The following is a 56647-nucleotide window of genomic DNA, read 5'->3' as shown; positions in this document are numbered from 1 at the left end:
CGTGGGCGTCGTCGAGGCCGACCAGCTGCTCGGCCCCGACCGCGTGAAGGCCGGCGACGTCGCGATCGCGATGCGCGCCTCGGGCCTGCACTCCAACGGCTTCTCGCTGGTGCGCGAGGCCCTGTTCGGCGTGGGCAAGCTCGACCTGGGCACCGTGATCCCGGAGTTCGCCACGGCCGACCGCAGCCAGCGGACCCTCGGCGAGGAGCTGCTGACCCCGACCCACATCTACGCCAAGGACTGCCTCGAACTCGCCAAGGAGTGCGACGTGCACGCCTTCGCGCACATCACCGGCGGCGGGCTCGCGGGCAACCTGGTCCGCTCGCTCCCCGAGGGCCTCCACATCAGCGTCGACCGCGGCACCTGGGCGCCGAACCCCGTGTTCGACGTCGTCCAGCGCACCGGCGGGATCGGCCTGGAGGAGATGGAGCGCACGTTCAACATGGGCGTCGGCATGGTCGCGATCGTCGCGCCGGACCAGGTCGACCGCTCCCTCGCCGTGCTCACCGCCCGCCACGTCGAGGCGTGGACGATCGGCGAGGTCGCCGAGGGCGCCTCGGGCGTCAAGCTCGCGGGCGACTATCTGACGGCTGGCTAGGGATCTCGGGGGCCGGTGCCGGCTCCCCTTCCCCGTCTTCCACCGCTTCCGCTTCCCCTTGCGGCCCTTCGGCCGCGAGGCGCGCCTCCGTGCGCCGCTTCGCCCTGATGCTCAGCCCCAGCCACACGAGCCCGATCACCGGCAGCACGGCCGCGAGGATGAGCGCCTGGTTCAGCGGCAGGTTCGGGGTGATCGCCACGCCGACGAGCAGGATCGTCGAGATGAGGATGGTCTTGCGGGTCGCGGGCTCGAACACCATGAGCGGCCCGATCGGCACGTCGTGCCAGTCGACGCGCTTGGCGCTGCGGATGATGAGGATGCCGAGGATGAACCCGGCGATCGAGTCGGTGAGCCAGTGCTGGCCGCTGTAGAGCTGGCCGAGGAACACCATCGACGGCGGCGCGATGAGCAGCGTCAGCCGCAGCCACTTCGGCAGCAGGCCGCCGACGAGCATCACGATGAGGCCGAACAGCAGGATCGAGTTGACCGCGTGCCCCGAGGGGTACGCGGTCGCGGGCGCGACGCCCCCGCCGCCTTCCAGGTAGTACGTGAACAGCATGGGCCCGTCGGGGGAGACCTCGGCGAGGCGCAGCGGGTGCTGCGACAGCGGCCGGCCCAGCCAGTGCTTCATGCCGAGGATGAGCGCCAGGGTCATGAACGACAGCACGAACATGAGCATCGGCCGGATGGACCGCGACCGCAGCGCGCACCACACCGAGAACGCCAGGCCGATCGAGGCGCCCGCCTCGCCCTCGCCGATCATGGCGATGGTCCGCCCGAACTCCCACAACCAGGGGATCTTGTTGTCGACGGCCCACATCCGCACCTCGTGGTCGAGGGTCACCAGCGGCGACGGGAACATGAGCAGTACGGTCATGACCACGAACACGGCGAACAGGACGAGGTCCGGCCACCAGCTCTTGGGGCGCTCCCCGAACGGCTCCCAATCGAACCAGCCGACCGGAATGTAACGGCGCAGCGGCGTGACCAGTTGCTTCACGACGGACTTCTCGCTGACTGTTACACCCCGGTCCGTTATGTTCGCGCTCCGGCGCGGGCTCGAAGACCGGTTCGATTCAGAAGACATATACGGATGTTCGCCGGTCAAAGTGAATTTTGAGCACGCCACACCCGAACTGGACCGAATTTGTTATCAGGTCGGTATATATGGTGTGGTTTGCGACGCAACATCGATGAGCTGCATCGATAGTCAGCGATACCGGTCACGTTCCGACACTGGTCGCGGGCGCGTGACGTGTCACTCGCCGTGCGCGGCACCGTCCCTTCACGCCGCCGCGGGCAGCGGGAACCGCACCCCGGTCAGCTCCTCGGAGACGGTCCACAGGCGCCGCGCGAGCGCGGGGTCCCTCGCCAGGTCCGACAATTGCACGACCGCGGGCGCGCCCTTGCGCTCGCGCCTGCCGTCGGGTCCGATGTACTGGCCCCCTTCGGCCTTCGGCTCGGTCGCGGCGTACAGCTGCGGGAGGGCGCCGGCGGCCGCCGACTGGGTGACGAACGGCGAGAGCGCCCGCCCGCCGATCCGCACGACCGCGACGGTGCTGCGCAGCAGCCCGGTGTCGGAGAACCCGGGGTGGGCGATGAGGCTCGCCGCGGGGTTTCCGGCGGCGCGGAGGCGCCGCTCGAGTTCCAGCCCGAAGAGGGCGTTCGCGAGTTTCGACTGGCTGTAGTAGCGGACGGGCGTGTAGCCGCGCTCGCCGGTGAGGTCGTCGAAGTGGATCTGCCCGTGCCCGTGGGCGAGCGAGGAGACGGTGACCACTCGCGGGTCCGGTCCCTGGAGCCGGTCGAGGAGCAGCCCGGTGAGCGCGAAGTGCCCGAGGTGGTTGGTGGCGAACTGGGATTCGTGGCCCTGCTTGCTGAGCGAGCGCGGGGGCGCCATGATTCCGGCGTTGTTGACGAGCACGTCGATGCCGGAGTCGAAGCCGTCCGCGAACGCGCGCACCGAGTCCAGGTCCGCGAGGTCGAGGTGCCGCACTTCGAGGTCGGCGCCCGGGGCCTGCTCGGCGATGGCGGCGGCCGCGGCCTCGCCCGCGGTGGTGTTGCGGACGGCGAGGACCACCCGCGCGCCGCGGCGGGCGACGGCCCGGACGGTCTCCAGGCCGAGGCCCGAGCTCGCACCGGTGACGAGGAAGACCCGCCCGCTCTGGTCGGGGATGTCGGCGGCGCTCCATTTGCTGGCCATGGTCTGCTCCTTCGAAGCGGTAAGATGAACCTGCATTCACTCTATGATGAACCTAGATTCAGGTTATGGCAAATCCGCTGCACGCCTATGATGCTTCGCGGGGAGAGGAGTCCGCATGTCCGAGGGACGGCCGTTGCGCGCCGACGCCGCGCGGAACCGCGCCAAGATCCTGGAGGCCGCGACCCGCCAGATCATGACCCGCGGCCCCGAGGTCCCGATGGAGGCCATCGCCGAGGACGCGGGCGTCGCCGTCGGCACCCTGTACCGGCACTTCCCCACCAAGCAGGACCTGGTCGCCGCCGCGCTCGCGGAGTGCTTCGGCGCCTTGACGGAGGCGGCGGAGACCGCGGCCGACCGGATCGCGGCGGGCGCCAGTGCCATCGCGGAGTTCACCGCCTTCGCTCGGATCGTCATGGAGGACGCGGCGAGCAACCTCGCGATGAAGGCCGCGGCGCGCTCCCTCGGCGCGGAGTTCCACGAGGACGAGGAGCGCACCCGCGGCGAGGCGGCGATGCTCCGGCTCCTGGACGCCGTGAAGGCCGAGGGCACGGTCCGGCCCGACCTCGGCATCGAGGACTGCTACCTGTTCTTCGTCACGGTCCCGGTCGACCAGCCGCCCGAGGTGCGCGACCGCTGGTTCGAGCTCATGATCGACGGCTTCCGCGCCGGAGCCGCCCGACCCGTCGCCTAGCGCCCGTCGCGCCGATCCCGGCGGTGTCAGTAGGTCAAGGGCCCCTTGAGGACCGAGAGCGCCAAGGTCCGGTCGCCCTCCCACACCAGCGAGGGGTGGTCCTTGTGCATGCGGCCCCACAGCATGAGCAGCAGGTTCCCGGCGGTGCTGTGCACTTCGGCCACCGGGTCGCCCGGGCCGTAGATCCACCAGTCGTCGGTGTCGGTGGCGTTGAACTTCACGCACGCGTCCGGCGGCCACGCCTTGCCCACGCCGATCATCTTGGGCGCCAGCACTTCCAGCACCTCGGAGACGCCCGCGCTCGCCAGGTCGGGGTCGAGCGGCGCGGCGAGGCCGACCGTCTGCTGCGCGTCCCAGCGGTGCAGCATCGTCTCGACCGCGATCGACCGCTGCCAGTACCCGGCGTTCGGCGGCGTGAAGTGGCCCCAAGCGGGGGTGTCGGCATCGACGTCGAGGGACATCACCAGCAACTCGGCCGTGCCCTCAAGCCATTTCAGCAGCTCGCCGCGGTCCTGCGGCGCGAGCGGCGGCGCGCCGTCCGGCGGCGTGTCGCCCCCGGTCCACTCGGTCACGCACGCGGCCGTGAACAGGTTCGAGTGTCCCACCGCGCGAGCCAGCCCGGCGAGGTCGATCGGCTCGGCGAACTCTTCCCGGAACGCGATCGACGCGCCCAGATCGCCGCTGGCGACGCATTCGCGGAACGCGTCCATCTCCCGTCGAAAACACCGCAGATATGAAGCACCGTCCATGTCCCCAGCCTATCGGCGAGCCGAACACCAGCGGGAACGGGAGCACTACTTACCGGTATACCTCCACCTACCACGGGCTGCGCGAGGCCGAATTCGAGAAGCCAAGGGGCCGAGCGGCATCGCTCGGCCCCTTGGCTCGTGTACGGGTGTCTCAGCCGGCTGCGCCGAGGAGGGCGCGGAAGTCCTTCAGCTCAAGGTCGAAGACTGGAGAGCCGTCGCCGAGCTTGGAGTCCCGCAGGTGAAAGCCGTCGTCGGCGCACGAGGCGACCTCGACGCAGTTCGACTGGTTGGAAGCGCCGCTGAGGCTGCTCTTCCGCCAGGCGCGGCGGAGTTCGACGCAGCTTGACTCATTGGTTGAGCCGCTGCGAGTGCTCTTACGCCAGGAGGTCACGGCAGTATTCATTGAGGAACTCCTTCAACGGTATCCCGAGTAGCCACATGGCCTTACCGGCACGATGGTACTCGGCAACTACGGCATCTTCCTCGATGCACCAGCTGCCATGAAGGATCTCCGAATACACGAATGTCGGCGGCGCAGTCTCGCTCGTGCCGGGTTCGAAGATCTCGAATTGTGTGTTCCTCCCGGGATGGAATTCGGCCATCACTCTGATCTCTGTACCGGGGAGCGCCTCCTTCGCGAGAAGCTTGGTGAGCTGTTCGCGGCGGGGCTCTTCGGGCAGTTGTCGCAGTCCGTAGATCGCACTGTCGCCCATGAGGTACCGGATGAGCGGGAGGGGCGTCCGGCCGTATAGGCCGTCCTGGCGGCCATCCTTGAAGATCCAACCCTTTTGAGCATCAGCATCGCTGGAGCCGTCTCCGGGCTGGGTGATGATGAAATGGTAGTCGCGGGTCTGAAGCGGCCCGTGGACCAACTGGGGTTCGTGCTTGAAGATGATGCCTGCATGCTGCTCGGCCTTGGAGAGTGCGATGGCATGGAGTCGAGGCCTCGCCTCCAGGATGCGAAAGTCGTTGGCTTCCAGAATGAGTTCTACGTAGAACCGCAGCTCCGCATCGATTCTGTAGACCTCGGCGATTCTCGCGATCATGCCGTGTGGCGGATGGTGAATGCCGCGTTCCCAGTTGTAGATCGTGCCGGGCGATACCCGGAAGGCCCTGGCCGCCTCCTTCTGGGACATGCCGGTCGCTACCCTCGCGTCTTGCATCAGGATTGCGACCAGCCATCGCATGAGCTTCAACCGGATCATCCCCGAACCTCCGATACCCGCGATTAGTGGGACTCCATGATGGCATGACTCGAAACTGAAGCAAATACCAGCAATTAAGGGCCACAAGCATTTAGGGCCCAGAATTTGGGCCCCAGATTCTGGGGGTCGAGAGCTGGGGGCCAGCATCTCGTATCTCGTGGCGTCTTGTTTTCGCAGCTCAAGAGCCATACTTTCGAATCAGGCGCCGAGGCTTCTGGAGTCAGGGCGCTTGGTGGGGGCATCGGAGTGCCGTGGCCGGAGGTGGGTTCGACCGGCACTCTGATGCAACTCCATCGGATATCCGACAGTTCCAAGACCGAGTCCGAAATGGAGTGAATGCGATGGGAAGGTCGAGACTGAGCGTCGCGGACCTCGCCGCCTTGGAGCGCGGGCGGTTCAGCGACGGGCGGCGGAGCTACACCGTGCGGGCCTCCGGGGCCGACTCACCGGATTCGTTTCAGGTCTTCAGGACTGACAACGCGGCGGACATCGCGCTGATCGTGTCCGGCCTGACCTCCGGGTGCCTGCACGCGACCTGGGGCGAGGAGTGGCGCGGCGCGTCCGAGGCTTCGCGGGAGTGGCTGCGGGCGTGGGCGTTCCACGTCTTCTACAACGGCGACGGCGTGACCTCGGCGCGCCCCGCGTCGCCGGGCGAGCGGTACTGCAATGGGTAGCGGCGACGCCTGGCTGGGCGACTTCAGCCGCGGACCCGCCGTGTTCTCGCTCTACCGTTTGGGGATCGAGTCGGGCGGGCACCCGCTTGGACCGCCGGAGTACCGGATCGAGTGCGACGACGGGGCGGGTCCGCGCGAGATCTGCCGCTACTTCGACGAACCGGAATCGGTTCCGGAGTGGTTCGGCGCCTGGAAGAACGACGAGTGGTGTCCGTGGATCCTCCAGCAGGCCCGCGCCCTCGCCGCCGACCCCGGGCGCACTTGACCTACATCCTCCCCATAAAGGCCCGGCCGGGAGTTGGTGGACCCCCGACCGGGCACGAAGCGGGCCGGGCGGCCCTTGGTGGGAGCCGCCCGGCCCGCTTCGTGACCACTGCCGCCAGCGGTCCGAATGCGCGCTCCGGTGGTGTCTCGGTTCGGGTCAGAGCGGTCAGCGAGAAGAGGTGGGAGCAGGCCCGACTTGCCAGTCAGAGACAGGGGCTGTCGAGCTGTCAGCCACGCTTCTCCGCAGGCCGAGCACTTCGGGTCCACAGCGGTCCCAGGGGTTGGCCGCGAAGCCATCATCGACCTCATAGCTGCAGTGAAGGACTTCAAACTGGTTCAGCCGCAACAGCATGCGATAGCGGCGAACGGGTTTCGCCCACACCAGGACGGCATGGTCGATCGACTGCATTGCGTACGCGCCGATCGCGGCGCTCGCAGCCCCATCCTGCACGTGGTCACCTCCGAAAGCTGGCCGACTAGGAACCAGCCAAACTTGCGGAACTACCTTCGAAGCCACGCCGACGACGTAGCCTGCTACGCGCAACTCAATCGAGCGATCGTCGACCGGCGCAGCGCCTGGCGAGTACGAGAGGGCTACAACCGCGCTTGTGCAAAAGCTGACCGACCGCGCCCGAGCCGAGTACGGATTGCCCTCTGAACTGATGTGGGAGAAGCGCTGACTCAGGAACCGAACGCCTACCGTCCGACTCAAGGACCGGTCACTCTCCGAGGTCGATGCTGGCCATCAGTGGGGAGCCGAAGTGTCCTCGAGGGGACCGTCATGTCCGCCTTGGGGAGTTCTCGGTGCCGCTGACAGGTCGAGGCTGGGGCGGGTGTAGAGCGAGGTTCGAGCAGTCAACGAGAAGAGGTGGGGGCGGGCCCCGCTCGGTTCGCTAAGTCGGGGCCGATGAGGTCGGGGTTCGACCAGTCAGCGACCGAAGGTGGCGACGGCAAGCGCCCGGTGCGGCGGAGAACGTGCCGGGTCAGGTTGGGGTCGGCGGCGCCGGTCGCGGTGAAGCAGCCTTGCTGAAGCGGTGTCGTTGGGGCAGTGTCATCGGGAGGTGCCGGTGGAGCAGTGAGCGTCCGACGATCACCTTGGTCGCATTGACTGCCCCGACTGCTCTGGCCGCCTCGGCTACCAGGGCCGTGCCCGTGTCGGCTGTACTGGTTGCGGTTGCGGTTGCGGTTGCGGATGTTGGAGCCGGAGCCGGAGCCGGAGCTGGAGCTGGAGCCGGGATAGTCACTGTGGCGGGCCGCGGTGGCGGCACTGGTGGCGTTGGATGTGGCCGTCGGGGCTGAGTCGCGTTCGGTGTTGCGGCGCCTCGCGGGCGGGCCTTGCCGCGAAGGCAGGCAGCCTCCCTGGCATGTACCGCTGTTCAAGGTCGTCCTCGATGTCGCCATGGTCATGTCACCTCCTCTCCTGTCCTCTCCTGGTGTGGTCGTGCCGACGCACTCTCGTCAGTCGGCGATGTCCGCTCCCGGTCACGGGATGCCCGAACCCGATAGCTGGGCCTTGGTCCCGATGCCGGCTTCAGCCTCCCGGCTTCTTGCTGCCGTTCGATGCCGTGCCGACTCGGCACTGCCGGACCTGCGTGCGACCGTCCTTTCTGTATCCCCCTCTGGATCCCTCTCTGGATCCATCTCTGCATCCGCCCCTTCTCTGCCCTTTCGGCATTCGGTGCCGTTGCGTGCCCTGTGCAGCCGGATCCGTTCCACTCGACTGCCTGGTGTGCTGCCTCCTGAAGGCATGGTGAATGCCGAAATGGAGGCGATGCGCTCGCTGTGAGCGCTCTGGGTGCGGCCGTCGCCGTGTCGCGTCTTCGCTGCGATGCCGTGCCGGGTCCTCTAATGCCCGGCGGGTGGCTCCGCGGTTCGCGTGGTCGGTGTTCCGGCCTGATCGGTCGTGGTGGCTGCTGCTGACGTGTGCCTCGTAAGGAGCACTGCCTGCGGTCGAGGTGATCCCTTCCCCAGGTCTGCCGCCCGATCACGACCCCTGATGGGGCCGTTGACTGCTGCGGGTCGCGATAGCACCGGAGGATGAGATCTGCGTTCCGGCCCGGTCGTGCTGGGCCCGCGTGCCTCGGAGAAAGTCTGGTTTGCCGGTCGGCCAGAGGCTTGGCTCAGTCTGCTTACACCGCTCGACACCCGTACGATTTCCCTGTCCTTGTGCGTACTCCAATTGTCTCTCGCACGGTCCTGGCTGTCATCACCCGCAAGTGGGCAATGCTTTCATGTTCGCCCGCGAGCCTCCTGCGCCCCAAGGTGTCAGGCCCGACCCGGCCCCACCGCCCACCTATCGTCGCCGCCCGCTCGAACCCCGACCCGGATGCGCCCGGCCCCGCAGGCCCACCGGTGCCAGCGCAGCAAAAAAGGCGAGGGATGACTCCCTCGCCCTGGCTGCTCGCGGCCGGCCGTCAGCGCTCGTAGACCGGCTCGCCCATCCACCAGTTGCCGGGGGCCTCGGGGTCGGTGCTCGACCAGTACTCCACGACCGCGCCGACGAACTCCTCCTCGGTGAGGGTGCCGTCGCCGTCGATGTCGAGGTGCTTGAAGGCCGTCGCGATGTCCTCGTCGCCGAGGTTCGGGAAGTGGGAGCGGGAGAACCGCTTGAACTCGTCGCGGTTGACGTCTCCCGAGCCGTCGGCGTCGGCGATCGAGTGGAAGGTCCGGGCGAGCTTGCCCACGGTCGCGTCGGCGGCGGCCGGGTCGCCGGCGAGCGTCCGCGTGGCGGCGACGAAGGTCGCCTTGTCGATGACGTCCTCGCCCTCGGGCAGGTGCGGGCGGTGCAGGCCGGTCCAGATGTCGACGTAGGCGGCGATGATCCAGCCCTCCTCGACGGAGCCGGGGGCGTGGCCGAGTTCGGCGGCGGCGCGCTGGCCGAGGACGACGTGGTCCTCCTCGCTGAGCAGTCCGTCGCCGTCGGCGTCCAGGTAGTCGAAGCCGTGCGCGATCTTCGCGGTGAGCATGTCCTCGGTCATATACGTCTCCATGGGTGTCGATGAGCGGTTCCCGTGCAGCATCGCAGTCCGAGGGCCCCCGATCGGGTATCACGCGCCGGAGACGCCGAAGGCGCCGATCCTTTTCGGATGATCGGCGCCTTCGGTGACGGCCGCTCTGCGGCGATCACGCCTTGACGATGCGCAGGCCCGACATGCCGCCGTCCACGGCGAGGCTGGTGCCGGTGAGGGCCTTGTTGGCCGGGTCGGCGAGGTAGACGATCGCGTTCGCGACCTCCTCGGCGGAGACGAGCCGGCCCGTGGGCTGGCGCGCCTCGAGGCGGGCGCGCTCGGCGGCCGGGTCGTCGGCCTGGTCGAGGAGGCGCTGGACCCACGGGGTGTCGGCGGTGCCGGGGTTGACGCAGTTGACGCGGATGCCCTCGGCCACATGGTCGGCGGCCATCGCCATGGTCAGCGACTGGACCGCGCCCTTGGAGGCCGAGTACAGGGCGCGCTTGACGAGCCCGGCGGTCGCGGCGATCGAGGAGGTGTTGACGATCGCCGGGGCGGCCGACTCGCGCAGGTGCGGGAGGCAGGCGCGGGCGAGGCGGACCATGCCGAGGAGGTTCACGTCGAGGACCCGGAACCACTGCTTGTCGGAGTTCTCCTCCACGGTGCCGACCGCGCCGATCCCGGCGTTGTTGACGAGGACGTCGACCCCGCCGAAGTGATCGACGACGGCGGCGACCGCGAGGCGGACCTGGTTGTCGTCGGCCACGTCGCACCGGGTGGACCAGTGCGTCTCGCTCGGGTTGAGGTCGAGGACCGCGACGTTCGCGCCCCGCCCGGCGAAGGCGTCGGCCGCGGCCGCGCCGATGCCGGAGGAGCCGCCGGAGACCACGACGGTGAGGCCTTCGAGACCGCTCATGCGTTGTCCCTCCATTCAGGACCATTGGGGTAGGCGAAGCGTTGCAGGCTCTCCCACTTCATCTCGGCGGAGAAGCCGGGGGCGCTCGGCGCCCGGTACCGGCCGTCCTCGATGACGGTGGGCTCGGTGAAGTGCTCGTGGAGGTGGTCGACGTACTCGATGACCCGGTCCTCCAGGGTCGCGCTGACCGAGGTGTAGTCGAACATCGAGAGGTGGCAGACCAGCTCGCACAGGCCGACCCCGCCCGCGTGGGGGCAGACCGGCACGTCGAAGTGCTTGGCGAGCAGGAGGATCGCGAGGTTCTCGTTGACCCCGGCGACGCGGGCGGCGTCCATCTGGAGGAAGTCGATCGCGCCGGCCTGGAGGAGCTGCTTGAACATGACCCGGTTGTGCACGTGCTCGCCGGTGGCGACCTTGATGGGCGCGAGGGCCTTGCGGATCGCGGCGTGGCCCAGGATGTCGTCGGGGCTCGTGGGCTCCTCGATCCACCACGGGTCGAACTCGGCGAGGGCCTTCGTCCACTCCACGGCCTGGTCGACGTCCCAGCGCTGGTTCGCGTCGACCGCGATGCGGATGTGCGGGCCGACGGCGGCGCGGGCCGCGGCGAAGCGGCGGCGGTCGTCCTCCAGGTCGGCGCCCACCTTGAGCTTGATCTGCCGGTAGCCCTGGGCGACGGCCTCGCGGGCGAGGCGCACGACCTTCTCGTCGTCGTAGCCGAGCCAGCCCGGGGAGGTCGTGTACGCGGGGTAGCCCTCGCGCTCGACCTCGGCGATCCGCTCGGCCTTGCCGTCCTCGGCGGCGCGCAGGATGCCAAGGGCCGCTTCGGGGGTGAGGGCGTCGCTGAGGTAGCGCCAGTCGACGCAGGCGACGACCTCCTCGGGCGTGAGGGAGGAGAGGTACTTCCACAGCGGGAGGCCGGCGCGGCGGGAGGCGAGGTCCCAGGCGGCGTTCACCAGGGCGGCCGCCGCGAGGTGCATGACCCCCTTCTCCGGTCCGAGCCAGCGGATCTGCGAGTCGTGGGTGAGGCGCTTGTACAGGTCGCCGAGATCGGCGGGGCCGTGCACGTCGATGCCGACCACGTACTCGCTGAGCGTCTCGATCGCGGCGCAGCACAGGTCGTTGCCGCGCCCGATCGTGAAGGTGAAGCCGTGGCCCTCGAACCCGTCGTCGGCGTGGAGGACCACGTAGGCGGCGGAGTAGTCGGGGTCGGGGTTCATCGCGTCGGAGCCGTCGAGGCTGCGCGAGGTGGGGAAGCGGACGTCGACGACGTCCACGGCCGTGATCGTCACCGGCGGCTCCCGGGAGCGGCGGCGCGGCGGGTCACGCCTGCACCGTGGGGTTCTTCGTGGCGCCCAGGCCCTCGATGCCGACCTCGACCGTGTCGCCGGCCCGCAGGTACGGGAACCGGCCGGAGAGGGCGACGCCCTCGGGGGTGCCGGTGAGGAGCAGGTCGCCGGCGTCGAAGGCCATGAACTGCGACATGTGGTGGATGATCGTCGCGACGGAGAAGATCATGTCCTTCGAGTTCGAGTCCTGGCGGGTCTCGCCGTTCACCTTGGACCACATGCGGAGCGACTGCACGTCGTCGATCTCGTCGGGGGTGACCAGCCACGGGCCGAGCGGGGTGAAGGTCGGGCAGGCCTTGCCCTTGGAGAACTGGCCTCCGGAGCGCTCGATCTGGAACTCGCGCTCGGAGAGGTCGTTGGCGACGACGAATCCGGCGATGGCGTCGAGTGCGGCCTCCTCGGACTCCAGATAGGACGCGGGCTTGGCGAAGACGACGCCGAGCTCCACCTCCCAGTCGGTCCGCTGCGAGCCGCGGGGGATCTGCACGTCGTCGTTCGGGCCCACGATCGTGTTGGGGTGCTTGTAGAACACGACCGGCTCGGCCGGGGGCTCGGCGCCGGACTCGGCGCAGTGCGCGGCGTAGTTCATGCCGATGCAGACGACCGCGTTCGGCTTGGCGATCGGCGGGGCGATGCGCTCGCCCGCGATGTCGATCTCGGGGAAGCCGGCCACGGTCTTGACGCCGCCGCGGGCGAGGAACTCGCCGTCGACGTCTCCGATCGGGCCGGAGAGGTCGTAGTACTTGCCCTCGTGGAGGGCCACGGGGGTCTCGTAGCCGGGCTGTCCGATGCGCAGGTACTTCATAGCTCTCCTAGCTGGTAGACCTTGGCGGCGGTGCCGCCGAAGACGTCGGGGTCGGGGCGGCCGAGGACCTCGGTGAGGGCGTCCTTGACGCGGGTGTAAGTGGCGGCCAGTTCGCAGACGGGCCAGTCGGAGCCGAACATGAGGCGGTCGGGGCCGAACAGTTCGAGGGCGGTCTGCACGAACGGGCGCAGGTCGGCCGGGGTCCAGCGCGCCCAGTCGGCCTCGGTGACCAGGCCCGAGAGCTTCGCGACCGCGTTGGGGCGCTTGGCGAGCGGGGCCACGGCCTCGCGCCAGGCGCGGAGCCCGGCCTGGCCGTCGCGGACCTGCGGCTTGCCGAGGTGGTCGAGCACGAAGGTGAGCTCGGGGACCGCGGCCGCGGCCTCGGCGGCGGCCGCGAGCTGGTCGACGCGGACCACGAGGTCGAAGGTGGGCACGTGCTGGCTCACCGTCTTCAGCGCCTGGATCACCTCGGGCCGGGCCAGGAACCCGGGCTCGGGGCGGGCCTGGACCTGGTCGCGCAGGCCCACGAGGTAGCGGGCGCGCGGATGGTTCTCGTAGCGGGCCAACGTGTTCACCAGACCGGGGTCGAGCAGGTCGGCGAAGCCGACGACGCCCGCGATCTCCTCCGTGGCGCCCGCGAGGTGCAGGAACTCGACGGTCTCGGAGGGGTGGCCCCACGCGGCCTCGACGAGGATGGTGCGGTCGACGCGGGCCGCCTTGAGGTTGGCGCGCAGGTCGGCGACGCCGTAGTCGCGCCGGATCGGCGCGAACTCCGGTCTGCTTGCGAGCCAGGGGTAGTCGGCGGTCCAGACGTGGTGGTGCGCATCGATGACGAGCGTAGCCGTCATGGGACGGGTGCCTCCTCGGCAAGGAGTCCGGCGCGCTTGAGGTCGTGCCACAGCTCGCCGGGGATCGGATGGGCGTACATCGCGAGGGCGTCGTCGACCTCAGAGGGGTTTCGGGCGCCGACGAGGATCGACGCGACGGCGGGGTGCGCGGCGGTGAACTGGAGCGCGGCGGCCCGCAACGGAGTCTCGTGGCGCTCGCAGATCGCGGCCACGGCCTGTGCCTTCGCGACCATGCGCGGCTCGGCGGCGGCGTAGTTGAAGGTCGCGCCCGGCTTCGGGTCGGCGAGGATGCCGGAGTTGAAGACCCCAGCGGCGATCACCGAGACCCCGCGGTCGAGGCACAGGGGGTAGAGCCGGTCGAGCGCGGACTGGTCGAGGAGGGTGTAGCGGCCCGCGATGAGCGCGGTGTCGAACTCGGCGCGCTCGATGAGGTCGGCGGCGTCGTCGGTCGAGTTCATGCCGATGCCGATCGCGCCGATCCTCCCTCCGGCCTTGAGTTCGGCGAGGGCGCGGTAGGTGCCTGCGAGGGCGGCGTCCTTGTGCTCGTCGGCGTCGTGGATGAGGCCGATCTCGACGCGCTCGGCGCCGAGGCGTTCGAGGCTGCCCAGGTAGGAGTCGTAGGCGGCGCGGTAGGAGAAGTCGAAGTCGGCGCGCTTGCCGTTCGGCTCGGCCCAGAGGTCCCACTGCCCCTCGTGGTCGACCAGGACGCGGCCGAGCTTGGTGGAGAGGGTGTACTCGGCGCGGTCCCTCGGGGCGAGCGCGTTGCCGAGGCGCAGCTCGGAGAGGCCGGCGCCGTAGTGGGGCGCGGTGTCGAAGTGGCGGACGCCGCCGTTCCACGCGGCGTCGACGGTGGCGGTGGCGACCGCCGGGTCGACGGGGGAGAACAGACCGCCGAGCGGGGCGCACCCGAGCCCGACGGCGGAGACGGCGACATCGGTGGAACCCAGCCGCCGAACCGGCAGCGCGGACTGGTGAGCGCTCACAGGGTCTCCAATGCGGGACATATGGGGGTGTTTCCACGGGTTGGTCCAGCACTCGAACGCCCGTCGCGACACTATCCTATAGGATATTCGGCATGACAGCGAGCGCCACCGGGGCCGGTACCCGAACTCCGGCCGAAGACCCCGCCACGCCGAGGCGACCGGCGGATGAACCGCGCGCTGCCGACCCGACCCCCGGGCCCGACGACGGCCGACCCGCGGCGGTGACGCGCGATGCGCAGGCCCGCAAGGTGATCGACCGCGATCGCGTCGAGCGTGCCCGCGACGGCCGTGCTCGCGACGACGCCGTTCCCCCGCCGACCGGCAGTCTGACCGGCAGCCCGATCGGCACCGCCGGCCGAACCGCCGACCAGGCCCCCGAGGCCCGCGCCGCGGACGGCTCTGGGAAGCGGGCGCCCGCGGAGGCGGCGGTCGGGTCTCGTGATGTGAAGCGGGCGTCCGATGGCCCCGGGAAGCGAGCGCCCGCGGAGACGGAGGTCGGGTCTCGTGATGTGAAGCGAGCGCCCGCGGAGGCGGCGATCGGGTCCCGCGACGTGAAGCGGGCGCCCGCCGAGACGGCCGACGCCGCCTCGCTCACGGCTCCCTCCTCATCGCCCACGGTTCCCTCCTCCCACTCCTCCTCCTCCTTGCTTTCAGCTTCCGCCGCTCCGCGCTCGGCACCTGGTGCGCTGCTCGCGGCTCCCGCCGCCGCGAAGCGGACGCTCGCCGATGACGCCTACGCCGAGTTGAAGGCCCGCATCATGCGCTCCGACCTCGCCCCCGGGGCGAAGCTGAGCATCGACGGCATGGCGAAGGAGCTGGCGTTCTCGCAGACGCCGATCCGGGAGGCGCTGGCGCGCTTGGAGTCCGAGGGCCTGCTGGCCCGGCGGCCGCTGAGCGGGTACACGGTCGAGCCGCTGCTCTCGGCCGCCGAGTTCGCCGACCTCTTCGACCTCCGCATGATGCTCGAACCGCTGGCGGCCCGCCGGGCGGCCGAACGCGCCCCGGCGGCGGACGCCGAGGGCCCCGGCGCGGCCGGAGGCTCCGACACCGCGTCTGGCTCCGACACCGCGTCCGGCCGAGGCGCGCTGCGGGACCGCGCGGGAGGCCCGGCCGGGGCCGACCCCGCCCCCGCCGCTGATGCGGCCGACCTGGCGCTCCTCCTCGAGTCGGCGCGCACTCCCGCGCCGGGGGCCGGGAAGCTCGCGTTCACCGAGGCGGACAAGCGGTTCCACGACTCGGTGGCCGCGCTGAGCGGGAGCGTCCAGATCGCCAAGGCGATCCGGCGTCTCGACGCGCACCTCCACCTCCACCGCGCGTACATCGCGCCCGAGTCGATCGGCGAGACCGAGGCCGAGCATCTCGCGGTCGCGGAGGCTATCATTGCCCAGCAACCGCTTGCCGCCGAAGCGGCGATGCGCCGCCACCTCGAACGATCCCGGGTGCGGCACGCCGCCGCATTCACCGCCGCAGACGCCGCCAACGCGCCGAGACTCAAGCGCGCCAGAGCGAACCGCTGACGACAACGGCCACACGGCTGAGCTCCTGCCCGGCCACCGGCGTCCGGCCCCGCTCGGACCGGCCGCCCGCGCGGCCCGACCACCGGCCGCCGACCGAACACCACGTCGGACCGCACCCAGCGGCCCGACAGCGGCTACCCGGCCGCCACGCGCGACCACCGGTCACCCGGCCGAAACCCAGCGGCCCGGCGGCCGCCTGAACCGACGCCCAGCTGTCGGCTGCGACCACCGGCCGCCGACCGAACACCACGTCGGACCGCATCCAGCGGCCCGACAGCGGCCACCCGGCCGCCACGCGCGACCACCGGTCGCCCGGCCGCACTCGGCCGCAACCCAGCGGCCCAGCCACCGGTGCCCGCCACCAACCACCTTCGGCGGCCGGCCCCGCTGGAACCGGTCGCCCGACCCGACGGCCGTGCCGTCGACCTGCACGAACCGAACCGCCGACGACGCGCCGGCCCGGGACGAGAGACCCCGGACAGGCCCCGAACGAGAAGAGGTGACCGCGCGATGAAGCGCGTAGCGCTGTTCATCACCTGCGTCAACGACGCCCTCTTCCCCGAGACGCCCAAAGCGGTCGTCACGGTCCTGGAGCGGCTCGGCTACGAGGTCGACTTCCCCGCCGCGCAGACCTGCTGCGGCCAGATGCACGCCAACTCCGGCTACAAGCGGGACGCCGCCAAGCTCGCCCGCGCCTTCGACCGGGTCTTCGGCGGCTACGACGCGATCGTCACCCCCTCCGGCTCCTGCGCCGCCATGGCCCGCGACCAGTACCCGCACCTCACCGGCTCCGACATCGGGCGGCGCGTGCACGAACTCTCCGAGTTCCTCATCGACGTCGCCGGCGTCGAGGACGTCGGTGCGCGCTTCCCCCACACCGTCACCTACCACCCGACCTGCCACGGCACCCGCGCACTCGGCCTGGGCGACAAGCCGCTCCGCCTCCTGCGCGCCGTCGACGGCATCGACCTCGTCGACCTGCCCGCCGCCGACCAGTGCTGCGGCTTCGGCGGCACCTTCGCCCTCAAGAACGCCGAGGTCTCCTCCGCGATGCTCGCCGACAAGTGCGCGAACGCCGCCGCGACCTCCGCCGAGTACCTCGCCGCCGCCGACAACTCGTGCCTCACCCACATCGGCGGCGGCATCAGCCGCCTGGACCGCACCGGCGGCCCCGCCGCCCCGCGGCCCATCCACTACGCCGAGATCCTGGCGAGCACCGCATGAGCGCCGACCGCGTCACGGGCTCCGCCGGGGGCGCCCCCGCCATCGTGCCGGCCGCCTCCCTCATCCCGGCCGACCAGCCGTTCCCCAAGGCCGCCAAGGTCGCCCTCGGGATGCCGCAGCTGCGCAAGAACCTCGCCCACGCCACCGGCACCATCCGGGCCAAGCGCGCCAAGGTCGCCGGGGAGCTCGACGACTGGGAGCGGCTGCGCGACACCGCGGCCGCCGTCAAGGCGAACGTGCAGCGCCGCCTCCCCGAACTCGCCGTCCGGTTCGAGGAGCGCGCCACCGCCGCCGGAGCCGTCGTCCACTGGGCGCGGGACGCCAAGGAGGCCAACGAGATCGCCGCCCGCCTCGTGCGGGAGGCCGGTGCGGAGGAGGTCGTCAAGGTCAAGTCCATGGCGACCCAGGAGATCGAGCTCAACGAGCACTTCGAGGCCGAGGGTCTCAAGGCCTTCGAGACCGACCTCGCCGAGCTCATCGTGCAGCTCGCCGAGGACAAGCCCAGTCACATCCTCGTCCCCGCGATCCACTACAACCGCAGCGAGATCCGCGACATCTTCGACCAGCGCATGGGCGACGCGCCCGCCGGCCTGACCGACGACCCGGCCGCGCTGGCCGAGGCCGCGCGGCTGCACCTGCGGCGCCGGTTCCTGTCGGCGAAGGTCGCGGTGTCGGGGGCGAACTTCGCCGTGGCGGAGACGGGCTCGCTGGTCGTGGTGGAGTCGGAGGGCAACGGCCGCATGTGCCTGACGATGCCCGAGACGCTCATCAGCGTCGTCGGGATCGAGAAGCTGCTCCCGGACTTCGCCGACCTCGAGGTCTTCATGCAGCTGCTGCCGCGCTCCTCGACCGGGGAGCGGATGAACCCGTACACCTCGGTGTGGACCGGGGTGCGCGACGGCGACGGGCCGAAGCACGTGCACGTCATCCTGCTCGACAACGGCCGCACCACGGTGCTCGCCGACGAGGTCGGGCGGCAGGCGCTGTCGTGCATCCGGTGCTCGGCGTGCCTGAACGTCTGCCCGGTGTACGAGCGGACCGGCGGCCACGCGTACGGGCACGTCTACCCGGGTCCGATCGGCGCGATCCTCGCGCCGCAGCTCGAGCCCGGCCGCCACGACGACCTGCCGTACGCCTCCAGCCTGTGCGGGGCCTGCTACGAGGTCTGCCCGGTCAAGATCAACATCCCCGAAGTGCTCGTCCACCTGCGCCAGCAGGGCCCGCACGACGCGGGCGAACGGGCGGCGATGGGCGCGGCCGAGGCCGTGATGGCCCGCCCGCGGCTGTGGCGGACGGCGCTGCGGGCGGCGCGCTTCGGGTCGATGCCGTGGCGGCGCAAGGGGTTCGTGCGGCGACTGCCGTTCCCGGGTTCGAAGTGGACTATGAGCCGGGACTTGCCGGTCCCGCCGCAGGAGTCGTTCCGCGACTGGTGGAAGGAGCGCGGGCGATGAGCACCCGTGACGAGCGAGGACGGGCGCTGAGCGCCCGCGACGGCCGGCGGCGGGCGATGCGCGCCCGCGATCACCGAGTGTGGACGGCGAGCGCCCGCGCAAGCCGGGCATGGACGCTGCGCATCCCCGCCGACACCGCGGAGCGCGACCGATGAGCGCCCGCGACGAGATCCTGGCGCGGATGCGCACCGCGCTCGCGGACGCCTCGCCCGCGCCCGACGTGCCCCGCGAGTACCGGCGGGCCCTGGACGCCGGGACCGACATCGTCGAGATGCTCATCGACCGCCTCGTCGACTACAAGGCGAACGTGCACCACGGCGCGGCCGCGATCGGCGACGCCCTCGCGGGCGCCCGCCGCGTCGCGGTCCCGGCCGACCTCCCGGCCGAGTGGCGCCTCGGCGGCGCCGAGTTCGTGGAGGACCGGGGGCTGCGCACCGAGGAGCTCGACGGCGTCGACGCTGTGCTCACCGGCTGCGCTGCGGCCGTTGCCGTCTCGGGCACGATCATGCTGGACGCCGGGGCGGCGCAGGGCCGCCGCGCGCTCACGCTGGTCCCCGACCACCACGTGGTGGTGGTGCGTCGCGACCAGATCGTGGGCCACCTCGCCGAGGCGCTGCCGCGCCTGGACCCGCGGGCGCCGCAGACCTGGATCTCCGGGCCCTCGGCGACCAGCGACATCGAGCTCCAACGCGTCGAGGGCGTCCACGGCCCCCGCCGCCTCGACGTGGTGATCCTGGACTGACAGCGACTGGACTGCTCGCCCCTGGATCGAAGGTGGCTGGACTGCTCGTGCTCGGCCTGATCCGGCTTGGACTGATCGTGCTCGGTCCGAACGCGCCCGGCGTGATCGCGCTTGGACTGAATGCGCCCGGCGTGATCCCGCGGACCGAACGCGCGCCGCCCGCAGGGCGGGTGGGTGGGCTAGTAGTAGTTCCATCCCCAGCCCCCACCCGCCCAGGGGAGATATAAGGTCCCACCCTCCCGCCCGGGTCCGACAAAAACGGCCCCCGAAGGGGCCGTTGTCACCCGATCGGGTCAAGCCCGCGGGAGGCGGGAGTGCCCGTCGCCGCGAATCAACCCTGCGGGAAGCGGGTTCGCCCGCAGGCCTGCGGCGGGCGGGTGAGGCCCACGCCGCGGCTCAGGCCCGCGGGAGGCGGGTGCGTCCGCCGCGGCGGACGCGTTCGCGGCCGAGGAGCCAGAGCGCCTGAACGCCGTCCGTCCAGGTGATCTTCTTGCCCTCTTCGCGGCTGCGCGCCGTGTACGAGATCGGGACCTCGTAAGGCCGGATGCCGCGCTTGAGGAGCTTCGCCGTCAGCTCGGCCTCCATCCCGAACCCGCCGGAGCGGATGTTCAGGTCGAGGTAGAGCTGGCGCGGCAGGAGCTTGTAGCAGGTCTCCAGGTCCGAGATGTACGAGTTGAAAAGAATGTTGGCGGCGAGCGTGATCCCCTTGTTGCCCATGACGTACCAGAACGAGTACGCCGAGTGCGAGCCGAAGGACCGCGAGCCGTAGACGACCGACGCCCTGCCCTCCAGCACCGGCGTGAGGAGCCGGGGGAGGTCGGCGGCGTCGTACTCGCCGTCGGCGTCGAACACCACGATGTTGTCGCCGGTCGCGGCCTTGGCCGCGGTGCGGATGGCCGCGCCCTTGCCCTTGTTGCGGTCGTGGCGGATCAACCTGATCCGCGAATTGTCCTCAAAGGACTGCAAGACCTCCCAGGAGCGGTCCCGCGAGCCGTCGTCGACCACGACGATCTCGGTCTCCCCGGGGAAGTCCACCGCGAGCAGCTCTTTCAGGGTCCCAGCTGCGAGGCGTTCCTCATTGAATACCGGGACGAGTACTGACAACAGCATCTTGCTGCTCCATCCCCGCGCGTTCGAACACGATTGCATAACCATAACGCGAGCCCGCCGCGCCGCCGTCCGCCGGACCGGGTCGTGTTGAATGGAGCGGTGCTGCCCGTCCTGTGGCTCCTGGCCCTGCTCCCAGCCCTCGCCTACGCGCTGCGGCCCCGCGACGGGGCGGTCCTCGCCCCCGCCCGCCTGGCGATCGTCCGGTCATCGCTCCTGTTGGGCGCCTTCGCGATAGCAGTCGTGGAGGCCGCCTCCGCGTTCGAGGCGCTCACCACCGGGACGATCCTCGCCGCCTGGATCGGCGCCACCGTCGCCGTCGCCGCCGCGGTCGTCGTCAGGTGCGTCAAGGACGTCGACCCCGAGGGCGTGCGCGGCCAGTCCCTCGACGTGCTCCGCGAAGAACTGCGCTCCCGCCGCGGCGCCACCCGCCGCACCTGGCGCCGCACCAAGAGCGCCGCCGCCGCGGCCCCCGCGTGGCAGTGGGCCGTCGGATGCGTCATCGCGATCCTCGCCATCAGCGCCGCCGTCCTCGCGATCGCCTCCTCCCCCAACAACTTCGACTCCCAGACGTACCACCTGCCGCGCATCGAGCACTGGGTCCGGAACGCCTCCGTCGCCGTCTACGCCACCGAGATCCACCGCCAGGTCGACCTCGGCCCCGGCGCCGAATACCTCCTCACCCACCTCCGCCTCCTCTCCGGCGGCGACGGCGCCTACAACCTCCTCCAATACCTCGCCGGCATCGGCGCGATCCTCGCCGCCTCCCGCATCACCGCGCAGCTCGGCGGCGGCCCCCTCGCCCAGCTCGCCACCGTCTTCGTCCTCGCCACCACCCCCGAGATCCTGCTCCAGGCCACCTCCACCCAGGTCGACCTCGTCGCCGCCGCCTGGGTCGCCGCCCTCGCCACCGTCGTCCTCGACGAGTTCACACGACCGGGTGACGCCCACGGCGCCGCACTCCGCGCCGCCGCCCCCGGCACCGACGCGCTCTACCTCGGCCTCGCCCTGGGCCTCATCGCCGTCACCAAGACCACCGGCCTCCTCGCCGCCGCGCCGCTCCTCCTCATCTGGGGCATCGGCCGCCTCGCGCGCGACCGCCACCGCCGCCGCCCCTGCCTGTGCGGCCGCAGCCCCGCCCGCTGCTCGCGCGCCGACGCCTCCCGCGCCTGGGCCTCCCGCGGCAAGACCGTCCTCGCCTCGCTCGCCGTCATCGCGCTCATGCTCGTCATCGCCGGGCCCTTCCTCGCCCGCATGCAGGACGCCTTCGGCAGCCCCCTCGGCCCGCCCGTGCTGCGCGACTCCATCGGCGTCCAGACAGCCGACCCGCGCCTGCTGCTCGTCAACGCGCTCCGCATCGCCCACACCAACCTCGACACGCCGCTGTTCTTCCTCTCCGACGCCACCGCCGCCGCGATCAACGGCCTCGCCGGCCTCCTCGGCGTCGACCCCAACGACCCCCGGATCACCTTCGGCTCCAGCGAGTTCCCCGTCCCCGCCTGGTACCCCGACGAGGACCGCGCCGCGTTCCCCCTCACCGGGCTCGCCTCGCTCGCAGGACTCGTGTGGTTCGCCGTCAAGGGCCCGCGGCTGCGCCGCGCCTACGCCGGGGCGCTCGCGTTCGCCTTCATCGCCGTCGCCTGCACCGTCTCGTGGCAGCCCTGGGTGAACCGGCTCGTCGTCTTCCTCGTCGTCCTCGGCGCACCCGCCGCCGGACTCCTCGCCGCCGCCCTCGTCAAGGGCATCGCCCGCTCCGCCGGCGACAAGCGCCGCCGCCGCGCCGCCGTCGCCGTCATCTCCGTGTTCGCGGTCCTCGCCGCCGTCGCCGGCCTCCTCACCGTCGCGTACGGCTACCCGCGGCGCCTCACCGGCGCCTGGTCGGTCTTTAGCCTCACCGACATGGAGGAGCGGTTCGTGCGCCGCCTCGAATGGCTCCCGCAGTACGAGGCCGCCGCCGACGCGGTCGCCGCCGCCGGCCCGCAGACCGTCGGGCTCGTCCAGGGGAACGACTCCTGGGAGTACCCCTGGTGGATCCTCCTGCCCGACGCCGAGATCGTCGCCCTCGACTCCGTCGTCCCCGGCCACCCGGGCGCCGACCCGGAGACGGTCGACGCGATCGTCTGCGCCGAAGACCTCGACCAGTGCGCCGACCTCGTCCCCGATGGCTGGGAGTACGTCGACCTCGGCACCGTCGCCTACGCGCTGCCGCCCGGAGCGTGAACCCCGGCCGGGCGTGCACCGCGGCATGAACCCCGGTCGGGCGTGCACCGCGGCGTGCCCCCGGTCAGGCGCCCGCCGCAGCCGGCCTGAACCTCGGTCGCGAGCGAGCCACGGCCGCGTGCGGGCCTCGGACGAACGCGCACCACGGTCACGCGCGCCATCGCCCGGCGGGCCCTCCTCCTCCCACGGAGAGGACCCCGTTAACCTGGGCGCATGCTGCTTAGCGATCGCGACATCCTCGATGCCGTCAAGTCGGGCCGCCTCGGCATCGACCCGTTCGACGAGGAGCTCGTGCAGCCCTCCAGCATCGACGTGCGCCTCGACCGCCGCTTCCGGGTCTTCAACAACCAGAAGTACACGCACATCGACCCCGCCAAGCAGCAGGACGACCTCACCTCCGCCGTCGAGGTCGCCGACGACGAGCCCTTCGTGCTCCACCCCAGCGAGTTCGTCCTCGCCTCCACGCTCGAAGTCGTCTCCCTCCCCGCCGACCTCGCCGCGCGCCTCGAAGGCAAGTCCAGCCTCGGCCGCCTCGGCCTGCTCACCCACTCCACCGCCGGGTTCATCGACCCCGGGTTCTCCGGGCACGTCACCCTCGAACTCTCCAACGTCGCGAACCTGCCCATCACGCTCTGGCCCGGCATGAAGATCGGCCAGCTGTGCCTCTTCGGGCTCTCCAGCCCCGCCGAGAAGCCCTACGGCCAGGGCGCGAACTTCTCCCGCTACCAGGACCAGCGCGGCCCCACCCCGTCCAAGTCGTGGATGCACTGGCGCACCTGGCCCACGTAGGCCGCGAGGCTCGACCCGCCCGGGCCGCGGGTGCAATACACCTGCTAGCGCCGCCAATCGAGCGAATCACCTGAATATGGGTGCTATCGGGCTTACGGTCGGTGTATGAACTTCACGCAGAGCTTCCAGAACATGATGGACAGCGTCATCGCGTTTCTGCCGCGGGCGCTGGCATTCCTCGCAATCCTCGTCGTCGGCTGGTTCATCTCGAAATGGATCGGGCGCCTGGTCGGGAAACTGCTCAACCGGGTGGGCCTCGACCGGGTCGGCGAGCGCTCCGGCCTGCGGCGCTTCACCGGCAAGTTCGAGCTGAGCGACCTGCTCGGCAAGGTCGTCTACTACATGCTGCTGCTGTTCACGCTCCAGCTCGCGTTCGGGGCGTTCGGCAACAACCCCGTGTCGACCCTGCTCAACCAGATCGTCGGCTGGCTGCCGCTGCTGTTCGTCGCGCTCGTCATCGTCGTGGTCGCCTTCGCGGTCGCCAACGCGGTGTTCAAGATCGTCGACGGCACCCTCGAGAACACGAGCTACGGGCGGACCGTGGCGCGGATCTGCCAGGTCGCCATCGTCTTCTTCGGCGCCGTCGCCGCCTTCGGGCAGGTCGGCATCGCCACCACGGTCACCACGCCGATCATGTGGACGGTCCTCGCGATCATCGCCGGCGTCACCATCGTCGGCGTCGGCGGCGGACTCGTCGCGCCGATGCGCGAGCGCTGGGAGCGGATGCTCGCCAGCGCCGAGACCGAGGCCGGGCGCATGAAGGACGACATGCAGGACTCGCGCACGCACGACGCGACCGCCTCCATGTCGCAGACGTACACCTCGGAGCGGTACGGCGCCGAGGTGAACACGCAGGTCCAGCAGCCCATGCCGCCGACCGGCGCGCCCGCGGCCGGCACGCCCGCCATGGGCGAGCCCGGCGCGGCGGGCGACGGGGGCCGCACGGACCCGAACGACCGCTGACGTCCACGTCGGGAGTCCATGTGTCCGGTCTCCCGAACCGAGGCCAACGCTGCTCGACCGCACGACGCCGGCCGCATCCCGTGCACGGGGGATGCGGCCGGTTCGCGTTCCGGGGCGGGGCCGGGGGACGGCGGGCCGCCGTCCGGGACGCAGCGGCCGCTTCGTGGTTCGAGGCGGCGCACGGCCCGGGGCGGGGCCGGTCGGTGCCAGCCGCTCAGCGGCCGTGAACAGGCGTTCGGGGCCTGCGGCGGTTCGCGGTCCCGTCAGGTGAGGGGCCGGTCCCGTCATGTGAAAGTGGGCTTTTGCTCCCTGCTCGCGGCAGTACGCCCGAGTAACCTCATCTGGGTGGAGAAACTAACGGCAGACGGACGGGGCGGGTCCAAGCGCCGCCGCGAGATCCTCGACGTGGCGGTCAGGCTGCTGGCGAAGCACGGGTACCACGGGGTGTCCATGGACGACATCGGCGCGGCCGCCTCCATCACCGGCCCGGCGCTGTACCACCACTTCAAGGGCGGCAAGGAGCAGATGCTCGCCGACGCCCTCATCCCCGTCTCCGAGCGCCTCCTCGCGGGCGGCCGCCACTGGGCGTCGCTCCACTCCGACGACCCGCAGGCCGCGCTCGAGGCGCTCGTCGACTTCCACCTCGAGGTCGTCATCGACTCGCCCGAGATCGTCATCCTCCACCTCCACGAGCTCGACCGCCTCCCCGAGGAGCCCCGGCGCGAGGTGCGCAAGCTCCAGCGCGTCTACGTGGAGGAGTGGGTCGGCGTGCTCTGCCGGCTGCGCGACGGCCTCAAGCCCGAGCAGGCCCGGGTGCTCGCGCACGGCGCGTTCGGCCTCATGAACTCCACGCCGTACCTCTCCCTCGGCCAGGAGGTCTCCGCCGACGAGACCGCGGCCCTCCTCCGCGCCGCCGCCCTCCGGGCCCTCGACCCGGGCTGACGGCGCACTGCGTCTGCTCCCGTTCCGGGGCCGACCGTGCTTTCGTCACCCGTGGGGGTGACATCGGGGCCGCCGGGGCCCGTTCTTGTCGGACCCGGGCGGGAGGATCGCACCGTATTCTTCCCCTGGGCGGGTGGGGGCTGGGGATGGTAGTACTACGAGCCCGCCCACCCGCCCTGCGGGCGGCGCGCGTTCTTGCGCCCGTGGCGCTGCTCGGTCCGCCCCTTCACGGCGCGATGCGGAGCGTCCCGGCATTCGGGAGCGCGGGATAGCATGGGCGGGTCAGCGGTCCAACGACGGACGGAGTCGGCGATGCACCAGCCCGATCGGGTCTCGCTCAGGGAGGTCGCCCCGCGCGACGGGCTCCAGAACGAGCCGCCGGTACCCGCCGCCGACAAGATCCGGCTCATCGACGCGCTCTCGCGCACCGGGCTCTCCCGCATCGAGGCGGTCAGCTTCGTCCACCCCAAGGCCGTGCCGCAGATGGCCGACGCCGCCGAGGTGTGGGCGGCCGTCGAGAAGCACGCGGGCATCCGCTACTCCGCGCTCGCGCCCAACCGGCGCGGCGTCGAGCGCGCCCTCGACGCCGGGTTCACCGCGGTCGAGGTCGTCGTCTCCGCCTCCGAGACCCACAACCGGGCCAACATCGGCCGCGGCGTCGACGAGTCGCTCGCCGAACTCCCCGACATCTGCGCGCTCGCGAAGGAGCACCTCGCGTCGGTCGAGGTCATCATCGCCACCAGCTTCGGGTGCCCCTTCGAGGGCGACATCGACCCGCGCCAGGTCGCCCGCATCGTCGAGGCGGCCGAGGCCGCCGGCGCCGGGCGGGTCGCGTTCGGCGACACCACCGGCATGGGCACGCCGCGGCGCGTCACCGACCTCCTCGACGCCGTCAGCACGGGCCTCCCGATGCTCATGCACTTCCACGACACCCGCGGTACCGCCCTCGCGAACCTCCTCACCGCGCTCGACCGCGGGGTCACCGAGTTCGACGCCAGCGTCGGCGGCATCGGCGGCTGCCCCTTCGCCCCCGGCGCCTCCGGCAACGTCGCCACCGAGGAAGTGGTGCACATGCTCCACGACATGGGCGTCGACACCGGTGTCGACCTCGACGCCCTCATCGGCGTCGCCGAACTCGCCCAAGAGGTCGTCGGTCGACCCCTCGAATCCGGCGTCCTCCGCGCCGGACCCAGGACCAGGTTGACACCCCGACCCTGAAGCAGACCTGAAGGCGCCTGAAGCCCGCTTCAGCGGAGGGGAGCGCGGCCGCCGCGCCGGACAGGTCCCTCGCGTTCAGCGGAGGGGAGCGCGGCCGCCGCGCCGGACAGGCCCCTCGCGCCGCCGCGCACCGGTCGCCGCCCGCAGCGGACATCCGCCGCGCGCCCGCACACCCCGACCCGCTCCGCCCGGGGCGGAGACCCGCCGGACGCGACCCGACGCCCAAGCCGACGCCGACGCCGACGCCGACGCCGACGCCCGAGCGGCTCACGCCCAGGACACGGCGAAGGCCCCGGGGTCTCGAACCTCCCCGGGGCCTTCCTCCGGACACCGCCACAGGACGGCCGGTGCCCGCGTGCCGGGTAAAACCTCCGAATACCCGGACGACCTCATCGTGACATCCGAACCTCAAAGCCAACACGCTTCTCGGACGAACCTCACGTCACAGTTCGCTAACACTAGGTGTCGCTCGGCACATGCTCGGCGAACTTCCACGCCGCCAGCACCGCCACGACGACCAGCAGGCCGAACACGCCCCGCCACCCGTACAGCGGCAGCGCGAACAGCGCCGCCGCCCCCGCCGCGATGCCCGTCAGCAGGGACGCCGCCGACAGGGCCACCGAAGCCGAGCCGTCGCCGACCTCCGCCGCCGCCAGCACCCGGCCCGACACCGCGACCACCGTGCCGGCGGCCGCGCCCAGCAGGCCCGCCGCCGCCACCGCGAACACGAAGCCCGGCGCGAGCGCCACCGCCAGCGCCGACAGGGCGAGGACGCCGGCGCCGATCGCGCCGACGCCGCGCGCCCGCCCCAGCGGGCCGGTCCGCGGCACCGTGCTCACCACCGCCGTGAATCCGATCGCGAACGCCCCCAGGGTCCACAGCCGGGTCCCGGCCGGGGCCGAGAGGCCGGCGGCGACGTCGCCCGCGAGGAACGCCGTCACCGCCGCCGCCGCGAACGCCGCGGCCTGCGCGTACGCCGCCCACAGCGCCGTCGTCCAGCGCCGGGGTGCGGGGCGGCGCCCGGCGGTGGCCTCGGCGCCCTGGGTCTCCAACGATGCGGTCATGCCGACGACGCTATGCGCGCCGGAGCCCGTGCGCCCCAGTCGGACGACCGGTCTCGGCGACCGGTCGCCGACCCCGGTCACGACCGCGGTTCCACCAGGTCAGGCCGAGCGCCGCCCACCCCAGTCGAATGACAGATGCGGCCCGGCCCCGCGCGCGGATAGGGTTGGGGCGTCCCCGGTCGTCCTGAGGATGGAGTCGCCGTGTCGCCTGCTTCCGGCCCCGCCCCGCAGTTCCTGCGCGAGACCCCGGACGCCGCCGTCCCGGTCTACGGCGAATCGCCCGCCCCCGCCCTCCGCGCCGTCCTGTACGGGCGCGACCGCGAGCTCGACTCGATCCAGGCGCTGCTCGACGGCGCCCGCGTCGGCCACGGCGGCGCGCTCGTCGTCCGCGGCGAGCCGGGCATCGGCAAGTCCGCGATCGTCGACGCCGTCATCCCGCGCGCCGAGGGCTTCACCGTCCTGCGCACCCTCGGCGTCGAGGCCGAGCACACGTGGTCGTACGCGGGCCTCCAGATGCTGCTGCACCCGCTGCTGCACCGCCTCGACCGGCTGCCCGCCGCCCAGGCCGACGCCCTGCGCACCGCGCTCGGCATGGCCGACGGCACCGGGCGCGCCCACTCGCTCCAGGTCGGGCTCGCGCTGCTGAACCTGCTCGTGGACGCGTCCGCGAAGCAGCCCGTGTACGTCGTCATCGACGACGCCCACTGGCTCGACCGCGACTCCACCAACGCGCTCCTGTTCGCCGCCCGCCGCCTCTCGACCGAGTCGATCGGGATGGTCCTGGTCGTGCGCGACGGCTTCGCGCCCGACTTCCCCGCGCCCGGCATCCCCGAGCTCACGCTGGGGCCGCTTGACCTCGACGCGTCGCAGTCCATCTTGGACATGCGCGCCGACGAGATCCCGTTCACCAGCCGCGACTGGATCCTGCGCATGGCCGAGGGGAACCCGCTGGCGCTGCTGGAGCTGCCGGCCGCCGACAACGAGGAGTCGCTGCTGCTCGCCGACACCTCCAACAGCCGCTACTCCACGACCTCCCGCATCAAGCAGGCGTTCACCGAGCGCATCATCGCCCTCCCCGAGTCGACCCGCACGATCATGCTGCTGGCCGCCGCCGAGGAGACCGGCGAGACCGCCGTCATCGCCGAGGCCGCGGCCCGCATGGGCTCCAGCCTCGCCGACCTCGAACCGGCCGAAGTGGACGATCTGCTGCGGTACCACCGGGGCCGCATCGAGTTCGTGCACCCGCTGATCCGCTCCACCGCCTACCACTCCGCGCCGCGCGCCCGCCGCATCGAGGCCCACCGGGCCCTGTCCGAGGCGTTCGGCGACGACGACATCCGCGCCGCCCGCCACCTCGCCGCCGCCACCACCGGCCTCGACGAGAAGGCCGCCGCCGCCCTGGAGGCCATCGCCTCCTACGAGGCCGAGCGCGGCGGCTGCGTCGCCGAGATGGCCGCCCTCGAACGCGCCGCCAGCTTCACCCCCGACCCCTGCCGCCGCGGCCGCCGCCTCGTCGAGGCCGCCCAGTGCGCCTACGCCGCGGGCATGACCGGGAAGGCCGTCGAACTCGCCGAGGCCGCCGAGCGGCTCACCGACGACCACGTGCTCCTCGCCCGCACCGCGCTCATCCGCGCGACCGTCCTCTCCTGGGCCGGGCACTCCAAGGGGTTCGACGTGTGGATGGAGTCGGCCGAGCACTACGCGGCCACCGGCCACGAGAACACCGGCTACCCCCTGCTCCGCGGCGTCTGGAACGCCTGGGAGACAGGCGACTTCGCGAAGGTCAAGTACGCCTCCGGCCTCGCCTCCAAGTACGGCGGCTCCAACAACGCGTGGGTGCGCCGCCTCGCCCGCGCCGCCGCCGGCCTCAACCGCCGGCCCGGCGACACCGCCGGGGAGGCGGTCGACGCGCTGCGCTCCCTCTACGACTACTACCAGCCGCTCCACGAGGACTTCCAGGCGTTCGACCAGGTCCTGGCCGCGCGCTGGCGGTTCCTCGCCGGCGACGTGCCGGCCGCGTACCAGGCCGCGAGCGAGCAGGTGCGGTGGTGCCGCGAGCGCGGGGCGATGAGCCCGCTCGTGCAGGCGCTGCTGGTGCAGGCCCAGACCCAGTTCCACTATGGACGGTACGCGGACGCGCAGGCGTCCGCCACGAGCGCCATCGAGCTCGCCCACGAGCAGAACGACCGCCGGGCCCTCATGCAGGGCCGCATCTGGGTGCTGCTGCCGATCGCGGCGATCCGCGGCGAGGAGCGGCGCTGCCGCGAGCTCGTGGCCGCCGCGATCCAGGACGCCCCCGAGGACTCCGTGATCCCCGCCGACACCGCGCTCGGCCTGCTCGAACTGGGGCTCGGCCGCTACGAGGCCGCGTTCGACCGGCTGCTGCGCATCGCCGAGGGCGTCACCCCCATGGAGGTGCTCACGCAGGTCCCCACCCTCGTGGAGGCCGCGTTCCGCGCCGGGCGCCTCGCCGAGGTCAAGGAGGCGTTCGACTGGTTCGCCGACTGGGCCGACGCCACCGGCCGCTCCTACTGGGAGGCCCTGGTCGAGCGCTGCCGGGCCCTCATGGCGACCGAGGCCGAGGCCGGCACCCACTTCGCGCGGGCCGTGGAGCTCCACCGCGCCGACGACATCGACCCGTTCGAGCGGGCCCGCACCGAGCTCGTCTACGGCGAGTGGCTGCGCCGGGTGCGCCGCATCAACGAGGCCCGCGCCCACCTGCGCGAGGCCACCGAGGTCTTCGAGCGCCTCGGCGCGGTCCCCTGGACCCAGCGCGCCCAGGGCGAACTGCGCGCCGCCGGCGACTCCACGGCCGTGCAGGCCAAGCCCGACCTCGCCGAACTGCTCACTCCCCAAGAGCTGCAAGTGGTCCGCCTCGCCGCCGACGGCCTCACCAACCGCCAGATCGGCGAGCAGCTGTTCGTCAGCCCGCGCACGGTGGGCTACCACCTCTACAACGCCTACCCGAAGCTCGGCGTCTCCTCCCGGACGGAGCTGGCCAAGCTCGACCTGTAGGCGCGCCGACCGCTCGGAGATACGTAGCGAGACGTGACACATCCGGCTACAATTGCGGTATGGAGACGATCACGCAGCGCGAGTTCCGAAACAACTCCGCCGCGATCATGGACGCCGTCGAGCGTGGCGCCAGCTACGTGATCACACGCAGCGGCGTGAAGATCGCGGACGTCACGCCGCACAAGGAGCGACGGAACGTCACCTCGGAGGAGCTGCTGGAGGTGTGCCGGAAGCTGCCCCGAGTCGACTACGCGAAGATGCGCCAGGACATCGAGGAGGTGTTCGGGGACGACAGGCTCAGCGAGGACGACGATCCTTGGAAGCGGGCCCGTGGCCGGAACTGAACCCCGTGGAGTCCTCGACACCTGCGCCTTCATCGACTTCGAGTTCCTCGATCCGAAGGCGCTTCCTGCCAACGTCGACGTGACCGCGGTGACACTGGCGGAGCTGCATCAAGGCATCGCCTACGCCCAGGACGCAAGGGAACGTGCGACCAGATACGAACGGCTCAACGCAGCCGTCAACCGGTTCGACCCGCTGCCGTTCACTGATGAAGCCGCTCATCGGTATGGGACCCTCGTCGCTCTGACGATCGCGCACGGCCGATCGCCGAAACCACGCAAAATGGATCTGATGATCGGTGCGATCGCGTCGATACACGAACTGCCGCTGTACACGAGGAACGCAGACGACTTCAAAGGGCTGGACTCGGTCCTGCGGGTCGTGGAGCTCTGATCGGACCGCCGCGCCCTCCATCGGGCGGGCCCGGCGGTCCGGCCGCGTCTCACACGGCGGCCGGGGTCCGCCAGGGGCGGGTCGTCGCCTGGAGGGCCGTCCCCGCGAGGAGGATGAGGGCGATCGTCCACGCGGCCAGGCGGTAGCCGTCGGCGGAGGTCGCGCCCAGGCCCCACGCGAGCGCGGCCACCACCGGGCCGAGGGAGGCGCCGATCGTGCGGGTCGTCGCCATGAACGCGCCCGCCGTGCCCGCCTGCTCCGGCGGGGCCGACGACAGCAGGTACGCGTTCATCGGGATGCTGAACAGCCCCATCGCCGCACCCGCCACCCCGATGCGCACCCCCAGGTCCACCAGGCTCGTCGAGCCGTCCACGAACAGCAGCGGCACCGTCGCGGCCACCGTCAGCACCGCGCCCGCGAACGACACCCGGCCCGCGCCGAACCGGTCCGAGAGCCAGCCCGCCAGCGGCGTCGTCGCCGCCACGCCGCCGATGAACGCCAGCATCACCGTCGACACCAGCTCCGGGCGCACCCGGTGCACGTCGGTGAGCAGGAACGGCAGCGCGAAGTTCAGCAGCCCCGTCACCGTCGACAGCAGCGTCAGGCTCAGCAGCGCCCCCGCCAGCAGCGGCGACCGCAGCAGCGCCACCGTCGGCGCCGACGACGGCTGGCGCACCCACGCCGCCGCCAGGGCCACGCTCGCCCCCAGCGCGCCCAGCGCGATCCACGGCGAGGAGTCCACGTACTCGAACGCCAGCAGGAACGCCGCGATCGCGCCGCCCGAGGCCGCCACGTCCACCACCAGCGCCCGGTCCGGCCGCGGCAGCCCGGTCCCGTTGGAGGGCACCGTGACCGCCAAGGCCGCCAGCGCGACCGCCGACAGCACCGCGAACACCCAGAACAGGCCCTGCCAGCCGAACGCGCCCACCACGAACCCGCCCGCGCCCACCGTGCCCATGCCGCCGACGGTCATCGTCAGCGCGATGAGCGACACCGCCCGCCCCCGCCGCTCCGGCGACGACGACGTCACGATGATCCGGCCCGTCATCCCGAACAGCAGCCCGCCGAGCAGGCCCCCGACCGCGCGCGCCGCCAGGAGCGTGCCGAACGTCGGCGCGAGCGCCGCCGCGACCGACCCGACCGCCAAGGCGCCCATGGAGAACACCGCGACCGCGCGCAGGTCGGCGCGGTCGGCGAGGCGGCCCGCCGCGATCGCGACCGCGCCCATCGGCAGGGCGTAGGCGAGGAGCACCCACGCCGTGGCGGCCTCGGACACGGCGAACTCGGTGCGGATCAGCGGCAGCGCCACCGCGATGCTGGACATGCCCGCCGCCACGACGAGCTGCGCGAAGCCGACGGCGGCGATCGCCGCCCAGTCGGTCCTGGTCGCGGCCTCCGGGGCCGCAGTATCGGTAGTCATGGCGGCCACGCTACGGACGGGTCGACTTGCGGCGCATCTGTAATACGACCGGTCGGCCCGCCCGCCATCGGTCGCCCGCGGTTCCAGTCGGGCGCCAGTCGGCCGACAGATGTCGTGCCCGTCGGTCCGTCCGTAGCTTCGGTGCCGAACGGCAACGACAGCGAAGGAACCATCATGAGCGACAAGCTGAACCTGGGCGTCATCATCGGGTCGACCCGCGAGGGCCGCTGGGCCCCCGCCCCCGCGAACTGGATCGCCGGCGTCGCCGGCGAGCACGGCGGCTTCGACGTCGACCTCATCGACCTGCTCGAGGCGGACCTGCCCCAGCACCTCGCCGAGCACGACATGTGGTCGACCCCGAGCGACCGGTCCGAACCCGTCTCCGCGCTCGCCGAGCGCCTCGACCGCGCCGACGCGTTCGTCGTCGTCTCCGGCGAGTACAACATGTCGATCCCCGCGTCGCTCAAGCACGCGATCGACTTCTACATGAACGAGTGGGCCGCCAAGCCCGTCGCACTCGTCACGTACGGCGGCAAGCTCTCCGGGGGCCAGAACGCCGCCCAGCACCTGCGCCAGATCTTCCCCGAGCTGCGCACCCTCACCATCCGCAACTCGATCTCCTTCCCCCGCTTCTACCAGCACTTCGACGAGCGCGGCGAGTTCACCAAGTTCGACGAGAGCGAACCGGCCGCCAAGACCCTCCTCGACGAGCTGCACTGGTGGGGCCGGGCCCTGGCGAACGCGCGCGCCGCGACCCCCATGCCGAGCCCGTACTAGGGCGCCGCGGGCGGCGGTACCGTTGGAACCGTGCTGTACGGACGCGACACCGAGACCGCCGCCCTCGCCGACCGCCTGGCCGCCGCCCGCGAGGGCCGCGGCTCCGCACTCGTGGTGCGCGGCGAGGCCGGGATCGGCAAGTCGAGCCTCGCGGCCGCCGCCGCCGAGGCCGCCGCCGACTTCACCGTGGTGCGCTGCACCGGCGTCGAGTCCGAGCACTCCTGGTCGTTCGCGGGCCTCCAGGCGCTCCTGCTGCCGCTCGCCGGGCACCTCGACGCGATCCCCGACCACCACGCGTGCGTCCTCTCCCGCACCCTCGGCCTCGAAGCGGCCCCCGACAAGACCGCGCCCCCCGGCGACCTCCGGTTCACCGTCGGCCTTGCCGCGCTCAGCCTCCTCGGCGCCGCGGCCGTCGCCCGCCCCGTCCTCTGCATCGTCGACGACGCCCACTGGCTCGACCCCGACTCCGCGGCCGTCCTCCTCTTCCTCGCCAAGCGGCTCGCGGCCGAACCGGTCGCCATGCTCCTCACCGTCCGCGAGGGCTACGCGCCCGACTTCCCCACGCCCGGCCTCGACGAGCTGCGCCTCGGCCCCCTGGACGACCACGCCGCCGGAGAGCTCCTCGCCGAACGCCTCGCCGGCGTCCCCTACAGCGCCCGCGACCGGGTCCTGCGCTCCGCCGAAGGCAACCCCCTCGCGCTCCTGGAACTGCCCGCGGTCGAGCCCGAGACGCGCCTCGCCGCCGACTGGACCAACACGCGCTCCACCACCACCCGCCTCAAGCAGGTCTTCGGCGACCGCATCGACGGCCTCCCCGAGACCACCCGCACGCTCCTCCTGCTCATCGCCGCCGACGACACCGCCGACACCGCGCTCGTGCTCGACGCCGCCAGCATGCTCGGCGCGCAGCTCACCGACCTCGCGCCCGCCGAGTCCGACGACCTCGTCCGCTTCGAGGGCGGCCGCTTCGCGTTCGGGCACCCGCTCATCCGCTCCGCCGCCTACCAGGGCGCGCCCGTGCACCGGCGCCTCGAGGCGCACCGGACCATGGCCGACGTCATGGAGCCCGAGGACCACCGGCGCCCCTTCCACCTCGCCGCCGCCGCGACCGGCCCCGACGAGGCCGTCGCCGCCGCCCTGGAGGCCTCCGCCGAATGCGCCTCCACCTGCGGCGGCCACGGCGTCGAGTACACGACCTTCGAACGCGCCGCGGCCTTCACCCCCGAAGGGCCCGAACGCGGCCGCCGCCTCCTGCGCGCCGCCGAAGCCGCCGCCGCGGCCGGCAACGGCCCCAAGGCGTGGGAGCTGTACGGCCGCATCCTCGCCTCCACCCGCGACCGCGCGATCCTGGCAAGGGCCAGCCTCATCGGCGCGCTCGTCGCCGCCTGGAACAACGACGCCCGCGGCGCGTACCGCCTCTACATGGAGGCCGCCGACCACTACACCGCCGTCCAGCCCCAGGCCGCCGGCTACCCCCTGTTCCGCGCCGTCGAACTCGCATGGCAGACCGGCGACCTGTCCCGCGCCGAGGTCGCCGCCGAGCACGCCGAACGCCTCGCCATCGACCACTCGGCGTGGGTCCGCGACCTCGCCACCGCCACCGCCGGACTCAACCGGTCCTGCACCGTAGCCCCGGCCGAGGGCGTCGCCGCCCTCCGCAGACTCATCGACATCCACAAGGGATTCGGCGACGCCGTCTCCGCCGAGGACCGCGGCATGGTCGCGTGGTGGCAGACCCTCGTCGGCGACATCGCCGCCGCAGAGGCCGACGCCTCCAGCGCGGCCCGCGCCGCCCGCCAGTCCGGGAGCGCCGGGGCCCTGCCCCGGCTGCTCATGATGAACGCCGTCGCGGAGTTCCACCGCGGCCGCTGGAAGGACGCCGAGGCGCTGGCGGCGAACGTCATCGACCTGTCGCTGGAGATCGGGCAGCTCATCGGCACGGTGAAGGCGCGCGCGTACGTGCTCGCCCCGGTCGCCGCCTACCGCGGCGACGAGGCGCGCGTGGCGGACCTGGCCGGAGCGATGGCCGCGCAGGCGCCCGCGGACACCGCGGTGAAGACCGGTCTCGCGGAGGGCCTGCTCGACTTCACGCTGGGCCGCCACGAGGACGCCCTCGACCGGCTCCTGTCCTCGTTCGACTCGACCGCCCCCGCCGACATCCTCCCGTTCGTGCCCGATGCCGTCGAGGCGGCGGTCCGCGTCGGCGACCCGGACCGGACCGCCGACCTGTTCGCCTGGTACACCGAGTGGGTGGAGGCCACCGGGCAGGTGCACCTCGCCGCGGTCGTCGAGCGCACCCGCGGGCTCCTGGCCCCCGACGACGAGGCCGGGATCCGGTTCGAGCGGGCCGCCGCGCTCCACCGCGAGGCCGAGCTCGGGTCCCGCGGCTTCCCCTTCGAAGCCGCCCGCACCGACCTCCTCCTCGGCGAGTGGCTCCGCCGGGCCCGCCGCGTCAACGAGGCCAAGACCCGGCTCCGTTCGGCCGCAGCGGTGTTCGAGCGCCTCGGGGCCGAGCCGTGGGCCGAGCGGGTGCGCCGCGAGCTGCGCGCCGCCGGCGACGCCGGCCCCGTCGCAGCGGCCCCCGACCTCGCCGGGAAGCTCACCCCCCAAGAGCTGCAGGTGGTCCGCCTCGCCGCGGCCGGGCTCAGCAACCGCGAGATCGGCGAGCAGCTCTACCTCAGCCCCCGCACCGCCGGGTACCACCTGTACAAGGCCTACCCGAAGCTCGGCGTCGCCTCCCGCACCGAACTCGCGAGGCTCGGGCTGTAGCGGGCCTCAGAGCCCGTGGCGCGCCAGGAAGCCGCGCACGAGGGCGTGCCACTCGTCCGGGCGCTCGGCCATGAGCACGTGGCCGGCCCTGACCTCGGCGTACTCCGCGCCCGGGATGCGCTCGGCGAGGAAGCGGTGGTTCGCCGGGTCGACCAGGACGTCCTCGGTGGCGGCGATGACGAGGGTCGGGACGGCGACGCGGGCGAGGTCCGCGGTCGTGTCGGCCGCCCTGCCGAGGGCCGCCTGCGGGCGGATGCCGTCGTGGACGCGCGCCGCGATCGACGCCACGGCCTCCGCGACCGCTTCGGGCGCAAGGCTGTTCGTGAACTCGGCGCTGAAGGCCGCGTACAGCGCGAACCGGGCGAACGCCTCGTGGTCGCCGGCGTCCAGGAGCGCCGACCACAGGTCGAACGCCAGCCGCAGCCGGGTGTCGGCCCGCGCGATCCCCGCGGCCAGGACCAGCCCGGCCACCCGGTCGGGGTGGCGCACCGCCGCCCGCACCGCGACGGCGGTGCCGAGGGAGAAGCCGACGATCGTGAACCGCTCGACGGCCGCCGCCGCGACCAGCGCGTCCGCGAGGCCGTCGAGGTCGAGCGGCGTGTCGTCGGTGGGGTAGCCGGAGGCGGTGACCGTGTGGTCGGCGGCCAGCAGGGGCAGGAGCGAGCCGAAGTTCGACTCGATGCTGCCGCTCGCGCCGTGCGCGAGGACGATCCCGGGGCCGGAGCCCACGGTCGCGGTGTCGAGGGCGATCCCCTTGGGGGCGAGCGGCTTCGCAGCGGAGGTGTCCGCGGAAATGTTCGTCATGGCCGCGACGTTATGACTTCACACCAGTGTGAAGGTCCAACACATGTGACGGAGGCCATGGTGCTGATCGGCGAGCTCGCGCGGCGCACCGGGGTGAGCACCCGGCTGCTGCGCTACTACGAGGAGCAGGAGCTCCTCGTCCCGCACCGCGACGCGAACGGGTACCGGCGCTACGCCGAGGACGCCCCCGACCAGGTCGGGCAGATCCGGCGGTTCCTGGAGTCGGGCCTCACCTCGCGGGAGATCCGCGAACTCATGCCGTGCGTGTGCGCGAAGGGCGTGCGGCACTGCGACCACTCCAAGGCCGTCCTCGACGACGGCCTCGACCGGCTCGACCGGCAGATCGCCGACCTCGCCTCGAAGCGCGACCTCCTCGCCGAGCAGGTCGGCCGCGTGGAGCGATCCCCCTTCAGGCCCGGACCGCCCTAGCGGCCCCGCGCCGCAGCCGCGCCGACCGCACGGGCCGCCCGCCGCACCGCCTCCCGCCGCGGCCCGGCCGTCAGCCCCGGCGCGCCCAGGTCCTGGCCGCGGCCTGCTTCGCGTCGATGATCGTCTCGACCTCGACCACCTCGATGCGGTGGCGCTCCGAGACCGAGCCCTTCGGCACGATCGCGGTCTTGAAGCCCAGGCGAGCCGCCTCGCTCACGCGGCGGTCCGCGTTCACCGTGCGCCGCACCTGGCCCGTCAGGCTCACCTCGCCGATCGCCACCAGGTCGGCGCTCACCGCGATCTCCTGGTCGGCGCTCACCAGCGCCAGCGCCAGCGCCAGGTCCGACGCGGGCTCGCGGACCCGGATGCCGCCGATCGTCGTCGCGTACACCTCGCGGTCGAGCAGCCGCATGCCGCCGCGCCGCGTGAGCACCGCGAGGACCATGTTCAGGCGGGCCAGGTCGAGGCCCGAGACCGTGTGGCGCGGCACCGCGCCGTCCTTCACCGACTTGCCGAGCAGCGCCTGGATCTCGACCGGGACGGCCCGGCGGCCCTCCATCGTGACCGTGACGCAGGTGCCCGGCGTCGGCTCGGTCGGGGCGTCGTCGAGGAACAGCCCGGAGGGGTCGGCGAGCGAGACGATGCCGTCCTCGGTCATCTCGAAGCAGCCGACCTCGTCGGAGGGGCCGAACCGGTTCTTGACGCCGCGCAGCAGCCGCAGCATCGAGTGCCGGTCGCCCTCGAAGTGCACGACCGTGTCGACCAGGTGCTCCAGCGCGCGCGGACCGGCGATGCCCCCGTCCTTCGTGACGTGGCCGACGAGGATCACGGCCATGTTGCGGGCCTTGGCCTCCTGCGTGATCGCGGTGGCGACGGCCTTGACCTGGGTGACGCCGCCGGGGACGCCGTCGGTGTCCGGCGCGATGACGGTCTGGACCGAGTCGAGCACGAGCAGGCCCGGCTTGACGTCCTCGATGTGCCCGAGGACGGCGCCCAGGTCGGTCTCGGCGGCGAGGTAGAGCTCCTCGGAGAGGCACCCGGTGCGGTCGGCGCGCCGGCGGACCTGCGACGCGGACTCCTCGCCGGTGGCGACGAGCGCGCGGCCGTACCCGGCCTCGCCGAACCGGTGTGCGACTTCGAGGAGGAGCGTCGACTTGCCGACGCCCGGCTCGCCCGAGATGAGGGTCACGCCGCCGGGGACGATGCCGCCGCCCATGACGCGGTCGAACTCGCCGACGCCGGTGGGGAGGCTCGCGGCCTGCGCGGAGGAGACGGCGCCGATCTTCAGCGCCGGCGTCACCGGGCGGCGGGCGCCCGTCGCGGCCGGTCCCGGGCCCGCGGCCTGGCGCGGCGGGGCCGCGGTCTCCTCCATGGAGCCCCACTCGCCGCACTCGGGGCACTGGCCGACCCACTTGGGGACCCGGACCCCGCATGCGCCGCAGGCGTAGGCGATTCGCTGGCTCTTCGGCATGGCGCCAGCTTACGGGCCGGGGCCGACATCGGCGCCCGACACGGTCGGCGGGCGTGGGACAAGTGGGCGAAAGGGGTTTGTCGCGCTGTCTAGACTGGCGGCATGAACGCAGCGGAGCCCCGCAACGGCTCGACGGCACTCTCGCTCGGGCCGGCCCCGGCGCCGGCCCGGTCGCGGAACGGCGCGGTCTTCTTCGACCTGGACAAGACGATCATCGCGAAGGCGAGCAGCCTCGCCTTCTCGCGGCCGCTCTACCAGGGCGGCCTGCTCGCGCGGCGCGACGTCCTCAAGGTCGGCTACTCGCACCTGCTGTTCCGCCTCGGCGGGTCGGCCGACGAGGCGCAGATGGCGCGCACCCGCGACTCGGTCGCGGAGCTGTCGCGCGGCTGGCCCGCCCACGAGGTCCGGGCGATCGTCGAGGAGACCCTCGACGAGCTGATCGCGCCCGCGGTGTACGCGGAGGCGGCGGCGCTCATCGAGGCGCACCGGTCCGCGGGCCGCGCGGTGGTGCTGGTGAGCGCCTCCGGCGAGGAGATGGTCGCGCCGATCGGGCGGATGCTCGGGGCGACGGACGTGATCGCGTCGCGCATGGTCGTCGGCGACGACGGGCGCTACACCGGGGAGATCGACTTCTACGCCGCCGGCCCGGCGAAGGCCGAGGCCATGACGGCGTTCGCGGCCGAGCGCGGGATCGACCTGGCGGCGTCGTTCGCGTACTCCGACTCGATCACCGACGAGCCGATGCTGCGCGCCGTGGGCTTCCCGCGGGCCGTCAACCCCGACCGCGGACTGCGGCGCCTCGCGCAGGAGGAGGGGTGGCCGCAGCTGACGTTCCGGCGCCCGGTCGCCTTGCGCCCCCAGCTGTCCGGGCCCAGTCCGCTCAAGGTCGCGGCCGTCGGCGTCGGTGTTGCCGCTGTGGCCTACGTGGTCTGGCGAGTGTGGAGGGACCGGCGGCTCAGGACCGCTTGAGCAGCGCTTTCCGCAGATGAGTAGCCTCAGCGAGATGGAACGCAAACAACCGGCCCGACTGGCCGATGTCGCCCGAGCCGCAGGTGTCTCGGTGGCCACCGCTTCCCGCGTGCTCAACGGCTCCCCGCACCGGGTGAGCGACCAGCTCAGCGAGCGGGTGCGCGAGGCGGCGCGCCGGTTGCGGTACGCCCCGAACGTCGGCGCGCAGGTGCTGGCGCGGGCGACCTCGCAGACCGTGGCCCTGCTCCTCCACGACGTCACCGACCCGTACTTCGGGCAGATCGCGGGCGGCGTCCTCGCGGAGGCGGCCCGGCGGAACGTGCGCGTCCTGATCGCCGACACCGGCATCGACCCCGACTCGGAGGTGCAGCACCTGGACTCGCTGCGCGGCTACCGGCCGCGCGCGGTCATCGTCGCCGGTTCGCGGACCACGGACAAGGCCGCCGAGCAGCGGCTCTCCGAGCACCTGTCGGACCTGCTGGAACTGGGCGCGACCGTGGTCTCCGTGGGCCAGCCGGGGCTCCCCGGGCGGGTCGTGCGGCCCGCGAACCGGGAGGGCGCGGCCGGGCTGGCGCGGTTCCTGTCCGAGCTGGGCCACCGCCGCTTCGCCGTCGTCGCCGGCCCCGAGCAGCTCCAGGTGGTGCGCGAGCGCCGCGAGGGGTTCCTGTCGGCGCTGCCCCCGGACGCCGAGGTCGTGCACGTCCCGGCCGAGTTCACCCGCGACGGCGGCTACCAGGCGGGCCGGCGGCTCCTCGAGGGCGAGCGGCTCCCGACCGCGGTGTTCGTGACCTCCGACGTGCAGGCCACGGGCCTGTGCACGGCCCTGCGCGAGGGCGGGGTGAGCATCCCCGACCAGGTGTCGGTGGCCGGGTTCGACGACATCCCGATCGTGCGCGACCTCACGCCGTCGCTGACGACGGTGGCGCTGCCGCTGCACGACATGGGCGTGCGGGCCCTGGAGGCGGCGCTGGTGGAGGACGAGGAGTACCCCGAGGAGCTGTCGGTCGACGCCGAGCTCATCGAGCGCGACTCGACGGCCCGTCCGCGGGCCTGAGGCGAACTGCGGGGCGGGGCCGATCGGCCCCGCCCTTCGCCGTGTCCCGAATGTGGGTTTTCTCAACTTGACGTAACCGAGTGGAAACACCGCCGGCCTGCATTCCGGGCGGGCGCGCGCTAACATCATGAATCAGAGCTGTTCTATATGTTGGGACGTCGATCGATCGATGCGGGTGAATCCGCTCTCACCGTGGAATCGGCAACCGCTTAAACATAGGGAGATTTAGATATAACTCCTGGTAGTGCGGCTTCAACTGAATAGCCGATCCTGTGTCCTGCGAAATGATCAAGTGTCAGCGGTGGCCCCGCTGGCAGGGCAGGCGTAATCTCGGCTGTGGAACCGGAGCGGACCGTGGTGCAGTCCGATTCGCGATCCAACGGAACCGAAAGCCTTTGCGCGCCGGAAGCGTCGTCGTTACCGCCCGGCCACAACGCGGAGGCATATTCAGGGTTGGAACTGGATTAATGGGCAGTGCGGCCGTAGTCCGGTTCCGACTGGAACCAATCCGGAAGGAACACGATCATGGTGCGAGTCACCGTCGAGGCCGAGACGCCAGTCTCGCCGGTCAGCGGCGAAACGCTCTCCAAGTCCGACGCGGAGCGCATCGCGGGTGTCCTCAAAGCACTCGCCGATCCGAACCGCCTGCAACTCATCAGCCTCATCCAGGCTGCCCCCGAGCAGGAGGCCTGCGTCGCCGAGCTGACCGAGCCCCTCGGGCTCTCCCAGCCGACCGTCTCCCACCACCTGCGCATCCTCGCCGAGGCGGGGGTCGTCCAGCGCGACAAGCGCGGGGTGTGGGCCTACTTCCGCCTCGTCCCCGAGACGATGCGGATCGTCGCCGACCTGCTGACGCCGCCGAAGCGGCGCCCGCGGCGCCGGTGACCGCCGCGGACGCCGGAGCCGGACCGGGGCGGGACGGAACCGCCCGCCCCGGTCCGGCCCGGACGTCCCGCCGAACCGCCGCCCTGAACAGCGGCGACGCACAGTCCCCATGCGATAACTGAAAAACGCGAACTCGACTGCGCTTGCGCCAGGTCATACACTCGTCACATGGCAGGCGTACACCGCAGACGAGGGCGCCTCTCGAAAGAGGGCCGCCGCCTCCTCGGAGGCGCGGCGCTGCTCGCCGTCTTCGCGCCGGTCACCGCGTACACCCTCAACGCCGCCATCGCCCACGTCCAGTCCTGCGGGACGGAGGTGGAGCTGAAGGTCGCGGCCGCCCCCGAGATCGCCGCCGTGCTCGACGAGTTCGTCGCCGCCGGCGGCGGCGCCCCCTCCCGCGGCTCCGACGTCTGCGCCGACATCACCGTCGAGGCCGTCGCCGGGAACGCCGTGGAGGACGCCGACGTCTGGATCCCCGAGACCGGCCTGTGGCGCACCCTCCCCGGCAGCGGCCTCGCCGACCGGTGGGAGGTCCTCCAGGACTCGACCGCGTCCAGCGCCGTCGGCATCGCCCTCCCCGAGGGCCAGAGCACCGACCAGATCCTCCCCGACGAGACCGAGGTGGCCCTCCAGGACCCGCGCCGGCACGCGGCGAGCCTGATGTGGATCGTCATCTTCGGCGTCGACGAGTACACCGTCGAAGGCGGCGACGGGCCGCCCGTCATGTCCGCCCCCGAGGTCGCCGCCCTGAACGCGGGCGGCGGCGAGCTCCTCCAGGCCCCCTCCGGCGCGGCCCAGGTCGCCCAGTTCGAGTACCCGATGCTCGTGGACGCCGGGATCGGCGAGCACGAGCGCGAGGCCGCCCAGAACCTCCTGCGCTCCTACAGCAGCACGCAGTACGGGGAGCTCCTCGCCCAGCACGGGCTCACCCCCGGCGTCCCGCAGCCCCCGCCGACCTCCGCGGAGGTCGTCGAGGCCGCGCTCCGCAGCTGGGACGAGCGCTAGACCGCCTTCGCCTCCGCCTGGTTGAGCACGTCGTTGAAGACCTGCCAGGCCTCGTCGGTGCGGAAGTCCGCCACGTCGACGCTCGACCACGCGTGGAACACGCCGCCGTCGGCCGCCGTGAACACGCTCAGGGACCCGCGCCACCGCCCGGCCGCCTGGGTCCGCTCGGCCACGCCGACGTCGCCGTTCTGGAATGTCTGGAGCGGCTGGTAGGGCAGTGCCTCGCGGAGCGCCTCGCGCATGTCCGCGGAGCACTCGCCCGGGCACTCCTCCCAGCCGACGGTGATGTGCGAGTCGCCGCCGTCGGCCGAGCACACCGCCGCGCGCTCCTCCTCGCTGCACGAGAAGTCGTCGGGGAGGCGGAACGCGAACGGCCAGCCCGCGTACGCGATGGTCTGGGTGTCGGCGCCGTCGCCGAACAGGGTCCCGCCCACGCGCTCCTCGCCGGCGTCCTCGTCCCACTGGGGGACCTCGTCGCTCTGCCGGTCGTCCTCGCCGGCGTCGGAGGGCTGCTGCGACACCTCGTCGACCGCGGCGCCGGCGCCCGGGTCGGCGGTGGCGTCGTCGTCGCCCCCGCCGCCGCCGGACATGAGGATCCACACCCCGACCACGAGCGCGAGGATGACCGCGACCGAGCCGACGCCGACGAGGATCGGGACGAGCTGCGAGCGCCGCTTCGGCGGCGCGATGATGACCACCGGCGGGGACGTCGGCGGCGACCCCGCGAAGCCCCCGGTGCTCACCGGCGAGGGCGAGGCGGGTGCGGCCGAGCGCTGCGCGGCGGCCAGCTGGTGGGCGGCCCGCTGGGCCGCGGCCGCGGGCCCGACCGGGAGCGGCCCGGTGGCCGGGCCGAGGGCGAGGAGCCGGTCCATGATCCGGTCGGCCCCGCGCAGGTGCGGGTTCTTCAGGACCACGACGTACGGCTGCTCGGCCTCCAGGTCGGCGACCAGGATCGGGGCGTCCCCGGGGCCCGCGGTGGCGTACGCCCAGGCCACGGTGTCGGAGAGGAGGCCGCGGCGGGCCGGGTCCTTGGAGGAGGTGGAGCCGAGGGTGAGGATCTGGACGGGCCGGCCGGTCTCGTCGCTGCCCTCGCACAGCTCGTAGGCCCCTTCGACGCGCGCGGTGGCGACATCGGTGTACGGCCCGACCGTGCGACTCATCGAAGCCCCCTCAACCTGCGATACGCCGAGCGCTGTCCGGGGCGTGCGTGCCGTAAGAAGCGCGGAATTACCACTAAGTATGGCCCGCCTCCGCACGCCTCGCGACACCTGGCCGAAGGGCGCCCCCGCCGGGCCCGGCGCGGGGTCGGCCGCGCGACCGGTGCGCCCTCGGTCCGATGACCGAAGCGGGCCCGAACGCGAGCCGGATACGCTGGCCGCGTGACCAACATGCTCAGCGGAACACTGGCACTGGCGGCCGCCTCCACCGGAGACGTCACCCACGCCGACGAATACGACGGCATCATCGGTTGGGTGCTCGGGCTCATCGACACCCTCGGCGAGGTCGGCGTCGGCCTCGCCCTGATGATCGAGTCCGTCTTCCCCCCGATCCCCTCCGAGCTCATCCTCCCCGTGGCCGGGTTCCTCGCCTACCAGGACAAGATGAACTTCTGGCTGGCGATGTTCTTCGCCGCGCTCGGCTCGATGGGCGGCGCGTACATCCTCTACTACGTCGGCTACTTCTTCGGCCGCGAGCGCACCCGCTGGCTGTTCGAGAAGCTGCCGCTCCTGGAGCTCAAGGACTTCGAGCGCTCGGAGAAGTTCTTCGCCAGGTGGGGCGGGATCGCCGTCCTCGCGGGCCGCTGCCTTCCGCTGGTGCGCAGCGCGATCTCGGTCCCCGCCGGGATCGAGAAGATGCCGTTCTGGAAGTTCACCGGCTACACCCTCGTCGGTTCGGTGATCTGGAACGGGATCTGGATCGGGCTGGGCTTCTCCTTCGGCCCCTCGATCGAGCCGATCCTGGCCGAGTACTCGGGCCTGCTCAGCAAGATCGTGGTCGTCGTCATCGCGGGCCTGTTCGCGTGGTTCGTGATCGCGCGCGTCATCAAGCTGATCCGCAAGAAGCGCAACGGCGGCGAGGACCAGAACGGCGGCTCCGGGCATACCGACACGATGATCCTGCCCCGGGTCAGGTAGCCGGAATCATCTTTTTCGTTGCGGCCCTTCGCTTTCGAGCGGAGGGCCGCTTCGCGTCCCCGGGCCCGCGGCGACTCGGGCATATGCGGCATCCTCACATTGCGGGTGCGCAACAACGCATCTTTTTCGAATTTCTTCGCGTCTGGGCGTAACCGCGCCCCTGCCTCTCCAGTTATTCAGGGTGGCCGCACGCGATGCGGCCGGGCCGGGGTGTCACCGGCCCACCGGACAGTGAGCGCGGTCCCCGATCCGCCGGCGAACCAGCCGGTGCGGTCGCGGCTGGGGGTCGCATGAGCGGGCGCCGCTTCGGTGCGCGCCGCCGCCAGCCGCTTGTCGAACACGGACAATTCAGCGATCTAGTGCCGCGCCGCGGCCCGGTCTGTGCTGCTTCCCCAGTCGACCACCGGCCCAGCGGTACGAGGAAAGGCAATGAAGCAGATGAAGATGCGCACTGTGCGTACGGCGGGCCTCGTCGGGGGCCTCGCCACGGGGGCTCTGCTGCTCGCGGGGACGGCCGCTCAGGCCGCCGACAGCGTCGAGGAGTCCACCGGCGACCTCGTCACGGCGACTCCGGAAGCCCTCGGGGGGCTCCCGGTCTCGCCCGACGCGGTCACCGGCATGGCCTCGGGCGTCACCGACAAGGTGCCCGGGCTCAGCGCGGTCAGCGCGGTCCCCGGCCTCAACATGCTGGTGCCCGCGGGCCCCGACGCCGAGGCCAAGACCGACAAGCCCGCCGAGAACCCGAACAAGGGCGGCCAGGACGAGAAGCCCCAGGACGAGGAGCCGCAGGGCGGCCCGCTCGACGCCCTGCCCGTCGGGGACCTCCTCGGCGGCCTCGGCGGCGGCCTCCCGGTCCCGCTGCCCTTCTAGGGCTCGAACCTCGGCCGCGGCGCCCGCCGCGCCCGGCCGACCACGGACGACGGGCCCGTCCGGCCCCAGCACCTCGCAGGCGAGCGAGCGCGACAAGGCGGTGCACCGCCGAGTCCGCGCGAGCGTGCCCGCAGGCGCACGACCGGACGGCCCGCCGGCCGCACAACTCTCCCGGCTTCAATAGCACCCGTTCTCAGGCGAGACCCAGCTCGCCTTCCTCGAACGCGCACAAGCAATTGGGGCCACGGAGCTTCACGGGGGACGTGATGGAACAGCAACAACCCATTTCCCTGAAAGGTGAACTTCGTGCACAACTCATGGGCTCGCAAGACCGCGCAGACCGGACTCGTCGCCGTCGGGGCGGTTCTCGTCGCCGGCGCCGGCACCGCTCACGCCACCGGGCCTGACACGACCACGCAGGACAACGTCGGAGCCGTCTCCGGCAACCAGGTCATCGCCCCGATCCAGGTCCCCGTCAACATCTGCGGCGTCGCCGCGGCCGTCCTCGGCACCGCCGACGCCGGCTGCGAGGGCGGCTCGGAAGCCGACTTCGACGGCGCCGGGGAGATGCTCACCCAGAACAACACCGGTCTGGGCAACGGCAACCAGGCGTTCGCGCCCGTCCAGGTCCCGGTCGACGTGAGCGGCATCGCCGCCGCGGTCGGCGGGCACGCCTGGGCCGGGTCCGAGGGCGGGGCGGACGCGAACATCGCCGAGTCCGGCCACGCGACCGAGTCGGGGAGCACCCTGACCCAGCACAACTACGGCGCGCTCTCGGGCAACCAGCTCCTCGCGCCGATCCAGGCCCCGATCAACGCCTGCGGCAACGCGATCGCCGTCGGCGGCGTGGCCGACGCGGGCTGCGACGGGGGCGCCGACGCCGACTACAGCGGCGCCGGGGACCTCACCAGCCAGGGCAACGTGGGCCTCGGCAACGGCAACCAGGTGTTCGCGCCGATCCAGGCCCCGATCAACGTGTGCGGCAACGCCATCGCGATCCTCGGTGTCGCCACCGCCTCGTGCGACGGCGGCTCCGAGGCCGAGATCCCCGGCGACGACAAGCACGACAAGCACGACAGCCACAAGGAGCTCGCCACCGCCGAAGCCGCGGACGTGGACCTCAACGAAGAGGCCCTCCCCGTCCCCGGTCTCGACACCGTCGGCGGCGTCGTCAGCGGCGCCCCGGTGGTCGGCGGCCTCGCCGGCGGCCTGGTCGGCAACACCACCTCCGAAGGTGTTGCGGACACGGCCTCCGACGCGGTCTCCGGCGTGACCGAGCTGGCCGGCGCGGGCGTCCTCTAAGGAACGCGAGACGGGCCGCGCCGATCCGGGCGCGGACCGCAAGCGCCGCAGCACGACGACGACTCGCGCCGCGGCCCCGACGGGGCCGCGGCGCGATCTCGTGTGCCGGGGCCTCAGTCGCGGGCGGTCTTGAGGCGGTCCGCGAGGGCCTCGTTCATCGCGGCGAAGCCGCGCTCGGTGTCGCCGAGGGCGCCGGCCATGAGGGGCACCAGGATGCCGGTGAAGCGCTCGCCGTGGGTGAGGACCGTGGTGCCGTCCTGCTGCGGTTCGAGCACGAAGTAGTGCTCGCCGTCGAACAGCCCGCCCGGGCCGAGCTTCCCGAGCCACCGGATCTGGCGGGCGGGGGAGACGCGCAGGACGCGGGGCCGGAACGACACGGTCTTCCCGCTGCCCTGGACGAACTGTGCGTCGAGCCGCTCGTCCTCGGCGAGGAGGCCGGCGATCGCGGTGATGAACGGGTTCCACTCGCCGTAGGCGGGGAAGTCGGTCAGGACCGCCCACACCTCGTTGGCCCGGGCGTCCAGGTGCGCGGTCGTCTCGATCCGGTGCTCCTTGCCTCCGGCCCAGATGGCGTACGCGGTGGCGGCGGCGACGATGACGGCCGCGACGACCAGGATGATCACAGTCCCAGACTCCAGAATTGAATGTTGCCGTTGCTGTCGCCGGTGACCGCGAAGTCGCGGCCGCCGTCGACGGTGATGTTCTCGAGCGAGGTGACCTCGGCGCCGCCGCCGGGCTCCAGCGGGAACGTCGCCGAGCTCTGCATGTCGAGCAGGGACGTCGCGGTGGTGTCCTTGTTGCGGTACATGAGGGCGGGGCCGGTCTCGGCCGCGAGGATCTCGTTGTGGAACCGGTCGCCGGCGCTGGCGTAGGCGACGGTGTTCAGTGCCGGGGTGTAGTCGTACAGGCTCCAGAAGTGCAGGACCAGCCGGTCGTCGTAGACCATCGCGTACGGGGTGCCGTCGTCGTAGACGACGCCCATGCCCGACACGTCGGCGTCGTCGCTCCACTCGTCGGAGGGGTCGACGGTGCCGAGGACGCTCCCGGAGAGGCCGTCGACGACCGTGGGCAGCTCGTCGCCGCTGACGGTCGCGATCTCGCTGTAGCCGGTGTCGCCGTCGATGTAGTAGTTGGGGTAGCCGAGGCCGGCGGGGATCTCCACGACGTCCGTGAGCGACTGCGACTCGATGAGGTACATCTGCGCCTGGGTCGCGGTCACGAAGGCGACCACGGGCTCGCCTTCGGTGAAGGCGACGCGCACCCGCTCGGCCGGGTCCTCGAGGTCGAGGTCGGGCGTGCCCTGGAACGCGAACGCGCCGTCGCCGGGCGTCCACATCCACGGCTCGTAGTCGTCGGTGAGCGCGACGACCGAGGGGACCCCCTCGGAGTCGTCGACGGTCCACAGCCCGCCGACGGTGCCGTCGATCGCGTACTCGGCGATGAACGCGCCGGTGTCCATGGACCACTGGCGGATCTCGCTGCCGTCGGTGGTGAGGAGCATCGGGCCGTCGTCGGTCTCCAGGGCGGCCATGGAGGACACGGGGCTGTCGTGGGCGCCGAGGAGCTCGTCGACCTGGTCGCCCATCTCGGCGTCGGACCACTGCGCACCGATGGCGGGCATGCCCTCGCCGGCACCGGAGTCGGCGGCGTCGAAGCTCTCCTGGTCGGTGCCGTCGGCGCCCTCGTCGCGGTTGAAGTACCAGGCGAGGCCCGCGACGATGAGCAGGTCGACCACGACGAACCAGACGAGGACGCGGCGGCCGGTCCGTTTGCGGCGCAGGCGCTCCGCGTCGGTCTCGGGCGGTTCGGGGGCGGGCGCCGGCGGGGTCGCGGCGGTGCGCGGCGGGAGGGTCTGCGGCGGCGGGGAGAACGGGGCGACCGGGGCCGTGCGCGGCTCCGGCGGCGTGTCCTGCTGCGGCGGGGGCCCCAGCGGCTGCGGCTGGGTGCGGGGCGGGAACGCCGCGCCGGGTGCGTTCTGCGGCGTCAGCGGGACCGGCGCGGCCCGGACGGGCGGCGGGACCGGCGTGTAGGGCCGCTGGAACGGGAGCGTCGCGGCCTCGGAGCTCGTCCACAGGACCGAGCCCTCGGCGACGACGACCTCCGGCTGGTCGAGCACGGTCGGCGCGATGCCGAGCTCGCGGTGGAGCATGGTCGCGACCAGCGGCATGCGGCTCGCGCCGCCGACGAGGAACACGCCCGCGCTGTCGGCGAGGTTCAGGCCCGCCGCGCGGATGACCGCGAGGGTCACGCGGATCGTCTGCTCCAGGTGCGGGCGGGCGATCTGCTCCAGCTCGCTGCGGGTCAGGTGCGCCTCGACGTCGAGCAGCGGGATCGCGATGTCGGACTGCTGGTGCCGCGAGAGCCGCTCCTTGGCGCCGCGGACCTCCTCCTGGAAGTCGCGCAGGTGGCGGCGCTCCTCGACCGTCTCCGGGTGCATCAGGCGCTGCCAGCCCTCGCGGGTCCCGTACACCTTGCCGAGGTGGTCGATGAGCGCGGCGTCGATGTCGAGGCCGCCCAGGTCGCCCCGGCCGTCGAGGGCCACCGTCTCGAACCCGGACTCGGTGCGGCGCACCACGCTCGCGTCGAACGTGCCCGCGCCGAGATCGTAGACGACGATCGAGGAGCCGACGGCGGTGCGGTGCTTCAGGGCCTCCGCGTAGTACGTCGCGGCCGCCACCGGCTCGGGCACCAGCCGCACCCGGCCCAGGCCCGACCGCGCGGCGGCGTCCTCGACGACCTGGCGGCGCGCCGGGCCCCACTCCGCGGGGACGGTGAGCGTCACCTGCGCGGGCACGCCCACGACGCGGCGGCACTCGTCGGCGACCGCGCCGAGCACGGCCGCGATGAGGTCGGGGACCGGGTACTCGCGCGAACCCAGCAGCGTCGAGGGCCGGTCGATGAGGCGCTTCGGGTTGGGCTCGAAGCGCTCGGGGTGGCGGCGGCCCGCGTGCACGGCGTCGCGGCCGACCAGGAGGCCGCCCTCGGCGTCGGCGCACACCGCGGAGGGCATCAGGGGCGCGCCGTCGAACAGCAGCGGGCGGACGCCGCCGTCGGCGCGCCGGACCACCGCGATCGTGTGCGAGGTGCCGAAGTCGATGCCGAGAGACGTTCCTTGGGGGCCGGGGCTCATGACGAGCATCGTAACGAACCGAACGACCACGGGTCGGCCAGCGCGGGCGGCGTCCCGCAGGGCGCACCGGATCCCCGTCGCACCCCGGTGGCACGCTTGAACCGGGGGGCCACCCCGTGTCCGATTCGCCCCGGAACCTCCGCTCGCATTCCGCCACGACCCGGGAACCCGGTTGAATTAGTTCGGTCGCCCGTCGTAATGTCGGGGGACCAGCCACCGACCGATCGGACCCGAATGAGCGCTCCCGCCTACCTCGACCCGACCCGGCCCGTCGCCGAGCGCGTCGACGCCCTCCTCGCCCTCATGAGCGACGAGCAGAAGCTCGCATGCCTCAACGGGATCCCCGAGACCGTCCTCGCCGACGGCTTCACCCTCCCGCCGCTGACCAACGAGTTCAACGAAGTCCTCCACAGCTCCGGCAAGAAGCCCGACGCCACGTTCTTCCCCCAGGCCATCGGCCTCGGCGCGACCTGGGACACCGAGCTGATCGAGGCCGTCGGCGAGGCCGTCGCCCTCGAAGTGCGCGCCCGCGACACCGGCGTCTACGCCTCGTTCGGCCCGGTCGCCGACATCCGCTCCAACCCGCTCGCCGGCCGCTTCGAGGAGGGCTTCGGCGAGGACCCGCTCCACGTCGGCGCCATGGCCACCGCCTACGCCTGGGGCCTGCGCGGCCGCCACCCCGTCTACGTCAAGACCTTCCCGCAGATGAAGCACTTCCTCGGCTACAGCCACGAATGGCGCCGCGCGCAGGGCTCCTCCTCCATGAGCGTGCGCGCCCTCCACGAGTACCAGGCCGTGCCCTACCGGATGCCGGTCGAGGCCGGCGCGGTCATGGGCGCGATGACCGCCTACAACAACGTCAACGGCGTGCCCTCGATCGTCTCCCCGCTCATGCAGACCCTGCGCGGGGAATGGGCCGCGGACGGCGAGTTCTTCTTCCTCCCCGACGGCTGGGACGGCGTCAACCTCCACACCACCAAGGGCGAGCCGTGGGACACCTGGCAGGTCGACCCGCGCGGCGACGTGCCCTACCCGACCGCGCTCGCAGCCGAGCAGGGCCTGGCGATCGACACCGACGAGAACGGCGTCTACGCCTCCGCGCTCATGCTCCTCGCCGGCGTCAGCCACTTCCACGACGGCTCCGAACTGCCGTTCGTACCGAACGCCGGCGAGGCCGTCCGGCGCGGCGTCCTCGGCGTCGACATGTCCCATGTGGACCATGCTGCGCGCGACTGGCTCAGCTTCCTCGTCCGCACCGGCAGACTCGACGGCGACGCCTGCGAATACAACCTGATCCCCGCCGACCCCCACCCCCAGGACCGGCCCGAGCACCGCGCCCTCGCCCGCCGGGCCGCCCGCGAGCAGCTCGTCCTCCTCAAGAACGAGTCCGCCGCACTGCCGCTCCCCGAGACCGCCGCGATCGCCGTCGTCGGCCCGCTCGCCGACCTCAACCTCCGCGACTTCTACAGCCCCACCGTCCCCGCCGAGCGCCGCCCCAGCCCCCTCCAGGCCCTCCGCGAACGCTTCGGCCGCGTGACCCACCACAGCGGCAACGACACCGTCGCCTGGCAGGCCGGCGACCGGTACGTCACCGTCGCCGAAGACGGCGCCCTCACCGCCGCCGCCGAGCACCTCGGCGACACCGAGACCTTCGAGGCCTGGGACTGGGCGCACGAACAGCACATGTTCCGCCACCACGCCACCGGCAGGTTCGTCCAGGCGAACCTCCTCCAGCGCGACGACGGCCCGGCCAGCTTCGAGAACCAGGCCGGCGCATCCGGCGGCGGCGGACCGCGCCTCGAGGCCGTCACCGACGCCATGGAGGACGGCGACGCCTGGTTCACCCACCAGAACCTCCACTACCGCCGCCACGACGGCGGCGCGGTCGACCTCTTCGGCGTCAACCACGTGCCCGCCGAAGCCGACGGCCCCTACCACCCGCGCCTCGCCGAAGACGGCACACTGCCGCTCGTGAAGGGCCCGGCCGAACCGGTCCTCACGGAGACGATCGTCGAGAGCGGCCCCGCGGCCGCCGCAGCCCTCGCGGCCGAAGCGGACTGGGCGGTCGTGTTCGTCGGGAACCACCCGATGGTCAACGCCCGCGAATGCTTCGACCGCCCCGGCCTCGACCTCGCCCCGCGCCAGGCCGACCTCGCCCGCGACGTCGCCGCCGCGAAGCCCGGCCGCACCGTCGTCGTCGTGGTCTCGGCCTACCCCCTGGCGATCGGCAACATCGCCGCCGACCCGAACGTCGCCGCCATCCTCTACACCTCCCACGCCGGGCAGGACCTCGGCACCGCGCTGGCCGACGCGATCAGCGGCGACTACTCGCCGGCCGGGCGGCTCACCTCGACCTGGCTCGCCGACACGTCCTCGCTCCCGAAGGCGGGCCCGCGCGCGGAGGCGTTCCGCGTCGACGAGGTCGACATGCTCGAATACGACGTCATCAGCGCCGGCCTCACCTACCAGTACTCGAAGGCCGAACCGGTCTACGGCTTCGGGCACGGCCTGAGCTACACCCGCTTCACCTACGGCGACCTCCAGATCCCGTCCGCCACGGACGCCGCGGAGCGGTTCACCGCCGCGGTCGACGTCACCAACACGGGCGACCGGACCTCCGACGAGGTCGTGCTCCTCTTCGCGGGCATCGCCGAATCGGCGTACGGCGACCGGGTCCCCACGGCGCGGCTCGCGGGATTCACCCGCGCCCGGGACCTCGCCCCCGGCGAGACCCGGCGCGTCGAGATCGAGGTCGACCCGCAGCACCTCTTCGTCTGGGACGTGGTGAGCGGCAAGCGGATCGTGGAGACCGGCGACTACCGGTTCGCCGTCGGCGCCGACGGCGAGGGGCCCGAGGCCGCGGTCCGCATCCACGGCGAGACCATCGCGCCCCTCGACCTGTCGCAGGGCGCGAACGTGTGGGAGAAGGCCACGATCGCGCAGGGCGTCACCTACTGGGAGGTCGCCAAACTCCACACCCTCAAGCGCGAGGGCGGCTACCACTCCACCGCCTCGCGCCGCCCCGGCGACCACGTCGGCTTCACCAAGGTCGACCTGAACGGCGCCAAGCGGATCGAACTGCGCACCGCCACCACCGCCGCCGACTGGGCCGACCTCGCCGACGCCGCCTCCGAGAACCGCGCCGTCGAGGTCCGCGCGGCCGCCCCCGACGGCCCGCTCCTCGCCGAGGTCCCCGTCCCGAAGACCACCGGCCTCCAGGACTTCGCCGACACCGCCGCCGACCTCCAAGGCGCCGAGGGCATCCAGGACCTGTACCTGGTGTTCCGCGCCGGCGGCGTCTACATCGACACGATCCGCCTCACCCGCTGAACCCCCGCGACCTGCGGCGGCACGAAGTTATCCACAAGTAAGAACTTCGCATTCGACACTTGTATGCCGTACCTGTTGTAGTAGATAGCAAAAACGTCATCCGCTATCGGCGGGATGGCGGCGACACAAGGGGATTCGCGAACGTCGCCATACCGAGGCCCGAGCGCGGGAAGCCGCCCGCGCTCGGGTCCCCGCCGAACGCACCCGCTCCGCGCGGAGCACGCGGGCGGCCGGCCCAGACCAGGCCGGCCGCCCGCAACACCACCGCGAGTGGTGCTCGATTCAGTCGTGGTGCTCGGTCGCCACCAGCCGCCCGCCGGCGGTGTGGAAGATGACGAAGTCGCCCTTCTCCAAGGGCCCCACCGGCACCGGAGTGCCCAGGCGGCCGCTGGTGTAGGCGATCATCTCGTCGATGTGCTCGCCGTGCCCGCACACCACCGCGGGCGCCCCCGACTCGATGATCTCGTCGAGGCGGGCCGTCGCCTGGGCGGGCTTGGACGTGCCGAGCGTGAACTCCGGCAGGCCGGTGACGGCGACGCCCTCGGCCGCGCAGTACGGCAGGAGCGTCTCCAGGCATCGCGCGCTCGTCGAGCTGTACGCAGCCCCCGACGGGAACCCCGCGAGGAGCACCTCGAGCTGCTGGGCCCGCTCGCGGCCCCGCTGGTTCAAGGGCCGCAGCTCGTCCTGGTCGAACCAGTCGGCCTTCGAGAGGGCCACGGCGTGGCGCACGAACACGATCGGCACGGTCTCGCGGGCGACCTCGCGCGAGAAGTCCGCCAGGACCGGCTGGTCGCGCTCGTACGTGAGCCGGTCGGCGACGCGGTCGAGCGGGATCCACTCCAGGTCGTCGACCTCGCGCGGGTCCACTGCCTCGTCGACGGCCTCCGCGGCCGCCGGTGTGGCGCACCAGTAGTCGACGCGCTTGAGCTTGCCCTCCTTGTCGTAGAATGAGGGCGCGAGCGGGCGGCCGAGCACCGGGCGGATCCCGGTCTCCTCGAAGACCTCCCGCTGGGCGGCCGCGAGCAGGTGCTCGCCGCGCTTGAGCTTGCCCTTCGGGAATGTCCAGTCGCCGTACTTGGGCCGGTGGATGAGGGCCAGCTCCGGGCCGTCCTCGCCCGGGCGCCACAGGACGGCGCCGGCGGCGAGGATCTCGGGTTGCATCAACGGTGCTCCTGCATGAGTTGTTCCTGGAGGTCCGCCCCGCCGCGCTGGCGGGACCAGAGCCCGAGCGGGCCCAGCTTCCAGGTGCGCGTGCCGTCGTCCATGCCGCGGTCCAGCAGCGAGGTCAGCTGCGCGCGGTGGGCGTCGCCTTGGACCCGCACCAGGACCTCGACGCGTCGGTCGAGGTTGCGGTGCATGAGGTCCGCGCTGCCCAACCATACTTCCGGGTCGCCGCCGTTCTCGAACACGAACACCCGGGAGTGTTCGAGGAAACGGCCGAGCACGCTGCGCACGCGGATGTTCTCGGACAGACCGGGCACGCCCGGCCGCAGGACGCAGATGCCGCGCAGGAGCAGGTCGACCTTGACGCCGGCCTGGGACGCCCGGTAGAGGGCGTCCACGATGCCCTCGTCGGTGAGCGAGTTGCACTTGAAGCGGAGCCGCGCGGGCAGGCCGGCCCGGTGGTTGTCGATCTCGCGCTGGATGCGGTCGAGCAGGCCCGGGCGCAGGGAGTGCGGGGCGGCGAGGAGGCGGTGGTAGTCCTCGTCGCGGGAGTAGCCGGTGAGGTGGTTGAACACGGCGTTGACGTCCTCGCCGACCTCGGGGTCGGTGGTGAGGAGCCCGAAGTCCTCGTAGAGGCGCGCGGTGGTGGGGTGGTAGTTCCCGGTGCCGACGTGCGTGTACCGCAGGAGGGTCCCGTCGGACTCCTGCCGGACCACGAGCGAGAGCTTGCAGTGGGTCTTGAGGCCGACTATGCCGTACATGACGTGGCAGCCGGCCTGCTCCAACTTCTGCGCCCAGTCGATGTTCGCCTGCTCGTCGAAGCGGGCCTTGATCTCCACGACGACGACGACCTGCTTGCCGGCGTCGGCGGCCTTGATGAGGGCGTCGACGATGGGGGACTTGCCGGAGGTGCGGTAGAGGGTCTGCTTGATCGCGAGGACCTTCGGGTCGGCGGCGGCCTCCTCGATGAGCCGCTCGACCGAGGCGGTGAACGAGTCGTAGGGGTGGTGGACGAGGACGTCGCGGTCGCGCATGACGGCGAACAGGTCGGACTCGGGCGGGAGGACCTTCTCGGAGGGGCGGAACCGCGGGTACTTCAGGTCGGCGCGGTCGATGTTCGCGATCGCGTCGAGGCCGGCGAGGTCGAGCGGCCCGGGGAGCCGGTAGACGACCTCCTCGTCGACGCCGAGCTCGGCGGTGAGCCGGTCGAGGACGCGCGTGTCGATGCTGTCCTCGACCTCCAGGCGCACGACCGGGCCGAAGCGGCGGCGCAGCAGCTCGCGCTCCAGGGTCTGGAGGAGGTTCTCGGTGATGTCCTCGTCGATCTCCAGGTCCTGGTTGCGGGTGACGCGGAACGTGTGGTGGGCGAGGACGTCCATGCCGGGGAACAGCTGCTCGAGGTTCGCCGCGATGACGTCCTCCAGGGGCGCGAACCGGCCGGGGGCGACGGCGATGAACCGGGGGAGCAGCGGCGGGACCTTCACGCGCGCGAACCGGGTGGTGCCGTTGCGGGGGTCGCGCACCTGCACGGCGAGGTTGAGGGACTGGCCGGAGATGTACGGGAAGGGGTGCGCGGGGTCGACGACGAGCGGGGTGAGCACCGGGTAGACGCGGGTGCGGAACAGCTCCTGCATGCGGGCGCGCTCGACGTCCTCGAGGTCGGCCCAGCGGACGATCGCGATGTCCTCCTTCGCGAGGAGCGGGGCGATCTCGTCGCGGAAGTACTCGGCGTGCTCGATGCTCAGCTGGTGCGCGAGCCCGGCGATCCGGTTGAGGAGCGCGTGCGGGGAGCGGCCCGAGGAGGTGCGCACCGGCAGGCCCGTGGCGAGGCGGCGCATGAGGCCGGCGACGCGGACCATGAAGAACTCGTCGAGGTTGTTCGAGAAGATCGAGAGGAAACGGACCCGTTCGAGCAGGGG

50 protein-coding genes (2 of these 50 cut by a window edge) are annotated in these 56647 nt (G+C 72.2%); 29 read left to right on the top strand and 21 right to left on the bottom strand.

Annotation, left to right across the window (positions count from 1 at the left end):
- Positions 1–598, top strand: partial view of a phosphoribosylformylglycinamidine cyclo-ligase gene (gene purM / locus ABD419_RS02050; protein WP_425555895.1) — the 3' portion only. Its footprint begins 536 nt before the window's first position; the window shows 598 of its 1134 coding nt (coding positions 537–1134); the start codon falls outside the window, past its left edge; it ends in the stop codon at positions 596–598.
- Here purM and ABD419_RS02045 read toward each other — a convergent pair.
- Together ABD419_RS02045 and ABD419_RS02040 are read right to left on the bottom strand one after the other, a co-directional pair.
- The gene (locus ABD419_RS02045) at positions 564–1598 is read right to left on the bottom strand and encodes a phosphatase PAP2 family protein (protein ID WP_344481124.1); all 1035 of its coding nucleotides are present in this window, start codon (positions 1596–1598) and stop codon (positions 564–566) included. The two genes, purM and ABD419_RS02045, sit on opposite strands and share 35 nt — an antisense overlap.
- 285 nt (positions 1599–1883) lie before the next feature.
- Positions 1884–2798, bottom strand: a complete 915-nt coding sequence (locus tag ABD419_RS02040; RefSeq protein WP_344481121.1) for an oxidoreductase — start codon at positions 2796–2798, stop codon at positions 1884–1886.
- A gap of 115 nt (positions 2799–2913) precedes the next feature.
- On the opposite strand from ABD419_RS02040, the gene ABD419_RS02035 reads away from it, so the two are divergent.
- Positions 2914–3489, top strand: coding sequence for a TetR/AcrR family transcriptional regulator (locus tag ABD419_RS02035; protein ID WP_344481119.1), 576 nt, complete (start codon positions 2914–2916; stop codon positions 3487–3489).
- A 26-nt stretch (positions 3490–3515) separates the two neighbouring features.
- Here the strand turns inward: ABD419_RS02035 and ABD419_RS02030 are convergent, their stop codons facing one another.
- The 3 genes from ABD419_RS02030 to ABD419_RS02020 all read right to left on the bottom strand — a co-directional run bounded on the left by ABD419_RS02030 (position 3516) and on the right by ABD419_RS02020 (position 5443).
- Positions 3516–4238, bottom strand: a complete 723-nt coding sequence (locus ABD419_RS02030) for a maleylpyruvate isomerase family mycothiol-dependent enzyme (RefSeq protein ID WP_344481117.1) — start codon at positions 4236–4238, stop codon at positions 3516–3518.
- Between the two features lie 151 nt (positions 4239–4389).
- The gene (locus tag ABD419_RS02025; protein WP_344481115.1) at positions 4390–4641 is read right to left on the bottom strand and encodes a DUF397 domain-containing protein; all 252 of its coding nucleotides are present in this window, start codon (positions 4639–4641) and stop codon (positions 4390–4392) included.
- A complete protein-coding gene (locus tag ABD419_RS02020; RefSeq protein WP_344481112.1) occupies positions 4613–5443 on the bottom strand; it encodes a Scr1 family TA system antitoxin-like transcriptional regulator in 831 nt (276 codons plus the stop codon). The genes ABD419_RS02025 and ABD419_RS02020 overlap by 29 nt, the downstream gene beginning before the upstream one ends.
- Before the next feature lie 341 nt (positions 5444–5784).
- On the opposite strand from ABD419_RS02020, the gene ABD419_RS02015 reads away from it, so the two are divergent.
- From ABD419_RS02015 to ABD419_RS24935, 3 genes are all read left to right on the top strand, one after another.
- Positions 5785–6117 carry a hypothetical protein gene (locus ABD419_RS02015; RefSeq protein WP_344481109.1) on the top strand — a complete coding sequence of 111 codons (333 nt, stop codon included), beginning with the start codon at positions 5785–5787 and terminating at the stop codon, positions 6115–6117.
- Positions 6110–6382 (top strand): hypothetical protein, encoded by a 273-nt coding sequence (locus ABD419_RS02010; protein ID WP_344481107.1) that lies wholly within the window; start codon positions 6110–6112, stop codon positions 6380–6382. Before ABD419_RS02015 ends, ABD419_RS02010 begins: the two co-directional genes overlap by 8 nt.
- Positions 6383–6508: 126 nt before the next feature.
- Positions 6509–7039, top strand: coding sequence for a GrpB family protein (locus tag ABD419_RS24935; protein ID WP_425555879.1), 531 nt, complete (start codon positions 6509–6511; stop codon positions 7037–7039).
- 1756 nt (positions 7040–8795) lie between these two features.
- Here the strand turns inward: ABD419_RS24935 and ABD419_RS02005 are convergent.
- The 6 genes from ABD419_RS02005 to ABD419_RS01980 all read right to left on the bottom strand — a co-directional run bounded on the left by ABD419_RS02005 (position 8796) and on the right by ABD419_RS01980 (position 14227).
- Positions 8796–9359 carry an EF-hand domain-containing protein gene (locus ABD419_RS02005; protein ID WP_344481105.1) on the bottom strand — a complete coding sequence of 188 codons (564 nt, stop codon included), beginning with the start codon at positions 9357–9359 and terminating at the stop codon, positions 8796–8798.
- A 145-nt stretch (positions 9360–9504) separates the two neighbouring features.
- Entirely contained in the window at positions 9505–10245 is a 741-nt protein-coding gene (locus ABD419_RS02000) for an SDR family NAD(P)-dependent oxidoreductase (RefSeq protein WP_344481102.1), read from the bottom strand.
- The gene (locus ABD419_RS01995) at positions 10242–11534 is read right to left on the bottom strand and encodes an enolase C-terminal domain-like protein (protein ID WP_344481100.1); all 1293 of its coding nucleotides are present in this window, start codon (positions 11532–11534) and stop codon (positions 10242–10244) included. Before ABD419_RS01995 ends, ABD419_RS02000 begins: the two co-directional genes overlap by 4 nt.
- A 31-nt stretch (positions 11535–11565) precedes the next feature.
- On the bottom strand, positions 11566–12396 hold the full coding sequence (locus ABD419_RS01990; protein WP_344481099.1) for a fumarylacetoacetate hydrolase family protein: 831 nt from the start codon (positions 12394–12396) through the stop codon (positions 11566–11568).
- Positions 12393–13244 carry an amidohydrolase family protein gene (locus ABD419_RS01985; protein WP_344481096.1) on the bottom strand — a complete coding sequence of 284 codons (852 nt, stop codon included), beginning with the start codon at positions 13242–13244 and terminating at the stop codon, positions 12393–12395. The genes ABD419_RS01990 and ABD419_RS01985 overlap by 4 nt, the downstream gene beginning before the upstream one ends.
- A complete protein-coding gene (locus ABD419_RS01980; protein WP_344481093.1) occupies positions 13241–14227 on the bottom strand; it encodes an aldo/keto reductase in 987 nt (328 codons plus the stop codon). Before ABD419_RS01980 ends, ABD419_RS01985 begins: the two co-directional genes overlap by 4 nt.
- A gap of 644 nt (positions 14228–14871) precedes the next feature.
- Here ABD419_RS01980 and ABD419_RS01975 point away from each other — a divergent pair.
- The 5 genes from ABD419_RS01975 (at position 14872) to ABD419_RS01955 (ending at position 19161) form a co-directional block, all read left to right on the top strand.
- Positions 14872–15744 carry a GntR family transcriptional regulator gene (locus tag ABD419_RS01975; RefSeq protein WP_344481090.1) on the top strand — a complete coding sequence of 291 codons (873 nt, stop codon included), beginning with the start codon at positions 14872–14874 and terminating at the stop codon, positions 15742–15744.
- 510 nt (positions 15745–16254) lie between these two features.
- The gene (locus ABD419_RS01970) at positions 16255–16968 is read left to right on the top strand and encodes a (Fe-S)-binding protein (RefSeq protein WP_344481088.1); all 714 of its coding nucleotides are present in this window, start codon (positions 16255–16257) and stop codon (positions 16966–16968) included.
- Positions 16965–18419 (top strand): LutB/LldF family L-lactate oxidation iron-sulfur protein, encoded by a 1455-nt coding sequence (locus tag ABD419_RS01965; protein WP_344481086.1) that lies wholly within the window; start codon positions 16965–16967, stop codon positions 18417–18419. The genes ABD419_RS01970 and ABD419_RS01965 overlap by 4 nt, the downstream gene beginning before the upstream one ends.
- Complete coding sequence (locus ABD419_RS01960) at positions 18416–18574, top strand: hypothetical protein (protein ID WP_344481084.1); 159 nt, start codon at positions 18416–18418, stop codon at positions 18572–18574. Before ABD419_RS01965 ends, ABD419_RS01960 begins: the two co-directional genes overlap by 4 nt.
- Complete coding sequence (locus ABD419_RS01955; protein ID WP_344481082.1) at positions 18571–19161, top strand: LutC/YkgG family protein; 591 nt, start codon at positions 18571–18573, stop codon at positions 19159–19161. The genes ABD419_RS01960 and ABD419_RS01955 overlap by 4 nt, the downstream gene beginning before the upstream one ends.
- 396 nt (positions 19162–19557) lie before the next feature.
- Here ABD419_RS01955 and ABD419_RS01950 read toward each other — a convergent pair whose 3' ends face one another.
- The gene (locus ABD419_RS01950; protein ID WP_344481080.1) at positions 19558–20271 is read right to left on the bottom strand and encodes a glycosyltransferase family 2 protein; all 714 of its coding nucleotides are present in this window, start codon (positions 20269–20271) and stop codon (positions 19558–19560) included.
- Positions 20272–20370: 99 nt separating this feature from the next.
- Here ABD419_RS01950 and ABD419_RS01945 point away from each other — a divergent pair, with 99 nt between their 5' ends.
- The 5 genes from ABD419_RS01945 to ABD419_RS01925 all read left to right on the top strand — a co-directional run bounded on the left by ABD419_RS01945 (position 20371) and on the right by ABD419_RS01925 (position 26400).
- Positions 20371–22488 carry a hypothetical protein gene (locus ABD419_RS01945; RefSeq protein WP_344481077.1) on the top strand — a complete coding sequence of 706 codons (2118 nt, stop codon included), beginning with the start codon at positions 20371–20373 and terminating at the stop codon, positions 22486–22488.
- A gap of 213 nt (positions 22489–22701) precedes the next feature.
- Entirely contained in the window at positions 22702–23277 is a 576-nt protein-coding gene (gene dcd, locus ABD419_RS01940; protein WP_344481075.1) for a dCTP deaminase, read from the top strand.
- A 105-nt stretch (positions 23278–23382) separates the two neighbouring features.
- The gene (locus ABD419_RS01935; RefSeq protein ID WP_344481073.1) at positions 23383–24240 is read left to right on the top strand and encodes a mechanosensitive ion channel family protein; all 858 of its coding nucleotides are present in this window, start codon (positions 23383–23385) and stop codon (positions 24238–24240) included.
- 345 nt (positions 24241–24585) lie between these two features.
- A complete protein-coding gene (locus tag ABD419_RS01930; RefSeq protein WP_425555878.1) occupies positions 24586–25182 on the top strand; it encodes a TetR/AcrR family transcriptional regulator in 597 nt (198 codons plus the stop codon).
- A gap of 312 nt (positions 25183–25494) precedes the next feature.
- Positions 25495–26400: a hydroxymethylglutaryl-CoA lyase gene (locus ABD419_RS01925; protein ID WP_344481071.1), complete on the top strand. Its 906-nt coding sequence runs from the start codon at positions 25495–25497 to the stop codon at positions 26398–26400.
- Between the two features lie 458 nt (positions 26401–26858).
- On the opposite strand, the gene ABD419_RS01920 is transcribed toward ABD419_RS01925, so the two are convergent.
- Positions 26859–27464, bottom strand: coding sequence for a hypothetical protein (locus ABD419_RS01920; RefSeq protein ID WP_344481068.1), 606 nt, complete (start codon positions 27462–27464; stop codon positions 26859–26861).
- A 201-nt stretch (positions 27465–27665) separates the two neighbouring features.
- On the opposite strand from ABD419_RS01920, the gene ABD419_RS01915 reads away from it, so the two are divergent.
- From ABD419_RS01915 to ABD419_RS01905, 3 genes are read left to right on the top strand one after another with little or no spacing between them, the layout of a single operon-like run.
- The gene (locus ABD419_RS01915) at positions 27666–30479 is read left to right on the top strand and encodes an ATP-binding protein (RefSeq protein ID WP_344481066.1); all 2814 of its coding nucleotides are present in this window, start codon (positions 27666–27668) and stop codon (positions 30477–30479) included.
- A 59-nt stretch (positions 30480–30538) separates the two neighbouring features.
- Positions 30539–30823: a type II toxin-antitoxin system Phd/YefM family antitoxin gene (locus ABD419_RS01910; protein WP_344481064.1), complete on the top strand. Its 285-nt coding sequence runs from the start codon at positions 30539–30541 to the stop codon at positions 30821–30823.
- Complete coding sequence (locus tag ABD419_RS01905) at positions 30810–31214, top strand: type II toxin-antitoxin system VapC family toxin (protein WP_344481061.1); 405 nt, start codon at positions 30810–30812, stop codon at positions 31212–31214. The genes ABD419_RS01910 and ABD419_RS01905 overlap by 14 nt, the downstream gene beginning before the upstream one ends.
- A gap of 49 nt (positions 31215–31263) precedes the next feature.
- On the opposite strand, the gene ABD419_RS01900 is transcribed toward ABD419_RS01905, so the two are convergent.
- Positions 31264–32634, bottom strand: coding sequence for an MFS transporter (locus tag ABD419_RS01900; protein ID WP_344481058.1), 1371 nt, complete (start codon positions 32632–32634; stop codon positions 31264–31266).
- Positions 32635–32808: 174 nt separating this feature from the next.
- On the opposite strand from ABD419_RS01900, the gene ABD419_RS01895 reads away from it, so the two are divergent.
- Positions 32809–33411 (top strand): NADPH-dependent FMN reductase, encoded by a 603-nt coding sequence (locus tag ABD419_RS01895; RefSeq protein ID WP_344481056.1) that lies wholly within the window; start codon positions 32809–32811, stop codon positions 33409–33411.
- A gap of 30 nt (positions 33412–33441) precedes the next feature.
- Positions 33442–36180, top strand: a complete 2739-nt coding sequence (locus ABD419_RS01890; RefSeq protein WP_344481053.1) for a helix-turn-helix transcriptional regulator — start codon at positions 33442–33444, stop codon at positions 36178–36180.
- Positions 36181–36186: 6 nt separating this feature from the next.
- Here the strand turns inward: ABD419_RS01890 and ABD419_RS01885 are convergent, their stop codons facing one another.
- A complete protein-coding gene (locus ABD419_RS01885) occupies positions 36187–36984 on the bottom strand; it encodes an alpha/beta fold hydrolase (RefSeq protein ID WP_344481051.1) in 798 nt (265 codons plus the stop codon).
- Positions 36985–37029: 45 nt separating this feature from the next.
- Here ABD419_RS01885 and ABD419_RS01880 point away from each other — a divergent pair, with 45 nt between their 5' ends.
- Complete coding sequence (locus tag ABD419_RS01880; RefSeq protein ID WP_344481049.1) at positions 37030–37413, top strand: MerR family transcriptional regulator; 384 nt, start codon at positions 37030–37032, stop codon at positions 37411–37413.
- A gap of 70 nt (positions 37414–37483) precedes the next feature.
- Here ABD419_RS01880 and radA read toward each other — a convergent pair whose 3' ends face one another.
- Complete coding sequence (gene radA / locus ABD419_RS01875; protein WP_344481047.1) at positions 37484–38884, bottom strand: DNA repair protein RadA; 1401 nt, start codon at positions 38882–38884, stop codon at positions 37484–37486.
- 102 nt (positions 38885–38986) lie between these two features.
- On the opposite strand from radA, the gene ABD419_RS01870 reads away from it, so the two are divergent.
- The 4 genes from ABD419_RS01870 (at position 38987) to ABD419_RS01855 (ending at position 42797) form a co-directional block, all read left to right on the top strand.
- The gene (locus tag ABD419_RS01870) at positions 38987–39853 is read left to right on the top strand and encodes an HAD family hydrolase (RefSeq protein WP_344481044.1); all 867 of its coding nucleotides are present in this window, start codon (positions 38987–38989) and stop codon (positions 39851–39853) included.
- Between the two features lie 16 nt (positions 39854–39869).
- A complete protein-coding gene (locus tag ABD419_RS01865) occupies positions 39870–40907 on the top strand; it encodes a LacI family DNA-binding transcriptional regulator (protein ID WP_344481041.1) in 1038 nt (345 codons plus the stop codon).
- Between the two features lie 525 nt (positions 40908–41432).
- Positions 41433–41792, top strand: a complete 360-nt coding sequence (locus ABD419_RS01860; protein ID WP_091033022.1) for an ArsR/SmtB family transcription factor — start codon at positions 41433–41435, stop codon at positions 41790–41792.
- Between the two features lie 168 nt (positions 41793–41960).
- On the top strand, positions 41961–42797 hold the full coding sequence (locus ABD419_RS01855; RefSeq protein WP_344481035.1) for a hypothetical protein: 837 nt from the start codon (positions 41961–41963) through the stop codon (positions 42795–42797).
- On the opposite strand, the gene ABD419_RS01850 is transcribed toward ABD419_RS01855, so the two are convergent.
- Entirely contained in the window at positions 42794–43957 is a 1164-nt protein-coding gene (locus ABD419_RS01850; protein WP_344481032.1) for a hypothetical protein, read from the bottom strand. The two genes, ABD419_RS01855 and ABD419_RS01850, sit on opposite strands and share 4 nt — an antisense overlap.
- A gap of 228 nt (positions 43958–44185) precedes the next feature.
- Between ABD419_RS01850 and ABD419_RS01845 the strand changes: the two genes are divergently transcribed.
- The 3 genes from ABD419_RS01845 to ABD419_RS01835 all read left to right on the top strand — a co-directional run bounded on the left by ABD419_RS01845 (position 44186) and on the right by ABD419_RS01835 (position 47104).
- A complete protein-coding gene (locus tag ABD419_RS01845) occupies positions 44186–44932 on the top strand; it encodes a DedA family protein (protein WP_344481462.1) in 747 nt (248 codons plus the stop codon).
- 429 nt (positions 44933–45361) lie between these two features.
- Positions 45362–45802: a hypothetical protein gene (locus tag ABD419_RS01840; protein ID WP_344481029.1), complete on the top strand. Its 441-nt coding sequence runs from the start codon at positions 45362–45364 to the stop codon at positions 45800–45802.
- A 306-nt stretch (positions 45803–46108) separates the two neighbouring features.
- Positions 46109–47104: a chaplin family protein gene (locus ABD419_RS01835; protein WP_344481026.1), complete on the top strand. Its 996-nt coding sequence runs from the start codon at positions 46109–46111 to the stop codon at positions 47102–47104.
- A 113-nt stretch (positions 47105–47217) separates the two neighbouring features.
- Here the strand turns inward: ABD419_RS01835 and ABD419_RS01830 are convergent, their stop codons facing one another.
- Positions 47218–47727 carry an SRPBCC family protein gene (locus tag ABD419_RS01830; RefSeq protein WP_344481023.1) on the bottom strand — a complete coding sequence of 170 codons (510 nt, stop codon included), beginning with the start codon at positions 47725–47727 and terminating at the stop codon, positions 47218–47220.
- Positions 47724–50234, bottom strand: coding sequence for an Hsp70 family protein (locus tag ABD419_RS01825; protein ID WP_344481020.1), 2511 nt, complete (start codon positions 50232–50234; stop codon positions 47724–47726). Before ABD419_RS01825 ends, ABD419_RS01830 begins: the two co-directional genes overlap by 4 nt.
- Before the next feature lie 234 nt (positions 50235–50468).
- Between ABD419_RS01825 and ABD419_RS01820 the strand changes: the two genes are divergently transcribed.
- Positions 50469–53564 (top strand): glycoside hydrolase family 3 C-terminal domain-containing protein, encoded by a 3096-nt coding sequence (locus tag ABD419_RS01820; RefSeq protein WP_344481017.1) that lies wholly within the window; start codon positions 50469–50471, stop codon positions 53562–53564.
- Between the two features lie 282 nt (positions 53565–53846).
- Here ABD419_RS01820 and ABD419_RS01815 read toward each other — a convergent pair whose 3' ends face one another.
- Together ABD419_RS01815 and ABD419_RS01810 are read right to left on the bottom strand one after the other, a co-directional pair.
- On the bottom strand, positions 53847–54725 hold the full coding sequence (locus tag ABD419_RS01815) for an NUDIX hydrolase (protein WP_344481014.1): 879 nt from the start codon (positions 54723–54725) through the stop codon (positions 53847–53849).
- Positions 54725–56647, bottom strand: partial view of an RNA degradosome polyphosphate kinase gene (locus ABD419_RS01810; protein WP_344481012.1) — the 3' portion only. Its footprint extends 126 nt past the window's final position; the window shows 1923 of its 2049 coding nt (coding positions 127–2049); the start codon falls outside the window, past its right edge — the gene reads right to left on this strand; the stop codon is at positions 54725–54727. Before ABD419_RS01810 ends, ABD419_RS01815 begins: the two co-directional genes overlap by 1 nt.

Origin of the sequence: Glycomyces endophyticus (genome assembly GCF_039531525.1) — a bacterium.
GTDB classification, from domain to species: domain Bacteria; phylum Actinomycetota; class Actinomycetes; order Mycobacteriales; family Micromonosporaceae; genus Glycomyces; species Glycomyces endophyticus.
The sequence above is the reverse complement of the archived record's forward strand: the minus strand, read 5'-3'. Positions and strand labels throughout refer to the sequence as shown.

What these genes read in the sequence shown, in the direction of transcription:
- ABD419_RS02015 (WP_344481109.1), top strand. Translation starts at nt 5,785, where the DNA reads ATGGGAAGGTCGAGACTGAGCGTCGCGGACCTCGCCGCCTTGGAGCGC.
- ABD419_RS01900 (WP_344481058.1), bottom strand. Translation starts at nt 32,634, where the DNA reads ATGACTACCGATACTGCGGCCCCGGAGGCCGCGACCAGGACCGACTGG.
- ABD419_RS01815 (WP_344481014.1), bottom strand. Translation starts at nt 54,725, where the DNA reads ATGCAACCCGAGATCCTCGCCGCCGGCGCCGTCCTGTGGCGCCCGGGC.
- ABD419_RS01985 (WP_344481096.1), bottom strand. Translation starts at nt 13,244, where the DNA reads ATGACGGCTACGCTCGTCATCGATGCGCACCACCACGTCTGGACCGCC.
- ABD419_RS01965 (WP_344481086.1), top strand. Translation starts at nt 16,965, where the DNA reads ATGAGCGCCGACCGCGTCACGGGCTCCGCCGGGGGCGCCCCCGCCATC.
- dcd (WP_344481075.1), top strand. Translation starts at nt 22,702, where the DNA reads ATGCTGCTTAGCGATCGCGACATCCTCGATGCCGTCAAGTCGGGCCGC.
- ABD419_RS01855 (WP_344481035.1), top strand. Translation starts at nt 41,961, where the DNA reads ATGGCAGGCGTACACCGCAGACGAGGGCGCCTCTCGAAAGAGGGCCGC.
- ABD419_RS01910 (WP_344481064.1), top strand. Translation starts at nt 30,539, where the DNA reads ATGGAGACGATCACGCAGCGCGAGTTCCGAAACAACTCCGCCGCGATC.
- ABD419_RS01860 (WP_091033022.1), top strand. Translation starts at nt 41,433, where the DNA reads ATGGTGCGAGTCACCGTCGAGGCCGAGACGCCAGTCTCGCCGGTCAGC.
- ABD419_RS01960 (WP_344481084.1), top strand. Translation starts at nt 18,416, where the DNA reads ATGAGCACCCGTGACGAGCGAGGACGGGCGCTGAGCGCCCGCGACGGC.
- ABD419_RS02030 (WP_344481117.1), bottom strand. Translation starts at nt 4,238, where the DNA reads ATGGACGGTGCTTCATATCTGCGGTGTTTTCGACGGGAGATGGACGCG.
- ABD419_RS24935 (WP_425555879.1), top strand. Translation starts at nt 6,509, where the DNA reads ATGCGCGCTCCGGTGGTGTCTCGGTTCGGGTCAGAGCGGTCAGCGAGA.
- ABD419_RS02010 (WP_344481107.1), top strand. Translation starts at nt 6,110, where the DNA reads ATGGGTAGCGGCGACGCCTGGCTGGGCGACTTCAGCCGCGGACCCGCC.
- ABD419_RS02025 (WP_344481115.1), bottom strand. Translation starts at nt 4,641, where the DNA reads ATGAATACTGCCGTGACCTCCTGGCGTAAGAGCACTCGCAGCGGCTCA.
- ABD419_RS02020 (WP_344481112.1), bottom strand. Translation starts at nt 5,443, where the DNA reads ATGATCCGGTTGAAGCTCATGCGATGGCTGGTCGCAATCCTGATGCAA.
- ABD419_RS01820 (WP_344481017.1), top strand. Translation starts at nt 50,469, where the DNA reads ATGAGCGCTCCCGCCTACCTCGACCCGACCCGGCCCGTCGCCGAGCGC.
- ABD419_RS01850 (WP_344481032.1), bottom strand. Translation starts at nt 43,957, where the DNA reads ATGAGTCGCACGGTCGGGCCGTACACCGATGTCGCCACCGCGCGCGTC.
- ABD419_RS01990 (WP_344481099.1), bottom strand. Translation starts at nt 12,396, where the DNA reads ATGAAGTACCTGCGCATCGGACAGCCCGGCTACGAGACCCCCGTGGCC.
- ABD419_RS01935 (WP_344481073.1), top strand. Translation starts at nt 23,383, where the DNA reads ATGAACTTCACGCAGAGCTTCCAGAACATGATGGACAGCGTCATCGCG.
- ABD419_RS02035 (WP_344481119.1), top strand. Translation starts at nt 2,914, where the DNA reads ATGTCCGAGGGACGGCCGTTGCGCGCCGACGCCGCGCGGAACCGCGCC.
- ABD419_RS01920 (WP_344481068.1), bottom strand. Translation starts at nt 27,464, where the DNA reads ATGACCGCATCGTTGGAGACCCAGGGCGCCGAGGCCACCGCCGGGCGC.
- ABD419_RS01950 (WP_344481080.1), bottom strand. Translation starts at nt 20,271, where the DNA reads ATGCTGTTGTCAGTACTCGTCCCGGTATTCAATGAGGAACGCCTCGCA.
- ABD419_RS01925 (WP_344481071.1), top strand. Translation starts at nt 25,495, where the DNA reads ATGCACCAGCCCGATCGGGTCTCGCTCAGGGAGGTCGCCCCGCGCGAC.
- ABD419_RS01870 (WP_344481044.1), top strand. Translation starts at nt 38,987, where the DNA reads ATGAACGCAGCGGAGCCCCGCAACGGCTCGACGGCACTCTCGCTCGGG.
- ABD419_RS02040 (WP_344481121.1), bottom strand. Translation starts at nt 2,798, where the DNA reads ATGGCCAGCAAATGGAGCGCCGCCGACATCCCCGACCAGAGCGGGCGG.
- ABD419_RS02005 (WP_344481105.1), bottom strand. Translation starts at nt 9,359, where the DNA reads ATGACCGAGGACATGCTCACCGCGAAGATCGCGCACGGCTTCGACTAC.
- ABD419_RS01840 (WP_344481029.1), top strand. Translation starts at nt 45,362, where the DNA reads ATGAAGCAGATGAAGATGCGCACTGTGCGTACGGCGGGCCTCGTCGGG.
- ABD419_RS01825 (WP_344481020.1), bottom strand. Translation starts at nt 50,234, where the DNA reads ATGAGCCCCGGCCCCCAAGGAACGTCTCTCGGCATCGACTTCGGCACC.
- ABD419_RS02000 (WP_344481102.1), bottom strand. Translation starts at nt 10,245, where the DNA reads ATGAGCGGTCTCGAAGGCCTCACCGTCGTGGTCTCCGGCGGCTCCTCC.
- ABD419_RS01955 (WP_344481082.1), top strand. Translation starts at nt 18,571, where the DNA reads ATGAGCGCCCGCGACGAGATCCTGGCGCGGATGCGCACCGCGCTCGCG.
- ABD419_RS01885 (WP_344481051.1), bottom strand. Translation starts at nt 36,984, where the DNA reads ATGACGAACATTTCCGCGGACACCTCCGCTGCGAAGCCGCTCGCCCCC.
- ABD419_RS01895 (WP_344481056.1), top strand. Translation starts at nt 32,809, where the DNA reads ATGAGCGACAAGCTGAACCTGGGCGTCATCATCGGGTCGACCCGCGAG.
- ABD419_RS01970 (WP_344481088.1), top strand. Translation starts at nt 16,255, where the DNA reads ATGAAGCGCGTAGCGCTGTTCATCACCTGCGTCAACGACGCCCTCTTC.
- ABD419_RS01865 (WP_344481041.1), top strand. Translation starts at nt 39,870, where the DNA reads ATGAGTAGCCTCAGCGAGATGGAACGCAAACAACCGGCCCGACTGGCC.
- radA (WP_344481047.1), bottom strand. Translation starts at nt 38,884, where the DNA reads ATGCCGAAGAGCCAGCGAATCGCCTACGCCTGCGGCGCATGCGGGGTC.
- ABD419_RS01845 (WP_344481462.1), top strand. Translation starts at nt 44,186, where the DNA reads ATGCTCAGCGGAACACTGGCACTGGCGGCCGCCTCCACCGGAGACGTC.